The following is a 57671-nucleotide window of genomic DNA, read 5'->3' as shown; positions in this document are numbered from 1 at the left end:
TGAATATTACCCGGAGCATTTGGACCACAGATTAAAGCCGGACGAACGATTGTTATTGCCATATTACTACCTGAAAATGCCTTGAGAAGGCTTTCCTCGGCTTCCAGCTTGGAAATAGCATAATCTGACGTTGGTCTGGCAGGTGTCGATTCACTGAAAGGGATTCCCGATGTGGAATTACCATTTACTCCAATTGAACTGACGAAGATGAAATGTTTTACGCCACAGTTTGCAGCGTCATTAGCTAATTTCATTGTCGCATCATGGTTGACACGACGAAATTCTGTCAGCGCATCTTCAGCATCATCTTTAAGGATATGAGCTCTTCCTGCGGTATGAATGACAGTATCACAACCTTGTAAAAGCGTAGTCCAATTCGTTTGAGCCGAAATATCGCCAAGATTATACATTCCCTGTTCAATATTTTCTTCTCGACGCGTAGTGAAAATTACCTGGTGACCTGCTGATCTTAACGTTTTGACTAAAGCAGTACCGAGAAATCCAGTTCCCCCAGTCACTAAAATTTTCATTGTCGTCCCCTATCAGCTAATTAACCATATAAATATCGAGGCGGACAGCCCTTAACGATTTTGATAATTTTGTACAATCCAGGTCTTATAATTCCCGCTTTTAACGTTTTCTACCCATGTCGTGTTTGCCAAATACCATTCAACTGTTTTACGAATCCCACTTTCAAATGTTTCCGCAGGCTTCCAGCCAAGCTCAAGTCCAATTTTCTCAGCATCAATCGCATAGCGGCGGTCATGGCCCGGACGGTCAGCAACATAGGTAATCTGATCGCGATACGACCCCTCTTTAGGCACAATCTCATCCAGCAGATCGCAAATCGTATGCACCACATCCAGGTTTTGCTTTTCGTTATGTCCACCAATGTTGTACGTCTCCCCCGGTTTCCCTTGGGTGACCACGGTATAGAGTGCACGCGCATGGTCTTCAACATAGAGCCAGTCGCGGATTTGATCGCCCTTGCCGTAAATAGGCAGCGCTTTGCCGTCCAATGCATTCAGGATAACCAGCGGAATCAGTTTTTCCGGGAAATGGTAAGGGCCATAGTTATTTGAACAGTTGGTGACGATGGTCGGGAAACCGTAGGTACGCATCCAGGCACGAACGAGATGATCGCTGGAGGCTTTTGACGCTGAATACGGACTGCTGGGCGCATACGCGGTAGTTTCAGTAAAGAGTGGCAGCTCAGTTGATGCAGGATGCTCATCAGGATGCGGCAAATCTCCATACACTTCGTCGGTAGAGATGTGATGGAAACGAAACGCTTTCTTCGCCTGCTCATCAAGCGTGGACCAGTACGCACGGGCGGCTTCCAGAAGCACATAAGTGCCGACGATATTGGTTTCGATAAACGCTGCCGGGCCCGTAATAGAACGGTCAACGTGGCTTTCAGCAGCCAGATGCATTACCGCATCAGGCTTATGTTTTGCAAAGATCCGAACCATGGCGTCTTTGTCGCAAATATCGGCATGCTCAAAGGCATATCGGTTGCTATCACTAACTTCTGTTAGCGACTCCAGATTTCCGGCATAGGTGAGCTTATCTACATTGACGACATCGTCCTGTGTATTTTTAATAATATGTCGCACAACCGCTGAGCCGATAAAACCAGCCCCGCCCGTCACAAGAATTTTCACGTTATCTGTTCCGTCTAGTGTATATGTCTGGATACTGGGGTTCTGAAACCTGAGTGTTTAATAACGGTTTCAGAAATTGAGCACGCTACCGCCCCTGGCTTAACAGCTACCAGTGCACTGAGCGATGTTTGATTAATGATTTTGCTTGTCTGGTTACAGACAAAAACTGGCGTTAATTGTCGTCCTAAACGACCAGAGAAACAAGCACAAATCGCTACAAAGCTGCTGAGATTTGAATCAGATAACCCTATGTAATCATTAAAATTAATAACAAAAAACGGCAGTTATCATTTTGGTTATGTCTCAACACCAAAAATGATAACTGCCGTTTGTTATGGACGCGGAATGAATATCAGTCGTTAGCCAACAGCTTCTCAATCCGGCTTCTGAACTTCGCCCCTTCCTTCAGGTTGCGCAGCCCATAGTTCACAAACGCCTGCATGTATCCCAGCTTCTTACCGCAGTCGTAGCTGTCACCTGTCATCAGCATTGCGTCAACGGACTGTTTTTTCGCCAGTGCTGCAATTGCATCGGTCAACTGGATACGATCCCAGGCGCCTGGCTCAGTTTTTTCCAGCTCCGCCCAGATATCGGCATTCAGGACATAACGGCCAACCGCCATCAGATCCGAATCCAGCGTCTGCGGCTGATCGGGTTTTTCGATGAACTCAACGATGCGGCTCACCTGCCCTTCCGTCTCCAGCGCTTCTTTTGTCTGGATAACGGAGTACTCGGAAAGATCGCCCTTCATGCGTTTCGCCAGCACCTGGCTACGGCCGGTTTCATTGAAACGAGCCACCATTGCCGCCAGGTTGTAACGCAGCGGATCGGCTGAAGCGGTATCGATGATGATGTCCGGAAGAACAACGATGAATGGGTTATCACCCACTACCGGACGGGCACACAAAATCGAGTGACCCAGACCCAGCGGCTGTGCCTGACGCACGTTCATAATGGTTACGCCTGGCGGACAGATAGACTGCACTTCTGCCAGCAGCTGGCGTTTGACGCGCTGCTCAAGCAGCGCTTCGAGTTCGTAAGAGGTGTCGAAGTGGTTCTCAACCGCATTCTTGGACGAATGGGTAACCAGGACGATTTCTTTGATCCCTGCAGCAACAATCTCGTCGACGATATATTGAATCATCGGTTTGTCGACGATCGGCAGCATCTCTTTAGGGATGGCTTTAGTGGCGGGCAGCATATGCATGCCCAGGCCTGCTACCGGAATGACTGCTTTCAAATTAATCATTATTTCTTCCACCTTAAAATGGTTGACGAATTATAGCTCTTAAACCTGTTTTCGCCAGCATGATTTGCCGTAATCCTCTGACAATGTTACGCCTTAGCCCCACAAATTTCTGTAGTTGTAATCTGAATAGATCACACTTCTGCGCCAGGAATAGTCTCAAAAAAGAAAGTTGTCGATTATCTGTGCGGAAGCGCAAAATTCAGCCTTTCCACATTCACTACCTGCTGATCCACCCGGTCAATATCCACTGAACTCTGCCCCTTCTCATTCACCGCTTTGATGTTCGCCAGCGACAGCAAGGTTTCGTCTTTGGCCATAAATTTACCCCGCACATCTTTCCGCAGGTCGAAGTTGATCTTCAGCGCGGGGCCAATAGCTTCCTCCTGCATCACGTTGATATTACGTAAGAAAAGATGCTGCGGCTTATTGTGCAGCTCAAGAGTCGCCCGCTTCATCTCCACGTTGGTGATCGCAACAAAGGAGGTCGCATTACCGGATGAAATTTGTATTCCGCGCAGCTTATACGCAAGCTGGCGATTATCCAGGTGGATATTGTTGAGCTTGAAGTTCTGCGGGATGGACAAATAATCGCCTTTAATTACGCCATAGCCGATTAACATTCCGGCACTGTTGACCATGTCGACATTATCAATAATGAAATTATCACAGCCATAAATGGCGACCGTTGCGTTGTCTATACCCGCCTTTTTACTGAAATCGGGGGTAATATTTTTGGCCTTTATATTGCGGATAACAAAGTGTTTCCCGTTCTCAACGTGCACCAGCTGGCGACAGTTGCTGCCGGTGATATTTGCCACCACGAAGTTCTTCACGGTTTGCTTTTCCGGGTAGTCGTTATCGTAGGTGCTGCCGGCGAGGCCGATGCCGATGCCCCAGTTGATCTTGCCGTTGGTGCAGTTGATGTTATCGATCACATGATCGGAGATCAGAATATTGCGGTCATTGATGGCAACGTTCCACTCGATCGCATCGCCCTGCAGATGACTGAATTTGCTGTTGGTGATCCGGGCGCCATCAACCTGATTGTGAAAGCCCTGGCGCAGGATGGCGTAGTTAGCCTGGCTCACGCTGATGTTATCAATCACCAGATTGCGCATCACGCGAGGTTTCTTGCCGCCAATGTAAATCTGCGTCACCGGCCCAAATCCGCTCATTGCCAGCCCTTTGATCGCGCAGTCCGAGCCGCGAATGTCGAGCGTGATGTTCTCCGTGCGCCCGCTGCCTTCACCGATCACTTTGCAGCCTTCCTGCAGCACAAAACGCCCACGTCCGTTGCCGGTCAACGCTCCGCGGATCAGCAGCGTTTTACCGTCGGGAATGAAAATGCCCGTATTGATGTTTTCACAGGTAAGTCCGGCCGGGACAACGACGGTGTCACCGTCCTTAAACGCCTGCTTAAAAGCGGCGATCCAGTCGTTGCTATTGTACTGATTAATGGAGACCGTCTTTCCGCTTGCCGCCCGCGCCATGCGGGACGACAGCAGCGGCGAGGCCGCCAGAACAGACAGAGAAGAGACAAAGGTGCGTCGGGTAATCTTTTTCAGCATACAACCTCGGCGTTACAGCGTTTGCAGCAGGCTCGCTAACTGGCGATTGATTACCTGCTGGTTAAAATCGGTTTCAACTTTTTGTCGGGCATTCTGGAGCACAGGCTCCAGCGCCTGCTGGTCGATGTCGCTAAAGGCAGCCAATCGATCTGCAAGAGCCATCGCGTTATTCTCCGGCACCAGCCAGCCGGAATGATCAGATTTGATCAGCTCCGGGATCCCGCTGTGCAGCGTCGATACCACCGGGATCCCAACGGCCATCGCCTCCATCAGCGCCACCGGAATGCCTTCCATATCGCCATCGGTGCCCGTTACCGAAGGCAGCAGGAACACGTCCGCCTCATCGAGCATGGCTTTAACCTCATGGCTCGGCTTGAAGCCCGGCATCTCCACGACATCGTCCAGCTGATACTGTTCGATAAGCGTGCGCAGACGACGTTCCCACGGGCCAATGCCGAGAATGCGATAGTGGAACGCCACCCCACGCGCCTTCAGCTGTCGGCAGGCTTCGATGGCCACGTGCAGACCTTTCTTCTCGGTCAGACGGGCTACGGAGATGATCTGCAGCGGTTTTCCCGGCACCTTAACCGGGCGGCGAGTGAAGCGCGTTAAATCCACGCCCATACGCGACACGGCAATTTTCTCCCCCGGACAGCCCATGCTTTTCAGTCGTCCGGCCCACAGGTCGCTGATGGGCAGCATCATGTCGCCGCGGCGGAAAAGCTCCTGATACTCCGGCGTGTAGTGGTTCAGCACCTCGCGGCTGGAAATGTCGATACCGTGGAAGATGGTCGCAATTTTTCCGTCAATTACGCCAAGCTCACGCAGTTTCGCGGCGGTGACCCCCGCCGGGCCAAAGTGGGCGATAAACACGTCGGCACGATACGGCTGCGCCGTTTGCCCGCAGATGGCCGACAGAATTAAATTGCGAGATTCCGATCCATAGCGGGAAACGTTCAGCGCGCGCCACGTCGACGCGCGGTGGATCCCGCGTAACGTCTGGCTGGCCCGGTAGCGTAGCTTGCTCAGCTTCCCGGCCGGTTCGTCCTGCAGCCAGCGGGTCTTCGCCTCCAGCCCATACTGGGCATACGCCGCATGGGTATTTTTGGTGTCGCCCTTTTGCAGGGCGACGATCTCCACGTCATATCCCATATCGATAAACGCGGTAATTTGGTTCAGTACAAAGGTCTCAGACGACAGCGGAAATTTCAGTAAGAAGAAACCAACCTTCATTTCCCCTCCCGCACGCGTTCAAGCACCGATTTCACCATGTCAATGCCCTTCTCGCGCTCGGCTTTCACCGCCACCGCCAGGCGTTCATTGATCGCGGGCAGTTGACCCAGCGTGTCCCCCACCATTGCACCGAGCGATCCGTCCAGCAGATGACGAATATCCACGGCCATCTCCGGCATGCCAAGCTGCTGCATAATCCCGGCGGACTTGTGCTCATAGTTAATGGCGATGGCCGGCGTGCCAAAGTTCATGGAGATAATCGCCGAGTGCAGACGGGTGCCCACGGTCAGGTCGCAGGCTGCGAGCAGTTTACCCATCTCCAGGTCGTTCAGCTCGTCCATCACCACGTGGTAGCGGGACGGGTCGTTCACCAGGTTGCGCAGGTTCAGCGCCACCATACGGTCGTCTTTGTTGTAGCTGTCGATGCCGGTGCAGGTTGAGAGCGCCAGCACCTGGTACCCGCTGTCCAGCACGCGGTTCACCACGTCGGCGAAGGCTTTCTCATACGCCGCCTGGGTCGTACCTAAACGCTTATCAAAGGGCGCCAGCTCGCGCAGGGTAATCGCGACGGTCTTCTGTTTCGCCGTCACGTCGAGCCAGTGCTGCACCGCGTAACTCGGCTGGAAGTTATCGTCCTGGTGATCCACCAGCCAGGCGGTATCCACGCCGTGTTCTACTTTAGAGGTGTCAATTTCGCTACGCTTCATCATGTCGAGGCTGACCGATTCGCGCAGGATCAGCGCGTCGCAGTGGCCAAACACATAATTTGCGAGCTGGTTGAACTGCGGATCCTGGAACGGCCCGACGCTGTGGCCGATCATAAACAGCGGCTTTTTCGCCATGAACGTGCACAGCGCATGCTCAAACTGCGGCACGCCGTAGAGATCGACGAAGAACGAGCCGCCGACCTGAATAATGGCGTCATAGCCGGAAAGCAGACGCACGAAATCGGTAAAGCCCTGCGCGATCGCGATGTTGCGCAGCCTGCCGGTGTCGGTGACGCGGGAAAGCAGCACCTGATGCTGGTAGCGACGGCGCAGCACTTTCTTCACGCGCCCCATCACGCCCGCGGCGTTATTGTGCTGTTTCATCTGGCTGTAAAGCGGGTCGCCCATTACCGGGCGGTTCAGTAACCAGGATGAGCTGACCGGATAACGGCTCATCACGTCCACTTCAGTCTCAGGCTTAAGGGTGTTAATTGCATCCAGTAAACCGCGCAGGATGGCGCTGTCGCCACGGTTGCCGCAGGTATGGTTGCCAAGAATTAATAATTTCATAATGGCCTCTTAAAGAACTAGCCTGCGCGAAGCAGCGTTTTCATTTTTTCGTTACGGCAAAACTGGCGCTTCATCTCTACCACCAGCGCGTTGCGCGACAGCACAATCATCACGCCAAACGCCAGCGCGCCCGCGGCAACCTGCACCGCCAGCAGCGCGGCCAGCGGCAGATGCCCGCTGAGGATAATGCCCAGACCGTAGCTCACCGCCAGGGTCGGCAATGAGAGATAGAACGGCAGCCACAGGCTCAGGATGTACTGACGGTAGCTGGAGCCCAGCACCGGTTTGATCATGATGAAGTAGCTCAGAACGGTATTGACGATCTGCACCAGCAGGAAGCCCAGCGTGACGCCGATGGCGCCCGCCATATGCCCGCCGACGATAATCGCCGGAATAAACAGGAAAGTTTTGAACACGTTGAATTTAAAGCTGATATCCACGCGCGCCTTCGCCATCAGCAGAGAACCAATCGGATTGCCCACGGAGCGCAGCAGCCCCACCACGCACAACAGCTGCAGGATCGGGATAATGCCGTTCCACTTCTCGCCAAACACCAGCGGCACGAAGTTGCTGGAAACCACCATCAGCCCCAGCAGCACCGGGAAGTTGATAATCCCCACCACGGAAAGCAGCTTGTAAAAGTTGACGCGCAGCTTCTCGGTGTCGTCCTGAATCTTGGCGAACGCCGGGAACAGCACGCGAGTGATAATGGGGTTCAGCTTCATAGGAGGAACAACCGCAACGTTATAGGCCAGGTTGTAGCCCCCCGCCACGCTCGCGCCCAGGATGCGCGCCAGCACCAGCGTCGAGAGGTTGGTATTCACATAGTTAATAATGCTGTCCGCCGTCAGCCACGCGCCAAAGCGCAGGTTGGACGAGACGGACGCGAGAGAGAAATGCAGCCCCGGACGGTAAATCTTGCGGCCAAAGTAGCCGAACAGCAGCGTACGCACGGCAGAGTTAACCAGATAACCGAGGATGGCGGTCATCGCCAGCGGCCAGAAATGGGCGCTCACCACGGTAAAGGTAAAGCCCGCCAGCACGGCGCTGGTCTCGATCATGCCGATCTTGTTGAACTCCAGCTCTTTTTGCATCAGAGCGCGGAACTGCTGCCCGTGCGGGATCACCACAAAGGCAAACGACAGCGTGCGCATCAGCGGGGCGAGATCCGGGTTGTGCAGCACGCTGGCTATGGTGTCGCTCAGCAGGAACACCAGCACAAACACTAAAATCCCCAGCCCCACGTTCAGCCAGTAGAGCGTGGTCAGCTCAAGATGGCTGATCTCTTTGCGCTGGATAATCGAGTTGGCGATACCGAAGTCAGACAGCGTGTCGGCCAGCGCGATAATCACCAGCGAGACGGTCAGCAGGCCGAACTGGTGATTATCGATAATGCGCGCCAGCACCGTCATCTGCACCAGGCCGAGGCCAATGATGACGATGGTCGCCATCGCTGACCACTTGGCGCCGCTGATGGTTTTTTCACGTAAGCTCATCTTAGTACGCCGCTTTGTTCACGAAACCTTTGAAGATGGTCAGAAAAACAATCTTGATATCGAACCAGAGGCTCCACTCGCGGATGTACTCCAGATCGAACTCGATGCGTTTTTCCATTTTTTCCAGCGTGTCGGTCTCGCCGCGCCAGCCGTTGATCTGCGCCCAGCCGGTGATGCCCGGCTTCACCTTATGGCGCAGCATGTAGCCTTCAATCAGCGAACGGTACTGCTCGTTATGCGCCACCGCGTGCGGACGCGGGCCAACAATCGACATGCCGCCGGTAAAGACGTTGATGAACTGCGGCAGCTCGTCAAGCGAAGTGCGGCGCAGGAAGTTCCCCACGCGGGTGACGCGCGGATCATTCTGCGTCGCCTGGGTCACCACCTTGTCGTTCTCCATCACCTTCATGGAGCGGAATTTCCACACCATGATTGGCTTACCGTCCATGCCGTAGCGGGTCTGACGGAAGATAACCGGGCCGGGAGAGCTCAACTTCACCGCCAGAGCGATGCAGCACAGCACCGGGGAAATGAGCAGTAAAATCAGGGAAGAGAGTACGATATCTTCCACGCGCTTGAGCACGCGGTTAATACCCGACAGCGGCGTGTCATACAGCGGTACCACCGGTACGCCGTTCACCTCTTCAATGCGGGAGTGCAGAATGTTGAAGGTAAACACGTCCGGGATCAGGATCACCGAACAGGTGGTGTCAGCCAGCTCGCGCATCAGCTGCTTGATGCGGGTTTCGTCTTTCATCTGCATGGCGATATAGACGTTATGAATTTTTCCGGCCTTCGCGTCTTCAATAAGCTGTGCGTAATTGCCCGCCCAGTCCGCAGGTACGCCGCCCGGCTTCGCGTCGTGGTAAATCCCCACCACTTCAAACCCTAACCACGGCTCTTTGCGGAAGCTGTCGAGCAGCACCCTGCCGACGGGCAGATCGCCTGCCACCGCCACGAAACGACGGTTATAGCCGCGGTTACGCAGCCAGCCCGCGCCAAAACGGATCAGGGAACGGCACACGACCATGCCGACGCTGGTTAACAGGTACCAGCAGAGATAGGTCACGAAGCGGTTGTCAAAATCATGGCTGAACGCCACCAGACCGGCGCTGAAGATCAGGCTCAGGGTCCAGTTCTGCAGCAGCAGCATCAGTTCGGTGGTCATTTTCACGCCGCGCCACGAGCGGTAGAAATCGGTCATCCCGCCGATCATCTGAAACACAACCAGCGCAATCAGGGCCATCAGAAGATGCATATATAAGAACGGCAGCCCGCTGATCCGACACACCGCCCACAATCCACCGACCATGATGGTGATATCAGAAAAACGCTGCACCATAGAGATTAACGATGCATTCGTTCTCGCTCGTTCGCGTTTTTTTAGATTCGTCATCGTTGTTCCTGTATTCGGTTCCCCCTCCCGCCGGGAGGGGCAATTGTTACTGATTTAACAGCGCCAGAATGTCCTTCGTTCGGGCTTCCATCAGCGCCGTATCAGCGCGGGATTCCACGTTCAGGCGCACCACCGGCTCGGTGTTGGACGAACGCAGGTTAAAGCGCCACTGCGGGAACGCCATGCTGATGCCGTCCGTACGGTCAATCTCCAGCGCGTGAATGGCAAAGTGCTGTTCAACGCGGGCAATCGCCTCGGCCGGCTGCGCCAGCTTGCTGTTGATCTCCCCGCTCGCCGGGAAGGCCGCCATGCGGTCACGCACCAGCTCGCCCAGGCTCTGCCCCTTCAGGCACAGGAGTTCGGTCACCAGCAGCCACGGGATCATCCCGCTGTCGCAGTAGGCAAAATCACGGAAATAGTGGTGGGCGCTCATCTCGCCGCCGTAGATGGCGTCTTCTTCGCGCATGCGCTCTTTAATAAACGCGTGACCGGTTTTAGACATCACCGGCTCGCCGCCCGCGGCCTTCACCACGTCGACGGTGTTCCAGGAAAGACGCGGATCGTGAATGATCTTCGCGCCCGGATTTTTTTCGAGGAACGCTTCCGCCAGCAGGCCAACGATGTAGTAGCCTTCGATAAACTGCCCTTTCTCGTCAAACAGGAAGCAGCGGTCGAAGTCGCCGTCGAAGGCGATGCCCATATCGGCACCGTGCTCAATCACCGCGTTACGGGTGTCGTCGCGGCACTCCGGCAGCAGCGGGTTAGGAATACCGTTCGGGAAGTTACCGTCCGGCGTGTTGTGTACCTTGACGAAGGTCACCGGCACGTTCAGCGCCTTAAAGCGGGCTTCCAGCGCATCGACAACCGGGCCTGCCGCGCCGTTACCGGAGTTGATGACCAGCTTCAGCGGCTTGAGGTTCGCCACGTTGATGTAGCCCAGCAGGTGGTCGATGTACTCTTTCTGCAGGTTGATTTTTTTGTAGCTGCCGCGCTTCGCCTCGTTCACCGGCGGGAAGTCGTTGGCTTCCGCGAGGCGCTGCACGTCGCGCAGGCCGGTGTCGCCGCTAATCGGGCGCGCGCCCTTGCGCACCAGCTTCATGCCGTTGTAGTCCATCGGGTTGTGGCTGGCCGTCACTTCGATACCGCCGTCCACGCCAAGGTGGAAGGTGGCAAAATAGATCTCTTCGGTACCTGACAGGCCGATGTCCAGCACGTCCACGCCCGCGTCCTGCAGCCCTTTTGCCAGCGCCAGCTTCAGGGATTCACTGGTCAGACGCACGTCGCCGCCCAGCACGATGGTCTTAGGTTTTAAATATTCGCCGTACGCGCGACCGATGCGCCACGCGATGTCTTCATTCAGCTCTTCGCCCAGCTTGCCGCGAATATCGTAGGCTTTAAAACAGGTTAATTTTTCCATGATGACCCCTTTTTCAGGCAACAGTTGGCCCTGACCACTTAATGGCCAAATTTATTTTTGTCATTCGTAGGCCCGGCAGGCGCAGCGCCGCCGGGCATGATGCTGCGTGCTACACGCGGCCGTAGCGATCCTGGAAGCGCACAATATCGTCCTCTTCCAGATACGAGCCGGAGCGCACCTCAATTAAGTCGAGAGGAATTTTCCCCGGGTTTTCCAGACAGTGCGTGGCGCCCAGCGGAATATAAATGGACTCGTTTTCACCCAGCAGCTTCACTTCGCCGTCGATGGTCACTTTGGCCGTACCCGCCACCACCACCCAGTGTTCAGCGCGGTGATGGTGCATCTGCACCGACAGCCCCTCGCCCGGCTTCACGGTGATGCGCTTCACCTGATAGCGGTCGCCCGCGTCGATGGAGTCATATTTGCCCCACGGACGGTACACTTCACGGTGAATGTGGTGTTCGTGACGGCCATCGGCCTTGATCTTCTCAACCACTTTTTTAACGTCCTGCACGGCGTTACGGTCGGCAATCAGCACCGCGTCTTTGGTCTGGACAACCACCAGATCCTTCACCCCGACGGTGGTGACGAGGCCAGACTCGGCGTAAACGTAGCTGTTTTCGGTTTTGTGGCTAATCACATCGCCGTGATGGACGTTACCCTCCGGGGTATGGGCGCTGATCTCCCACAGGGAGGACCAGGAGCCAACGTCGCTCCAGCCTGCATCCATCGGTACCACCACCGCGTCAGCCGTGCGTTCCATCACGGCGTAGTCGATAGACTCTTCCGGGCAGGCGAGGAACGCCTCTTCATCCACGCGGATAAAGTCGAGATCCGGGTCCACCACCGCCATCGCTTTTTCGCAGGCGTTCAGAATATCCGGGCGGTATTTGCGCAGCTCTTCGAGATAGCGTCCGGCGCGGAACAGGAACATCCCGCTGTTCCAGTAATATTCACCGCTGGCGACATAGGCCTGCGCGGTTTCGAGATTCGGTTTTTCGACAAACTGCGCCACGTCAAACGCCACGCTATCGCCCTCACCCGGCGTTACGCTGCCGCGACGGATGTAACCGTAGCCGGTTTCCGGCAGATCCGGCACGATGCCGAAGGTCACCAGCTTGCCGCTCTCGGCGTAAGGGATCGCGGCACGCACCGCGTCGCGGAATGCGTCTTCCTGCTGGATAACGTGATCTGCCGCCAGGACCAGCATCAGCGGGTCACAGTCAGGGCTGCTGCGTTTTGCCGCCAGCGCCGCCAGGGCGATCGCGGGCGCGGTATTACGTCCGGCAGGCTCCAGGATGATGTTTTCCGTGAGCTTGTTCAGCTGGCGCAGCTGCTCGGCAACGATAAAGCGGTGCTGTTCGTTACAAATCACCACCGGGCTTTCACACTCCACGCCGTGCAGACGGTTTACCGTCGTCTGCAGCATGGTGAGATCCCCTTTCAGGCAGAGGAACTGTTTTGGATAGAGCACGCGGGACAGCGGCCACAACCGGCTACCAGAGCCACCAGCCATCACAACCGGATACAAAGTGGTTTGACTCATGATTTATCCCCGTATATCTGCAATAAATTGGCTCAGCACGTTCTCTTTCTCGAGCGTGCGTTCGGCATATTCACGTGCCACCGTGTTCACTTTTGGCATGGCGAGTGCCTGTTCAATGCCGGTGACCAGCGCCGGGACCGATTCCGGCTCCACGCACACGGCAATCCCCGGATAGCTGCCACACAGCTGGCCTAATTCTGTTTCGGCTTCCGCCGTAATCACCGCGTTACCGCCCACTGCCAGAATGTTGGTCAGCTTGGACGGCAGCACCGCATCCGCCGCGCCGCGTTTTTGCACTACCAGATGGCAATCCGCCATTTTCAGCAGCGCGGGCAGCGCATCGTACGATTGCAGCGGGAAAAACTTCACGTTGGTCAGGCCGCGTTCACTGGCCATCTTCTCCAGCCGCGCTTTTCCCCCGCCCTGTCCGACAATCACAAACGTCCACGGCTGTTCGATCAGCAGCTGGGCCGCTTCAATAACACTCTCCAGCCCCTGCTTTTCGCCGATGTTGCCTGAGTAAAGAATGATTTTTTGGTCTTCAGGCAAACCGAGCCGGGCGCGCAGCGCCTGAGCCTCTTGCTCCGTCACGTCGCGAAAACGCGCCACTTCGGACCAGTTCGGGAAGAAGATCACCTTCTCCGCAGGGACGCCTTTCTCCTGCGCTTTGTTCATCATCGAGCGCGAGATCGTAGAGACGTAATCCACGTTATGCAGGCCACTGCGCTCAAAGGCGCTGGCGAGCTTCGCCACCTTGCCGCCCTTGCCTTTCCCGGCCATACCCAGACCGAGCATGGCGTCCACTTCATAATCCTGAATGTGCAGCAGGGTGCGCGCGCCGGAGAGTTTTCCCAGCAGGCGCATGCCCGGCGTGCAGAACAGCGTCGGCACCACGCCGATAATGCGATCCGGCTTCCAGCGACGCTGCGCCATCAGCGGGAAGAAACTGCTGAGGGCAAAGCTGCCCAGATGAATTAAACGTTTCAGCGTCGAGGGCTGTTTCGGCACGTAGAGCGGGCAGCGCCAGACGGTCGCGGCACCCTCTTCGCGGCGATAGCGCCAGCTGGAATAGCGTTCGCCTACCTTCCACTCCGGGTAGTACGGCGGGGCAGTAATCACCCGCACGTCATGTCCCTGGCTCGCCATCCACTCCACCATCTCGCCGGTGTATTTCCCGATACCGGTTAATTCCGGCGAGTAGTTAATTCCGTAGACGAGGATTTTCATAGTCCTGGCACCTCGGCCTGACGTTCCGCGAGGAAGTACGCCCGACTGTTGTCATGGACGTTGTCGCTTGCCAGCAGCGCCTCTGGCGTTAGCCAGCGGTAATCGTCATGCTGAGAATCAGGCAGACGCAGGTCTGCCTCACTCACCTTCAGGCGGAACCCCAGCACGATGTAGTGCGTGGAGAACCCGGTGCCTGAAAAGTTATCGTCATAGAAGTGCTGCCAGACCCCGTAAAACTGGCCCGCTGCCATCGGCAGCTGCAGGCCCAGTTCCGCCAGAGTGAGACGCTCAAACGCATCAACCAGCGTCTCATCCTTCTGCACGCGCCCGCCAGGCACGAACCAGAAGCCCTGTGCAGGACGATTGGTTCGTTTCCCCAGCAAGAACTCGCCGCGTTCGTTCTCCACGATCAAATCAATCGAGATGAGCGGAGTAGAACGCACTACCGTGGCAAAATCTTCCTGACTTAAAAACATCATTACCCCCGGAAGCGGTGCTGGTTTTCCAGGAACCACTGGTAGGTGCTGGCCAGCCCCTGCTCCAGTGAGACCTCGTGATACCAGCCCAGCTGATGCAGACGGGTCACGTCCAGCAGCTTGCGCGGCGTGCCGTCCGGTTTGGTCGCGTCAAACACCACGCGGCCCTTGTAGCCCACCACCTGCGCGATGGTCTGCGCCAGCTCGCGAATGGTGCAGTCCACGCCGGTACCCACGTTAATGTGCGACAGCATCGGCTCGGTGTTTTCCTGCCACACCTCGCGATCCAGCTCCATCACGTGAATGCTGGCAGCCGCCATGTCGTCCACGTGCAGGAACTCGCGCATTGGCGTTCCGCTGCCCCACACCACCACGTCCGGGGCGTTTTCGGCAGTCGCCTCGTGGAAGCGACGCAGCAGCGCCGGGATCACGTGCGAGTTGCTCGGGTGGAAGTTGTCGTGCGGTCCGTACAGGTTGGTCGGCATCACCGAGCGATAGTCGCGGTTGTACTGACGGTTGTAGGACTCGCACAGCTTGATCCCGGCAATTTTGGCAATCGCGTAGGGCTCGTTAGTCGCTTCCAACGTGCCCTGCAGCAGCTCGCTCTCGGCAATCGGCTGCTTCGCCATCTTCGGGTAGATACAGGATGAACCGAGGAACAGCAGCTTGTTCACGTTGTGCAGATGCGCCGCGTGAATGATGTTGCTCTCAATCATCATGTTCTCGTAGATGAAATCCGCCGGATAGGTGTTGTTAGCGACAATGCCGCCCACCTTCGCCGCCGCCAGATACACCTGGTCAATGCGTTCGTTGGCAAAGAAGTCCTGTACCGCACGGCTGTCGAGCAGGTTCAGCTCGTCACGGGTGCGGACAATCACCTCTACGTCACCGCGCTGTTCCAGCTGGCGGACAATCGCGGAACCCACCATTCCGCGATGACCGGCGACAAAAATACGTTGTTTTGTCATTCTCAGGACTCCAGCGCGATGGCAACCTCGTAGCCATGAGACTTGAGCAGGGAGTGTTTTTTCGCTGCTTCAAGATCTTTGGCCACCATCTCGGAAACCATCTCCTGCAGAGTGGTTTCTGGTTTCCAGCCCAGCTTCTCGTGCGCTTTGGTTGGGTCGCCCAGCAGGGTTTCTACTTCAGCAGGACGGAAGTAACGCGGGTCAACCTGCACAATTACATCGCCTGGCTTCACGCCCGGCGCGTCGTGGCCGGTCACGGATACAACGATACCCTTCTCTTCCACGCCGGTGCCTTCGAAGCGCAGTTTGATGCCCAGTTGCGCCGCAGCCATCTCAACGAACTGACGCACGGAGTACTGCACGCCGGTCGCGATAACGAAGTCTTCTGGCTGTTCCTGCTGCAGCATCATCCACTGCATTTTCACGTAGTCTTTGGCATGGCCCCAGTCACGCAGGGAGTCCATGTTGCCGAGGTGCAGGCAAGATTCCAGACCCTGAGCAATGTTGGCGATCGCGCGGGTGATTTTACGGGTCACGAAGGTTTCGCCGCGGCGCGGGGATTCGTGGTTGAACAGAATGCCGTTACAGGCGTACATGCCGTAGGATTCACGGTAGTTCACGGTGATCCAGTAGGCGTACAGTTTTGCTACCGCATACGGAGAGCGCGGGTAGAACGGCGTGGTCTCTTTCTGTGGAATTTCCTGCACCAGGCCGTACAGCTCGGAGGTAGATGCCTGGTAGAAGCGAGTTTTCTTCTCAAGACCGAGGAAGCGAATCGCCTCCAGCAGACGCAGGGTACCCATGGCGTCAACGTCAGCGGTGTATTCCGGGGACTCGAAGGAGACCGCTACGTGGCTCATCGCCCCCAGGTTGTACACTTCATCCGGCTGTACTTCCTGCAGGATACGGGTCAAGTTGGAGGTATCGGTCAGGTCGCCGTAGTGCAGGTGGAATTTCGGGTTTGCCGCGTGAGGATCCTGATAGATGTGATCCACACGTTCGGTGTTGAATGAAGAGGCTCGACGCTTAATACCGTGCACTTCATACCCTTTCTCCAGCAGCAGTTCTGCCAGGTAAGAACCATCCTGCCCGGTAACGCCGGTGATGAGAGCGACTTTAGACATGTTTATATTCCTCTACTTATGAATTTAATCAGTTTCAACGCGTTCGCGTATCACCACTGCGGGGTTGCCACGGCAAACTTTATTTGCCGGTAGCGATTTAAAAACGCTGCTGCGGGCACCGACTACCGTGCCATCGCCAACAGAAATACCTGGTGCAACAAAAACATCCGTTGCCAGCCAGCACTTTTCACCGATCACAATAGGCGAAGCGGTAATATCAAAATGCGGGCTCATAAAGTCGTGGCTGCCGGTGCATAAATAACACTTCTGTGAAACCACCGAATTTGCGCCAATCGTAATCTCGCCCAGGGTATATAACACCGCGTCATCCCCTACCCAGGCGTAATCCCCGAGGGTTAATTTCCAGGGGTAGGTAATCTTCACCGAAGGTCGAATAACTACGTTTTTTCCGATTTTTGCGCCAAACAGGCGCAATAAAAAGGCTCGCCAGCGGTACAGTATTTGCGGCGACCAGGCAAATAAGGTTGCCTGAACCGCCCACCATAGCTGTACCTTAATACCGATCCCGCCCCGAAAACCTTTCGGTACGGAGAAACCTTTTAAATCCTGCATTGCGTTTCCTTATATTCAGGCTTTGTTATATAAGGTTTTCGTTTTACCTGTCGTACGCAGGCGTAATAAATAAGACAATTCCGCCCAGAATCCCGGCACGCGTAATATTTGACGCTGCACCTTTTTTGCATCCTGGCATAATTCCAGATTATTAGACGTTGACACGCCGCCCATCGAAAATTCAGACACCAGCCCTTTAATTCGACGGAACGGGTAACCTGATTTATACAGGCTGGCGGCCAGCGCATAATCGGATGACACCTTGTACTGCAAATCGTAAGGCTGTTTTTTCAGACCGTTTACCGGGAAGAAAATGGCCTGATGGCTGGCCGGCAGGCTGTGGTAGATATACCAGCCTGGCTTGGCGCTGCGGCAGACTTTATGCCCGTCGCCAAAATCGAGCAGCGCATCGCCAATATACATGGCATCCTCTTTCTGGCGCGCCAGCTGACGGGCAAACAGCGCCACGTCGTCGTGGAAAATATCGCCCGAGTTGAGGAAGATGGCATAACGGCCCTGGGCCATAGTAATGCCCTTGTTCATCGCATCGTAGATGCCTTTATCTTTCTCGCTGATGTAGCGTAAGTTGAATTCACCGTTGAGTTTTTCCAGAAACTCCGCCGTGCCATCGTTCGAGCCGCCGTCGACCACGATCCACTCAAAGGTGAGGCTTGGATCGCGCGCCAGGTTGCGCAGCGAGCGCCAGGTTTTTACCACCCCTTCGTAATTACGAAAAGCGACAGTAATGACGCTAAGAAACATAAATCACCTCATTTCGTCATACGTTCGTAATATTAAGCGCCTTACGCAAAATAAACGGACAGACAATCAAGAAAGCATATTCCGGGCTAAATATTGACCCGGTAAAAAACAGCGACACCGGCGTAAAAAGATAAAGCTGCACGCGAAAGTTCTGGTTATCACCAAACGCGTTGATCATCATTTTGAAAACTTTAAACAGATACCACAGCGTCAACAGTACGGCGAACCACGAAAAATAAATAATTAACAGATACAGACCATTGTCTATGGTTTTACCGACATCCGCACCGTTAAAGATTCCGAATGATGCAACATATTCGTAAAGTGAGCCGAATCTTACTACACCATCGATATGGGTTAAGGAATAACCCACCATCACCAGCGGACCAATGATGCGATAATAGGACGATGACCCTTCCGTTCCCAAATCACCCAGACGTTCTGAAATGTACGGAAACGCGAATATGACGCCCACTAAAAATACCGTCAGAGAGATTATCGCCAGCGGCAGTTTTTTCTTAATCGCATCTTTGTTCAGGTACTGGAACGCCCACTCCAGCAGGTAAAACAGGATAAATGTCATTACCCCTGAGAACGACCCAGACAGAACGATTCCTGCAAGAATCATAGCATCGGTCTTAGGCGTTTTGATACCAAACTGTTTGATGCTGAGCCAAATTGAGATTAACGCCAGAGCGAAAAACGCCGGTTCAAAATAGAGCGCCGTTGTACGCTTCCCACCAAACTTAATGAAGTTCAGTACATAGCTGTTACTGTAAATGAGATATTTCGAAATTATCTCCATCAGGCTGCTGCCACCGGTCAAAATAATCTGTGCCATTTCCAGTGCGGCAAGCATAACAATTAACGCAACGGCAATATAAAAGAACCTGAGGATTTTCCGATAATTGTGCGGTGAAATAGTTTTGAAGCGAATACTCCAGACCATGCCAATAATAATAACGATATAAACAAACAGCATGGTTGAAGTGACGTATTTACTGGCATCCAGCGACTGGCCAAAGATGTAGTTAAACAGCGTCAGGCCCGTGCCCAGCCCCAGGGCAATCATCAGCTTCTTCAGGTTGATTTTATCGACATACAGAAGAAGCAGAACGGGCAAAAAAGTTACGATGGTTATCGGGAAGCTTTCGCCGAGCTGGGCAATTTTAACGTTAACCAGCAGGTAGATCAGCGGCAGCAGCAGATAACTACAGATTCTGATAGAACGAGACATACTCCTCCAGCATCTGTTGTCCACTGTAGGCCTTGCGGCTGCGGTTGCGGAACGATTCCAGGTCAGTGCCAAAAACGGCCTCGGCGATCTGCGCCTTCGGCAGCTGCACCAGAGGCAGGACCTCGTGCCCGGCGAAGGTTTTTCCGCCGGATTTTTCCAGCACTTCGCGCGCTGCATCGCTGTGGGTGGCAATCACCGGCACGCCAATGGAGAGCGCCTCGCAGAGGATCAGCGGGTAATTATCCACGCGGGAGCTGAACACCAGCGCGTCCATACCATTCAGGGCGCTCATCAGCTTGCGCTTGTCGGTTTCAAACCCGTGATTCACCACGTTAGCGCCTTCGAACGGCGAGAATTTGCCAAAGGTATGCAGTTCAATTTTGTCGCCGAGCGCCATCATGTCGCGCACCAGCTGCTGGTTGGTTTTGCCGTCGTAGCGCAGATCGTGCGCAACGATGGCAATTTTCGGTTTGCCCGCGGTTTCCGCCACCGGCGTCAGCTCGGCCAGGATGGCTTCCGTCGCCACGTCGATACCGTTGTTGATAATCTGACAGCGCCCTGCCCCATACAGGCTGTTGAAGGCGTCGGCCACGTGCTGGCTCGGGGAGATAAACGTGCAGCCGAGCGAAAGCATGTCGCGGAACAACTGACGCTTTCCGTCTACCAACTGATGCGCGCGATCCACCTTCACCGGCGGATAGTTGCTCAACGTCGGGCATTTCTGGCAGCTATCTTTCCAGCCTTCGCAGCCGTCGGTAAACGCGCAGCGTCCGGTTACGCTCCAGTGATCGTGCAGCGTCCAGACGAAGCGGGTGTCGGGCTTGTGGGCCTGCACCTTCTGACAAAACGCCACCACCTCTTCCAGATTCAGCCAGTAGCTGTGCAGCACGTGAAAATGCAGCACAACCGGGCCGCTGGTGCGGGTCACGGTGCGATAAAGACTGTTCAGGTTGCCAAACAGATCGCGGTTAAACAGGCGGAACAGCGCAATGTTGGCAACAGAGGTCAGACGCGGCGTGTGCTTGTGCACCTGCGGGAAGTTATCATGGCTGACGCTTTTCTTGCCGCCTTTGCCGTAGCCGTAAATAAACCGGGACTGAAGTCCTTTTTGCAGGGCACGCTGGTGCAGATCCAGCGCCACGCCTGCCGCTCCGCCTTCTGCGAGGCGTACGTTAAATTGCAGAATGTTCATTTAATCACCTTCACGCGGGCTTTTTCTCCCACCACCAGCGCGTTATCCGGAATGCTGTCCAGCACCACGCTGCCCGCCCCGATCGTCACGTTATTGCCAATCGTAATGTCACCAATCATCACCACGTTCGCCCCCAGCTCGACGTTATTGCCGATCACCGGGCAGGCCAGGCTGTCCGGCCCGCGGTTGCCGATCGTCACCCCGTGGCGAATGGTGAAATCATCGCCCGCAACCACGAACTTGTTGATCACCACCGCATAGCCGTGGTGGATGGTAAAGCGGCGGCCAATGGTGGCAGCGGCCTGGATTTCATAGCCAAAAAAGCATTCGGTGATGATGCGGTACAGCACCAGAATCGGTGCCGCCCAGATATTGTTCAGAACGTTTTTCTTGCGCCACACCGAGCAAAAGTGCGCGATGCGGTACGCCAGAACCATGCAGCACGGGCGCAGGCTCCAGCTGTTTGCGCGGCAATCTTCCAGAAACATTATTTCCCCCGAAGCCCGTCAGCCAGGCGCTTGCCGTTACGCACCGACAGCAGCGTCAGCAGCGTGCGCCAGTTCATGCGCTTATTGCGGATCTGATACAGGGTAAAGAGCTGATACTTGCGGCTGGCACGGTCAAACTTGTCCTTGTGCTTGCGGTAAAAATGGAAATAGCCTGAAAACTTCTTCGGTGAGGAGGTGATCTGCATCTCCCCGTGGTTGATGTGCAGGATCTGCGTGGCCTCTTCCACTTTCCACGGCTCGCCGTACTCCACCACCATCCGCAAGAAGATGTCGTAATCCTGCGCGGCCTTCAGTTCGGTATCGAACAGGCACTCTTTAAAGCGCCACGCCCAGGTAAAGACCTGATTACCGATAATGTTGCGCTTGTAGAACAGGCGACGGGAGTACGGTGATTTCGGGTACAGCGGCAGGCTCGCGGGCTGCGAGTAAACCTCGCCCTGGCAGACATAGTCGTTGGCATACAGAAAAGCGTGCGTGACCAGCTGCTCTTTATGCGAAAGGAAGACGGACAGGCGGTTCGGCGTCCATTCGTCATCGTCGTCGATGCCGGTCAGATACTGCCCTTTGGCCTGCATAATCGCCTGATTACGCACCGCGCACGCCCCGGAGTTAATCGGGTTATGGGTATACATAACGCGCGGATCGTTGAGTTCGGTGACAAATTTTTGCAGCTGTTCATACGAGGAAGAACAGTCATCCACGATGATCAGTTCCCAGTTATCGTAATCCTGACGTAAGACCGACTTAATAGCGCGGATCGCCAGCTGCTGACGGTTCCATGTCGGCATATAGATAGAAACTAAAGGGCGTTGTGTGGTCATCTTTTCCTCCTACCCCTCACCCCGGCCCTCTCCCCTGAGGGGAGAGGGTGAAAGGCGGCACCGGACAGTTCCCTCTCCCCTCTGGGGTGAGGGTTAGGGTGAGGGGGGGTGTTTTGTTATTTGCTGTCAGACTTGTATTCGTACTCGTAATAACCGTAATCCTGGTACCCGGTCGCACGACGGAAGATGGAGTTCAGGATGACCCCTTTCACCTCAATGCCGTTCTGCTCGAAGCGGCTTAGGCTGGTTTCCACTTCCTTCAGGGTGTTCACCGCATAGCGTGCCACCATCAGCGTGGTACCCGCATGACGGCCAACCACGGCGGCATCGGTCACGGCCAGAATTGGCGGCGTATCGATCAGCACCAGGTCATAGTTTTTGCTTGCCCACTCAATCAGCTGGGTGAAGCGTTCGCTCATCAGCAGTTCAGACGGGTTCGGCGGCACCTGACCACGCGGGATCAGGTCGAATCTCGGAATCGAGGTCGGCTTGGCGCTCTGGCTAATCTCTCCCTGACCCAGCAGGATTTCCGACAGACCGTTCACGTTGTTGGTGCCCAGCAGTTCGTGGGTATAACCCTTACGCATATCGCAGTCGATCAGCAGCACGCGCTTGTTGGTCTGGCTCACCACGGCCGCCAGGTTGGCACAGACAAAGGTCTTACCAATTGACGGGCTGACGCCGGTTAACATCAGAACGTTGTTTTTAGCCTGCATCATGGCGAAGTGCAGGCTGGTACGCAGGCTGCGGATCGCTTCAATCGCCAGGTCGGTTGGGTTACCCACGGCCAGCAGCTGGCTCTGTTTGTAACGCTTAACGCCCTTGATGGTCTTGACGCTGTCACGGGATTTTTGCCACTCAGACAGCGGAATGCTGGCATAGACGTTGATACCACTCTCTTCCAGCACCTGCGGGCTTTCGATGCCGCGGTTGAACAGCGAGCGCAGCAGGACGCCAACGATAGAGAGCATCAGGCCAAGAATGATGCTGCCGAGAATAATCAGCGCTTTCTTCGGCTTCAGTACGCCAGGCTGGGTAATGGCCGGGTCGACGATACGCACGTCACCCACGGTGCTGGCCTCGGTGATTTTCAGCTCCTGCTGTTTGTTCAGCAGCTGCATGTAAACCTGCTGTCCGGACTCCACGTCGCGGGTCAGGCGGACGATCTCCTGCTGCGTTTTCGGCATCGCGGTCACGCGGTCGTTCAGCTTCGCCTTCTCCTCTTCGAGAGTGCGGCGCTTCTCCAGCAGCGTGCGGTAGGCCGGGTGGCGTTTGGTGTAAAGCTTGGAAATCTCTGCCTCTTTGAAGGTCAGCTCGTTGAGCTGCGCATCAATATTCACCATCGAGTCGAGAACCGATTTCGCCTCCAGCGGCAGGTCGACGGAGTCTTTATCCTGACGGTAGGCGTTCAGCTTGTTCTCGGCATCGTCCAGACGGGCACGCACTTCCGGGAGCTGTTTAGCGAGGAACGCCAGGCTTTTCGCCGCTTCCGCCGACTTGCGCTCGACGTTCTGCTCAAGGTAGTTGCGGGTAATGCTGTTCAGGATGTCGCGAATTTGATCCTTATCTTCACCGGTAAAGGTCATGCTCAGCACGCCGGTGTCCTTACCGTTTTCGGTGACGGTCAGGTTGTTCTGCAGATTGTTGATCATCCCCAGCGTGGAGAATTTGGTGACGGTGAATTCACCGCCCTCCTGGGCGTGGATCGCGCTAACCATCATGCTAACGCCGTCTTTGTTCAGCATCTGCCCCACTTCGCCGCGTGCGCTAAAGCCCGCATCGCTGGTCAGCTGATACTGTTTCGGGCCCAGCACCGTCAGGGTAAAGGTTTGATCCCCCGCCCCTTTCGGCAGCACAAAGTCAGTGACCTTTACGGTGTCATTGCTGCGCCCCATCAGACGGTCCCAGCCGGCACCGAAGATCGGGAACGTATTTTTGGTGACGGAGATGTCGAGTCCGAGGTCGTGAACCGTTTTACCCAGCACCAGACGCGACTGGATCAGCTGAATTTCAGCGTCGGATGCTGGCGGTTTGTTCGCCAGCGCGGAGCCGATATCCTGCACCAGCGAGTTGCCGGTATTCTGCTCGATCTGCACCAGCGCGTCGGCGCTGTAGATAGGTGTGGCGAACAGCGTATACACGACGGCCGCTGCGGCAAACACGGCAGTAATGCCAAGCACCCACCACTTTGCCTCGATAACCGTGCCGACCAGGCGACCAATATCAATTTCATCACTGCCCGAAGTCGGGGCGGCAGAAGGTCTTGTTTTTTCTGTCATTGTTATCCCTGCTGAGCTTTCAGTGCCTGCGCCCACTGTTGGGCAGACTGGTCAAGTAAGGTGTAAACCGCCTCGAAGGCTTCATGGCTCTTGCGATACGGATCGGGGATTTCGCGTTCGTTGTCCCAGTGACCAAACAGCATCACCTTGCCGCGCATCTCCGGAGCGATATCGCACAGCGCATGAATATGGCGTTTTTCCATTGCCAGAATCAGGTCATACTCCCGGCACATGCGGCCGGTGACCTGGCGGGCGATATGCCCGTCAAGAGAGAGGTTGTGATCGCGGGCCACGCTCGCGGCGCGCTCGTCGGCACCTTTGCCCGCCAGCGCGCCCAGCCCTGCGGACTCGACCGTTAACTCGGGCTGGTACTGTTTCAACAGCCGTTCAGCCGTGGGGGAACGGCAAATGTTCCCCACGCATACCACCAGAATTTTGTTAAACATCGCGGATTACCAGGTATGAATGTCGCGCGCCGTATCCGTCATGTAGCGAACGCCACTGATGGTTGGCAGCAACTGGTTGATCAGACGGTTCCAGCGGGCAACCGGCGCGGTGGTGACGTAAACCACATCGTATGGCTGGAGACGGAACTCCGTCGCCATCACCAGAGACGTCGCATCGGACATATCCAGCTGGTAGATGTTGGCAATCTTGCCCTTCGCACTGCCTTCACCCTTCAGCGGACGGATGACGAAGATACCGGTCGCGTTAGAGGTGGTCAGATCGATACCTTCAGCATTGCCCAGCGCTTCGGTCAGGGTCATGCCGCTGAAGTCCATTTTGAGGGTGCTCTGTTTCTTCACTTCACCCATCACGAAGACTTTCAGATCGTCGTTGCGCGGTACGTAGAGAATATCGCCCGGATAGAGCAGGCGGTTTTGGGTCAGGTCGCCGTTTTGCATCAGCGCCTGCAGCGAAATGCGCTGCTCTTTGCCGTTGTGGGTCAGCACCACGTTGCGCCAGTCGGCGCCGTCGGTTAAGCCGCCCGCGGCGTTAATGGCGTCCAGAACGGTGAGCGGAACGTTGGTGATGGCCTGCTGGCCGGATTTGTTCACCTGACCGGAGATATAGGCTTTTTGCGAACGGAATGCGGCGATATTAACGTCCACCTGCGGGTCGGCGATGTACTGCGCTAAGCGGCCGGTAATATCACTACGGATCTCGGCAAGCGTTTTACCGGCGACATGTACTTTCCCAATGTACGGATAGAACATGGTGCCATCTGACTGTACCCAGTTCCCGGTGTCGCTTGAGCTACGGTACTGGCCCGCTGGCGTGGTCAGTTCAGGGTGGTCCCAGACGGTCACGTTGATCACGTCGCCCGGCCCCACGCGATACTGATAGGAGGCAATTTCCTGGTCCAGAGACATATTCGGCTGGGCAACATTCGGACGTGGACGTAATTGTTCGACCAGACGTGGCGTTAGTGGATAAACATTCACCATTTTGTCGAGATCAAAATCGGCATCCTGTTGCTTGATCACATCCTTACCCATTGTTGACATATTGCTGCCGGGAAAGACCGTGCAACCACTCATCAAGGTCACAGACACCAATAATGGCATCAATTTCATTTTGGATTTCATCATTGATTATTTATCACTTTGGCAGAGTAATTATCCTGTGCAATTTAAATAAGCCTGAGACGTATTGGGTTTCAGCATGCAGTTAATCAAATAGAAATATAACTGGCATCAGTCCTAAAAAAAGCTTATTCATCCATTGGCTATTGACAGAATAATCGAGGCTGATTCACACGCTTTCAGGCACGCTACCGCCCTTGGCTTTCAGTTACCAATCCACTGACTAAACAATGTGTTATGGATAGACACCCTCTTGAGTAAGGTCTTCTGGAAATATATCAGCCGCTTGAAATACACAACGGATAATGAATGACCATTCCGAAGACCAAAACAATAATAGCAACAACAAGGTTTAACATTTGATGCTGGGAGAATTGTTGCAGCTAACCTAATAGCAGGCAAGGAGACAACTGTCCTAATATCTGTTTTTAAGATTAATATTAAGAGCAAAGTTTTGACCTTTTAGGATTTTCTTTATATTGACAAAAAGAGAGTAAAAACCATTATCTGCGATATATCCTAAAAAGCACTCAAAATAATAAAATATACGTATTTTGCTTATTTACACTCATCTGAGACTGCTCTCTTTTTTACGCATCGTATTAAGAGAAATCTCAGCCCGACATTGCATTTTCCCCCAGCTTTATCCATGATCGAAGTGTGACATTCGTCATATAACAGAAGGTATTGCTATTACTATGGAATGGATTGCCGATCCATCAATCTGGGCCGGGCTGGTGACGCTGGTCGTCATCGAATTAGTGCTCGGTATTGATAATCTGGTGTTTATCGCCATCCTCGCTGAAAAACTGCCCCCTTCCCAGCGCGACCGCGCGCGCGTGACGGGTCTGCTGCTGGCGATGGTGATGCGTTTACTGCTGCTGGCCTCTATCTCCTGGATGGTCACGCTCACTCAGCCTCTGTTCTCCGTTCGCGGCCTGAGCTTTAGCGCGCGCGACCTGATCATGCTCTTCGGCGGGCTGTTCCTGCTGTTCAAAGCCACGGTGGAGCTTAACGAGCGGCTCGAAGGCAAGGACAGCGAGAACCCGACCCAGCGACGCGGGGCGAGATTCTGGCCGGTGGTGGCGCAAATTGTGGTGCTCGATGCAGTCTTCTCCCTGGATTCGGTGATTACCGCCGTCGGGATGGTGGACCATCTCGCCGTCATGATGGCCGCGGTAATTATCGCCATCACGCTGATGGTGATGGCGAGCAAAGCACTGACCCGCTTTGTGAACAGCCACCCGACAATCGTGATCCTCTGCCTCAGCTTCCTGCTGATGATTGGCTTTAGCCTGGTCGCCGACGGTTTCGGCTTCCACATTCCGAAAGGCTACCTGTACGCCGCCATTGGCTTCTCAGTCATGATCGAAGCGCTCAACCAGCTGGCGATATTTAACCGCCGCCGGTTTCTCTCCGCGAATCAGACCCTGCGCCAGCGCACGGCCGACACCGTGATGCGCCTGTTGAGCGGCAGGAAAGAGGATGCCGAGCTGGACGCCGAATCCTCTGCCCTGCTGGCCGATCACAGCGACGGGCAAATCTTTAACCCGCAGGAGCGGCTGATGATCGAGCGGGTGCTCAACCTGAATCAGCGCACGGTCAGCAGCATCATGACCTCCCGGCATGACATTGAGCATATTGACCTCACGGCACCGGAAGAGCAGATCCGCGCCCTGCTGGATAAAAACCAGCACACCCGGGTGGTGGTCACCGGCGGTGAAGAGGAAGAGGAGCTGTTGGGGGTGGTTCACGTGATTGACCTGCTCCAGCAGCAGCTACACGGCGAGCCGCTCAACCTGCGCGCGCTGGTACGCCAGCCGCTGGTCTTCCCGGAAGCGCTTCCGCTGCTCTCCGCGCTGGAGCAGTTCCGCAACGCGCGCACCCACTTCGCGTTTGTGGTGGATGAATTTGGTTCGGTGGAAGGGCTGGTCACGCTCAGTGACGTAATGGAAACCATCGCCGGTAATCTGCCAAACGAGGTGGATGAGATTGATGCCCGCCACGACATTCAGAAAAACGCTGACGGCTCGTGGACGGCCAACGGCCACATGCCGCTGGAAGACCTTGTGCAGTTCGTGCCGCTACCGCTGGATGAAAAACGGGAATACCACACCATTGCCGGTCTGCTGATGGAGTATTTGCAGCGCATCCCGCAGCCGGGAGAAGAGGTTAAGGTGGGCGACTATCTGCTTAAAACCCTGCAGATTGAAAACCATCGCGTGCAGAAAGTGCAGCTTATTCCACTGCGGGATGAGGAAGAGCTGGATTTTGAGGTCTAGGTAAACCAAAACGGCAACCCCGTTGCCGTTTTAGTGTTTGCTCCCTCTCCCGTGGGAGAGGGTCTGGGTGAGGGCATCAGGCCGCACCGCCGTCAAAGCTTATCCAGAAGCTTCTTCACATCCTTGCCGTTCTGGGAATCTTTATTACGATCCGCCCAGCTGTTGAGCCGGCGCTTCGCTTCATCCTGCAGATGCTTACGCAGGATCTGGTCTACCTGAAGGCTGTAGTTCAGCGCCTGCCATTTGCCGTATACGCTAAGCGGAACCGGCGTCTCTTTGAGGAAGTCAATCAGCTTGCTTTCGCCCTGCCAGCCGGAAAGCACCCGGACGTTAAAGCGCGTGTCCGCCGTCTCTTTGACGAGATCCAGCGAGCCTTCTCCGGTTAACGACAGCATAGATGAAGTTCCCTGCATCCCGGCCAGCGTCAGCACCCCGTTATCCAGCGTCAGGTCAGTGGTGAAGCTGTCGAGGCGAGTTGCGCTGTCGTAGTTTTCCTGGGCTTTAACATCGCTGCTGCGCTCCACCGCCTGCTGAACCAGCTGCTGGAAGTTGAGCCCTTCCATTCGCGAATCTTTCAGGTCAACATGCGCCTCGCCCTGCCACTCACGGCGGAAGGCGTTGGCATCAATTTTGGTGCCTGAGAAATCGCCCGCCAGCGTCAGCTGACCCGTCAGGGATATCGGATAGTTAAAGGCTTTGAGGATGCTGCCAATCTCAACGTTGTCGAGACGCGGCTGGAATTCAGCGCTGGCAACGTCCTTACGCACGTCCAGCGTACCCGGAAGTGACAGGTGACCCGCCCCCATTTTGCCGCTCAGTTCTGAAATTACCAGCAACCCGTTGTGGTTAAACATCTGGCCGCTCACGTCGGTAAAATCAATACCGCGCCAGCGCACGCTGTTAGCTTTCAGCAGAATATCCGCCGTGAAGCCGCGCAGCACGTTATAGTCAGGCTGTTCAAGGTTGGATGAGATAACCGGACGCGACACCGGTGACTGGCTTTGCCCCGTCTGCACGGCATCGCTGTCCGTTGCGCTTGCCGGCACCGGTGGCAGGATGTTCTCCAGGTTAAGCTTGTCAAACTGCAGGTTCAGCACCCACTTCGGCTTATCGTCGAGCGTGACGCTCGCCTGCCCTTTCAGGCTGCTGTCGTTGGCCTGCAGATTAAGGTTATCCAGCGCCAGCTGTTTTTGCTCTTCGCGCCATACGGCCTGCAGCGTCCCCTGCCCGGCGATCCCCTGGGTCGGGAGATCCGCCCCCGTCAGCTGCCAGCTAAGCTGCTGGATGTCGGCCGTCAGCTGATGCGGGTAGTCCGACGCATTCACGTTTGCATTCAACGAGAGGGACAGATCGCGCTGGTCGCGGTTTATCCGTCCGCTAAATTCCAGCGACGCAAGATGGTGTTCATCCTGTTCCATCTGCAGGCTGATGTTACGAACGGTGACCTGCTCCTGATCCTCATGCTGGAACACCAGCACGCTATCGGCCACTTTCAGTTTGCCTATATCAAAGGACCAGCCCGTATCGGACGGTTCATCCGGTAAGGTATTCTCGCGCGGCGCAACCGGCGCATTCGCGTCGCGCACGGCTTCGGTCTGCGGGGTAAGCTGAATGACCGCGCCCTTCAGCATCACCTGATTAACCTGCAGCTGATGGGAGATGAGCGGGATCAGCGCCACATCGAGACGCATATTGTCCGCAGAGACCAGCGGCTGTGCCGCGCCCGGCGCGGTTAACGACATGCGGCCAGAGAGAATGCTGAGCTGCGGCCAGACGTGCCAGCGCAGCGGCCCGTCAAGCTTCAGTTGGTAACCACTGCGTGCCTCGACCTGCCGCACCATGTAAGCGCGGAAATCATTCGGGTTAACCAGCAGAACCAACGCCGAAAGGCCAGCAACCAGCACTACCAGCAAAATCATCAGCGTTGTCAGAACTCTTCTCATGGCATCCTCAATGGACTAACGATCAGTCTTTATCAATACGGCTGGCAACTGCACCCTGCTGGTCGCGGTATTTTGCGTCCTGGCGGCGGTTATAAGGCCTGTCTGCCGGGCCTGTGAGCGGTTCAAAGCTTAATGCACCGATCATCATTCCGGGGCGCAGCGCCAGCGGCAGTTTACCGGCGTTGAAGAACTCCAGCACGATACGGCCGGACCAGCCTGGGTCGATACGGTGCGCGGTTACGTGAACCATCAGCCCCAGGCGGGCCAGAGAAGAACGGCCATCAAGCCAGCCGACGAGATCCGCAGGCAGGGTCACGGATTCATACGTCACCGCCAGCGCCAGTTCACCCGGGTGCAGATAAAAAGCTTCACCTTCGTCAATGATGATTTCATCACTCATGACGCGATCGAGCGCGGCGCTGACTTCATCCTTCGGCCCGCTGAGGTCGATGAACGGCGCAGTATGGCCGCTAAAGGTGCGGAATTTATTCCCCAACCGTACATCAACGGTCACCCCATTGATACGCTCCACGGGGGGACGTGGGGTAATAGACAAGCGGCCTTCATCCAGCCAGGCTTCAATATCACGATCGCAAAGACGCATGGTACTTTCTCCTTTCATGCATCGTACCCTGAGCCGTTGAACGCTCAGGGTAAAACCAGGTTATCTCTGAACGGTACACAATTCGCGCGGCTTATTCAAAAAACTGGCTGATTTTCGCTTTTAAGATATCAATAGCAATGCGGTTTTTGCCCCCGCGAGGCACGATGATATCGGCGTATTGTTTGGATGGTTCAATAAACTGCAGGAACATCGGACGGACCGTTTTCTGGTATTGCGCCATGACGGAGTCCATCGAACGGCCGCGCTCATTAACGTCACGCTTGATGCGGCGCATCAGGCAGATATCCAGCGGGGTATCGACGAAGATGGAGAAGTTCATGGATTCACGCAGGCGGGCATCGGTCAGGAGCAGGATGCCTTCAAGGATAATGACCTTCTTCGGCTCGATGCGGATCGTTTCCTGGGTACGGGTGTGTTCTACGTAACTGTAAACGGGCAGTTCGATCGCCTGGCCGCTCTTAAGCGCTTCTAAATGCTGGAACAGTAAACTGTGATCCATCGCATTCGGGTGGTCGTAGTTGGTTTTTACACGTTCTTCCATCGACAGATGGGATTGATCTTTGTAGTAGCTGTCTTCGGGAATGACGCCGATATGCTCATCACCTACCTGTTCACGCAGTTCGCGATAAAGCGTACTGGCAATTAGACTTTTACCTGAAGCCGATGCGCCGGCGATGCCTATAATGACGCACTGATGAGACTTATCAGTCATAAATTTAGCGACCTGAATAACCTGGATGTTAAGGAAGGACGACGCCGGAGCGTCAAACGCGGCAATTATAGGGATTTCGCGGGCGTGATACCAGTCGAATGCGCAGGTTCTGCGAGACAGGCTGAAAAGTGGCGCATTGATCCCTGAGAGAAATTTTAATGACCGTTTTTTCAGCGTTTAACAGGAATTTTTTAGCGAGTAACTATTTAATAAGTCTATGATGTCAAATTATGAGCAGTCGCCATATGAATTGTAAATTGTTTGTACTAGCATAAACCAAATTATCAAATTCACTCGTGCGCACTTCTCTCCTGACGGCATGGCGTCTCTGGATAAAGCGGTAATGAATAAACAATACCAGCGGGTTTTGGTTACCACCCCACATCCTTTATTACGACTTGTCTGTCTGGGCCTGGTCACCTTTATCTTTACCTTATTTTCGCTGGAGCTTACCCGCTTCGGTACCCTGCTGGCGCCACTCTGGTTTCCTACCGCCATTATGATGGTGGCGTTTTACCGCCATGCAGGAAAAATGTGGCCCGGGATAGCCCTGGCCTGTTCATTTGGCAATATTCTGGCCTCGTGGATGATGTTCTCCTGGGCGTCGATAAACCCCACCTACACCGCAATAAACGTGATTGAGGCCATCATCGGTGCCGTGTTACTGCGTAAGCTGCTTCCGTGGTACAACCCGCTGCAAAATTTAAACGACTGGATCCGCCTGGCAATAGGCAGCGCGCTGGTGCCGCCGCTGGTGGGCGGTATTCTGATGACGCTTCTGATCCCCGGCCCTGAGCCGCTGCGTAATTTCATCGTCTGGGTGCTATCTGAATCCATTGGCGCGCTGGCACTGGTGCCGCTGGGGCTGCTGTTTAAATCCCATTACCTGCTCCGCCACCGTGATCCGAGATTGCTGCTGGAAACCCTGGTTACCATGGCCGTAACGCTGGCCCTCAGCTGGGCATCCATCACCTGGCTGCCGTGGCCCTTTACCTGCGTGATTGTCCTGCTGATGTGGAGCGCCGTGCGCTTGCCGCGGATGGAAGCGTTCATGGTGTTTCTGGTTACCGTGATGGTCGTTTCACTGATGATTGCCCATAACCCTTCGGCGCTGACCACCCAACATGCCGGGCCGATGATGAACGCGCCGTGGCTGCCGTTCCTGATGCTCCTCCTCCCCGCTAACGTGATGACCATGGTGATGTATGCCTTCCGTGCCGAACGCAAACACATCACCGAGAGCGAAGAGCGCTTTCGTAATGCAATGGAGTATTCCGCCATCGGTATGGCGTTAGTCAGCATGGAGGGCCAGTGGCTTCAGGCCAACAAGGCGCTGTGCAATTTCCTCGGTTACAGCCAGACCGAGCTACAGTCGCTCACCTTCCAGCAGCTCACCTGGCCGGAAGATTTGCATACCGACCTGGAACAGCTGGAGCAGCTGGTCAACGGCGAGATCAACACCTACACCCTTGAAAAGCGCTATTACACGCGCAACGGAGAGGTCGTCTGGGCACTTTTGGCCGTCTCCGTCGTGCGCCATGCCGATGGCTCGCCGCTCTATTTCATCGCCCAGATTGAAGACATTAACGACCTGAAGCAGACCGAGTGGGTCAATAAACGGCTGATGGAGCGCATTACGCTGGCCAACGAAGCGGGCGGCATCGGCATCTGGGAGTGGGATCTGGAGCCAGACATCATCAGCTGGGATAAGCGGATGTTTGAGCTGTATGAAATTCCGCCGCACATCAAGCCCACCTGGCAGCTCTGGCACGAAAGAATATTGCCGGAGGATCGCGCCCATGCGGAGCAGGTGCTGCGGGATTCACTGGTTTCTCGTCTGCCGTTTAAGCTTGAATTCCGTATCCGCGTGAAGGAAGGCGTGCGCCATATACGCTCCCTGGCAAACCGGGTGCTGAATAAAGAGGGTGAAGTCGAACGTTTGCTCGGCATCAATATGGACATGACCGAGGTGAAGGAGCTTAACGAAGCGCTGTTTCAGGAAAAAGAGCGTCTGCACATCACGCTCGACTCCATCGGCGAAGCGGTGCTCTGTACCGATATCGACATGAACGTCACCTTTATGAACCCGGTCGCCGAGAAGATGAGCGGCTGGCTGCAGACCGAGGCCATCGGCCAGCCGATCCTGAAGGTGTTACACATCACCTTTGGGGAACGGGGCCAGCTGATGGAGAATATTCACAGCGGCGATATGTCACGCTCCGATATCGACCAGGATGTAGTGCTGAACTGCCGCACCGGCGGATCGTTTGATATCCATTACAGCATTACGCCACTCAGTACCCTTGATGGGCACAGTATTGGCTCGGTGATCGTTATTCAGGACGTCACCGAGTCGCGCAAAATGCTGCGTCAGCTAAGCTACAGCGCGTCGCACGATGCCCTCACCCACCTGGCAAATCGGGTCAGCTTCGAAAACCATCTCAAACGGCTTCTGCAAACCGTTCGCGAGACGCGTCAGCGTCATGCGCTGGTCTTTATCGATCTGGACCGCTTCAAAGCCGTCAATGATAGCGCAGGCCATGCGGCGGGAGATGCCCTGCTGCGGGAACTCTCTTCCATGATGTTAACCATGCTTCGCTCCAGCGACGTGCTGGCGCGCCTGGGCGGCGACGAGTTTGGGCTGCTGCTGCCGGACTGCAATATTGAGAGCGCGCGCTATATCACCGGGCGTTTGATCCATACCATCAATGACTATCACTTTATGTGGGAAGGTCGCCTGCACCGGATTGGCGCCAGCGCAGGGATCACGCTGATTGATGAGCATAATAACCAGGCGTCAGAAGTGATGTCGCAGGCGGATATTGCCTGTTATGCCTCGAAAAACAGCGGCCGCGGCATCGTGACGGTGTACGAACCGCAGCAGGAGCGGGATCGGAGCGCGCGCAGCATGATGTCGCTGGACGAACAGTGGCATATGATCAAAGACAATCATCTGATGATGATAGCCCGCAGCGTCGCCTCCCCGCGCATACCGGAAAGCTGTAACTTCTGGCTGATTTCGCTACGCCTGTGGACCAGCCAGGGTGAAGTCCAGGAGGAGCACGCCTTCCGTTCTGGTCTGGCGGAGCCCGAACTGCTGCACGCCCTCGACAGACGTATCTTTGGTGAGTTTTTCCGCACCTCTGCCGCACAGGTCGCCCGTAAAGGGATGGGGGTAGCACTGCCGCTTTCTGCCGCCGGTTTAGCCAGCGTAACGCTGGTCGATGAACTCCTCGACCTGCTCGATAACAGCCCCATGCCGGGCCGTCTGCTGCATCTGGTTATCGCGAGCGACGTGGTGTGTAACCCGGATGAGAACCTGCAGCGAGGGCTGCAAAAGCTTCGCCAGGCGGGCTGCCGGGTGATCTTCAGCCAGATAGGGCGCGACATGAACGTCTTCAGCCACCTGAGCCCGAACATGGCCGATTATCTGATGCTCGACGCCGAGGTGGTGAGCAACGTGTATGGCAATCTGATGGATGAGATGATGGTGACCATCGTTCAGGGCCACGCCCAGCGTCTGGGGATGAAAACCATCGCGGGCCCCTGCAACCAGCCCATCATGATGGATACGCTTTCCGGCATCGGCATTGATTTTATCTATGGCGACACCATCGCCGAGCCGCAGCCGCTGGATCTACTGCTCAACACCAGTTATTTCGCCATCAACTGACGGCGTCCAGCCGTCGGTATACCAGATGTGCAGCAGCGCGTAGGAGCGCCACGGCTGCCAGCGCTCGGCGTAACGACGGATCTGCGCAGGGGTCATCCCGGCGAAGCGTTGCTTAATCAGATAATCATCCGGCAGGAACACATCTTTCGCCTGCCAGCCTCTCAGGGCCAGGTAATTTGCCGTCCAGCGCCCGATGCCCGGCCGCTGCTGTAGCGCCTTCATGCCCGCCTCAACGTCCTCGGGCGGCGTCAGCGGAAACGTCCCGTCAACAACCGACTGCGCCAGATGAATCAGCGCCTCCGCGCGTTTTACCGGCATCCCGAGCGCCTTGAGCGCCAGCGGATCGGCAGCGGCCAGCGCTTGCGGGGAGGGAAAGCAGATATAACCCGGTGCATCCTTCACCGGCTCACCGCACAGGGCGACAACGCGGGAAGCCAGTTTCGCCGCCATCGCCACGCTGACCAACTGCCCGAGAATGGCCCGGACGCCCTGCTCGTACGCATCCATCGCCCCCGGCAGACGCAAGCCGGGGCGGGCAGCGCCGAGATCCCCCAGCGTATCCGCGATGTGCTGCGGGTTACAGGCGAGATCGAACAGGCGCCCGATGCGTTCAAGACACGTCTGCGCAACCGGAACCAACCCCGGGCTGAGCGTCACAATCAGCGTATGGGTAGCGATATCCGGCGTCACGCGAAATATCCCCTGATGGCCGTCGCAGGCAAAGCTGCGCTCGTAATAGTCGCTCGTGACGGTTTCAATGCCCGTCACCGCACGCGCGCCGAGAAAGCCAAACATCCACTGCCAGTCGTAAGGGGGTTGCCACGTCAGGGTATACATCGCTGCTCCTTTTTTATTTTTATCAGCATAAACGGAAAGACCTTGTTTCGCCTTGCTTTCATATTCCTGTTGTCGCGATGCAGACATTTCGTTAAAGTCTCGCCCCTTCTCACCGGCATGGGGATTAATCGTGTTTATTGGATTTGACTACGGTACGGCAAACTGCTCGGTTGCGATCATGCAAAACGGCCAACCGCAGCTTCTGAAAATGGAAAAAGAGAGCACGCTGCTGCCGTCAATGCTCTGCGCGCCAACGCGCGAAGCGGTGAGCGAGTGGCTGTTCCGCCACCATCAGGTTCCGGCTACCGCGGCGGAAACCCAGGCGCTGCTGCGTCGGGCGGTCAGCTTTAACCGCGAGGAAGACATCGACGTTACCCCTTCCAGCGTGCAGTTTGGCCTTTCCTCGCTCGGGCATTACATTGAAGACCCGGAAGAGGTCTACTTCGTTAAATCGCCAAAGTCCTTCCTCGGCGCGAGCGGCCTGAAGCCGCAGCAGGTGGCGATGTTTGAAGATCTGGTGTGCGCCATGATGCTGCATATCCGCAATCAGGCGCAGTCGCAGGTGCCGGATACTATCACCCAGGCGGTGATTGGCCGCCCGATCAACTTCCAGGGGCTGGGCGGTGACGAAGCCAACCAGCAGGCGCAGGGGATACTTGAGCGTGCGGCGCACCGGGCGGGATTCCACGACGTGGTGTTTCAGTACGAGCCGGTTGCGGCGGGGCTGGATTTTGAAGCCACGCTGACGGAAGAGAAGCGCGTGCTGGTCGTCGACATCGGGGGCGGTACAACGGACTGCTCGCTTCTGCTAATGGGACCGCAGTGGCATCACCGTCGTGACCGCGAAAACAGCCTGCTCGGGCACAGCGGCTGCCGCGTAGGCGGCAACGATCTGGATATCGCCCTGGCCTTTAAGAGCCTGATGCCGCTGCTGGGCATGGGCGGTCAAACCGAGAAAGGCATCGCCCTGCCGATCCTGCCGTGGTGGAACGCGATTGCCATCAACGACGTTCCGGCGCAGAGTGATTTTTACAGCACCGCGAACGGGCGCTTCCTCAACGATCTGGTGCGCGACGCGCAGGATGCCGAGAAGGTCGCCCTGCTGTATAAAGTGTGGCGTCAGCGCCTGAGCTACCGCGTAGTGCGAACTGCGGAGGAGTGCAAAATCGCCCTTTCAGACCGTCCTGAACATGCGGTCTCCTTGCCGTTTATCCGCGACGATCTGGCCACGGCGATTTCACAGGAGGGGCTGGAGACGGCGCTTGCTCAGCCGCTGCAGCGAATTCTGGAGCAGGTCCAACTGGCGCTGGAGAACGGCAAAGAGAAGCCGGATGTGATCTACCTGACCGGCGGTAGCGCCCGTTCACCGCTGATCAAGAAAGCGCTGGCGGAACAGCTGCCGGGCATTCCGATTGCCGGTGGGGATGACTTTGGCTCCGTTACCGCAGGGCTGGCGCGCTGGGCGCAGGTGATGTTTAGCTAATGCGGTTGTGCCGGGTGGCGGCTTCGCCTTACCCGGCTAAAACGATCGCCACACTCAGACCATTCCTGACAGTCTTCCATATTTCCTCCATTTTTCCGCTGTGTTAGCTGACTAAACTAGTATCATTCCCCGAAGTATTCAGGATGAGAACGTATAACGATGAAAAGCAGTAACAAATCCCGCTGGGCAATCGCCGCTGGCATCATTGTGGTGGTCCTTGCCGCCGCCTGGTACTGGCACAGTCAATCTGCAAACTCCGCCGCTCCCGCTGGCGCCAGCAGCCAGGCCCAGCGCCCGGCTGGCGGCGGCCGTCACGGCATGCGCGGCGGCGCGCTGGCACCGGTTCAGGCGGCAACGGCGGTGAGCAAAGCCGTTCCGCGTTATCTGACAGGACTCGGAACCATCACCGCCGCCAACACCGCCACGGTGCGCAGCCGCGTTGACGGTCAGCTCATCGCAATCCACTTCCAGGAAGGTCAGCAGGTCAAAGCGGGCGATCTGCTGGCGGAAATCGACCCGAGCCAGTTTAAAGTCGCCCTCGCTCAGGCGCAGGGGCAGCTCGCGAAAGACAAAGCCACCCTAGCCAACGCCCGTCGCGATCTGGCGCGCTACCAGCAGCTGGTGAAAACCAACCTCGTTTCTCGTCAGGAGCTGGACACCCAGCAGTCGCTGGTCAGCGAAACGCAGGGCACCATCAAAGCCGACGAGGCCGCCGTCGCCAGCGCGCAGCTGCAGCTGGACTGGAGCCGCATCACCGCGCCGATTGACGGACGCGTGGGCCTGAAGCAGGTCGATATCGGTAACCAGATCTCCAGCGGCGACACCACGGGCATCGTGGTGATCACCCAGACCCACCCGATTGATTTAGTCTTTACCCTGCCGGAAAGCGATATCGCAACCGTCATGCAGGCGCAAAAAGCCGGTAAAGGCCTGGTGGTGGAAGCCTGGGACCGCACCAACAAGCAGAAGCTGAGCGAGGGTTCCCTGCTCAGTCTGGACAACCAGATCGATACCACCACCGGCACCATCAAGCTCAAGGCGCGCTTTAACAACCAGGACGATGCCCTCTTCCCGAACCAGTTCGTGAACGCGCGAATGCTGGTCGCTACTGAAGAGAACGCGGTAGTGATACCTACCGCAGCGCTGCAGATGGGTAACGAAGGAAGCTTTGTCTGGGTGCTGAACAGCGACAATAAAGTGAGCAAGCATCTGGTGAAAACCGGGATTCAGGACAGCCAGACGGTGGTCATCAGCGCCGGGCTCTCCGCCGGCGACCGCGTGGTTACCGACGGCATCGACCGTCTCACCGAAGGCGCGAAAGTTGAGGTGGTTGAACCTGCAAAACAGGGAGCGACCTCCTGATGCAGGTTATGCCCCCGAGCTCTACAGGTGGGCCGTCACGCCTGTTTATCCTCCGCCCTGTCGCCACCACGCTGTTGATGGTGGCGATCCTGCTGGCCGGGATCATTGGCTACCGCTTTCTGCCCGTGTCGGCGCTGCCGGAGGTGGATTACCCAACGATTCAGGTTGTCACTCTCTATCCTGGCGCCAGCCCGGACGTGGTGACGTCCGCCATTACCGCCCCGCTGGAGCGCCAGTTTGGCCAGATGTCCGGGTTAAAACAGATGTCCTCCCAGAGTTCCGGCGGGGCATCCGTCGTGACGCTGCAGTTCCAGCTAACGCTGTCGCTGGACGTCGCCGAGCAGGAAGTGCAGGCCGCCATCAACGCCGCCACCAACCTGCTGCCGTCGGACCTGCCTAACCCGCCGGTCTACAGCAAGGTGAACCCGGCGGATCCGCCGATCATGACGCTGGCCGTCACCTCCTCCGCCATGCCGATGACCCAGGTCGAAGACATGGTCGAAACCCGCGTGGCGCAGAAGATTTCTCAGGTCTCCGGCGTCGGCCTCGTCACGCTGGCGGGCGGCCAGCGCCCGGCCGTGCGCGTGAAGCTTAACGCACAGGCGATTGCCGCGCTGGGGCTGACCAGCGAAACCATCCGCACCGCCATCAGCAGTGCCAACGTCAACTCGGCGAAAGGCTCGCTGGACGGCCCGACCCGTGCGGTCACCCTCTCGGCAAACGACCAGATGCAGTCCGCCGACGAATACCGTCAGCTGATTGTGGCCTACCAGAACGGCGCGCCGATCCGCCTGGGCGACGTCGCCACCGTGGAACAAGGCGCGGAAAACAGCTGGCTCGGCGCGTGGGCGAACAAGCAGCAGGCGATCGTGATGAACGTGCAGCGCCAGCCGGGCGCCAACATCATCGAAACCGCCGACAGCATCCGCACCATGCTGCCGCAGCTGATTGAAAGCCTGCCGAAATCGGTCAGCGTAAAAGTCCTTTCCGACCGCACCACCAACATTCGTGCGTCGGTCACCGATACCCAGTTCGAGCTGATGCTGGCGATTGCGCTGGTGGTAATGATCATTTACCTGTTCCTGCGCAACGTTCCGGCAACCATTATCCCCGCCGTCGCCGTGCCGCTCTCTCTGGTCGGGACCTTTGCGGTGATGGTGTTCCTCGACTTTTCGATTAACAACCTGACGCTGATGGCGCTCACCATCGCCACCGGGTTCGTGGTGGATGACGCCATCGTCGTTATCGAGAACATCTCGCGCTATATCGAGAAAGGTGAAAAGCCGCTGGCCGCCGCGCTGAAGGGCGCAGGGGAAATCGGCTTTACCATTATCTCGCTGACCTTCTCGCTGATTGCGGTGCTGATCCCGCTACTGTTTATGGGCGACATCGTCGGGCGGCTGTTCCGCGAGTTTGCCGTGACGCTGGCGGTCGCCATTCTGATCTCTGCCGTGGTGTCGCTGACCCTGACGCCGATGATGTGCGCCCGCATGCTGAGCCACGAGTCCCTGCGCAAGCAAAACCGCTTCTCCCGCGCCTCCGAGCGGATGTTCGAGCAAATTATTGCCGCCTACGGTCGCGTGCTGGCGAAAGTGCTGAACCATCCGTGGGCAACACTTGGCGTGGCGCTGGGCACGCTGGCGCTCAGCGTAATGCTGTGGATTTTTATTCCGAAAGGTTTCTTCCCCATCCAGGATAACGGCATTATTCAGGGCACGCTTCAGGCTCCGCAGTCGGTCTCCTTCGCGAACATGGCGCAGCGCCAGCAGCAGGTGTCTGAGATCATCATGAAAGACCCGGCGGTGGAGAGCCTGACGTCCTACGTGGGGGTGGATGGCACCAATCCGTCGCTCAACAGCGCGCGTCTGCAGATCAACCTCAAGCCGCTGGATGAGCGCGACGACCGCGTGAACGCCGTCATCGAGCGCCTGCAAAGCGCCGTGGCCCGCGTGCCGGGCGTTGAGCTTTACCTGCAGCCGATTCAGGATCTGACCATTGATACCCAGGTCAGCCGCACGCAGTATCAGTTCACGCTCCAGGCTACGTCGCTTGATGCCCTCAGCACCTGGGTGCCGCAGCTGGTTGAAAAACTTAACACCCTGCCACAGCTCGCCGACGTCAGCAGCGACTGGCAGGACAAGGGGCTGGCGGCCTACGTCAACGTTAACCGCGACACCGCCAGCCGTCTGGGCATCACCATGTCGGACGTGGACAACGCCCTGTATAATGCCTTCGGTCAGCGCCTGATCTCCACCATCTACACCCAGGCGAACCAGTACCGCGTGGTGCTGGAACACAACACCGAGCACACCCCCGGCCTGGCCGCGCTGGACTCGGTGCGCCTGACCAGCAAAGACGGCGGCATTGTGCCGCTGAGCGCCATCGCCACGGTGGAGGAGCGCTATACCCCGCTGTCGATTAACCACCTGGATCAGTTCCCGTCCACCACCATTTCCTTCAACGTGCCGGACGGTTACTCGCTGGGCGAGGCGGTGGAAGCCATCCAGGCTGCTGAAAAAGCGCTCAGCTTCCCGTCCGACATTCAGACCCAGTTCCAGGGCAGCACGCTGGCGTTCCAGGCCGCGCTGGGCAACACCGTCTGGCTGATCGTCGCGGCGGTCGTGGCGATGTACATCGTGCTTGGCGTGCTGTACGAAAGCTTTATCCACCCGATCACCATCCTCTCTACCCTGCCAACGGCGGGCGTGGGGGCGCTGCTGGCATTGATGCTGGCGGGCAGCGAGCTGGACGTTATTGCCATCATCGGCATCATCCTGCTTATCGGGATCGTGAAGAAAAACGCCATCATGATGATCGACTTTGCGCTGGCCGCCGAGCGCGAGCAGGGCATGTCGCCGCGCGATGCCATCTTCCAGGCCTGCCTGCTGCGTTTCCGCCCGATCCTGATGACCACGCTGGCCGCCCTGCTGGGGGCGCTGCCGCTGATGCTCAGCACCGGCGTCGGTGCGGAGCTGCGCCGCCCGCTGGGTATCGGTATGGTCGGGGGCCTGCTGGTGAGTCAGGTGCTGACGCTCTTCACCACGCCGGTGATCTATCTGCTGTTTGACCGCCTGGCGCTGTGGACCAAAAGTCGTTTCCCGAAACGTGAAGAGGAGGCGTAAGTGAAGTTTTTCGCCCTCTTCATTTACCGTCCGGTGGCGACGATTTTACTCTCCGTCGCCATTACCCTGTGCGGCGTGCTGGGCTTCCGGCTGCTGCCAGTTGCCCCCCTGCCGCAGGTGGATTTCCCGGTGATCATGGTCAGCGCCTCGCTGCCGGGTGCGTCACCGGAGACCATGGCCTCGTCCGTTGCCACGCCGCTGGAGCGTTCTCTTGGGCGGATTGCGGGGGTCAACGAGATGACCTCCAGCAGCTCGCTGGGCAGCACGCGCATCATTCTGGAATTCAGCTTCGACCGGGATATTAACGGTGCCGCCCGTGACGTGCAGGCGGCCATCAACGCCGCGCAAAGCCTTCTGCCGAGCGGGATGCCGAGCCGTCCGACCTACCGCAAGGCCAATCCGTCCGACGCGCCAATCATGATCCTGACGCTGACCTCTGACACCTATTCTCAGGGGCAGCTCTACGACTTTGCGTCGACCCAGCTGGCGCAGACGATCTCACAAATCAACGGCGTGGGTGACGTGAGCGTTGGCGGCAGTTCCCTGCCCGCCGTGCGCGTGGGCCTCAACCCGCAGGCGCTGTTCAACCAGGGCGTGTCGCTGGACGACGTGCGCTCCGCCATTAGCAGCGCCAACGTGCGTAAACCGCAGGGGGCGATTGAGGACGGCAGCCACCGCTGGCAGATCCACACCAACGACGAGCTAAAAACCGCTGCGGAATACCAGCCGCTGATTATTCACTACAACAACGGCGCGGCGGTACGCCTGAGCGACGTCGCCAGCGTCACCGACTCGGTGCAGGACGTGCGCAACGCCGGGATGACCAACGCTAAACCGGCGATCCTGCTGATGATCCGCAAGCTGCCGGAGGCGAACATTATTGAGACGGTGAACAGCATTCGCGCCCGCCTCCCGGAGCTACAGGAGACCATCCCGGCAGCAATCGATCTGCAGATTGCCCAGGATCGCTCCCCGACCATCCGCGCCTCGCTTGAAGAGGTGGAGCAAACGCTGATTATCTCCGTCGCGCTGGTGATCCTGGTGGTGTTCCTGTTCCTGCGCTCCGGCCGCGCGACGCTGATCCCGGCGGTGGCCGTGCCGGTGTCGCTGATTGGGACCTTTGCCGCCATGTACCTGTGTGGCTTTAGCCTTAACAACCTGTCGCTGATGGCCCTGACGATTGCGACGGGCTTCGTAGTGGATGACGCCATCGTGGTGCTGGAGAACATTTCCCGCCACCTTGAAGCGGGCGTGAAACCGCTGCAGGCCGCGCTGCAGGGCACGCGCGAGGTGGGCTTTACGGTACTTTCCATGAGCCTGTCGCTGGTGGCGGTATTCCTGCCGCTGCTGCTGATGGGCGGGCTGCCGGGCAGGCTGCTGCGGGAGTTTGCCGTCACCCTCTCGGTCGCCATCGGGATTTCGCTGGTGATTTCCCTGACGCTGACGCCGATGATGTGCGGCTGGATGCTCAAGCGCAGCAAGCCTCACTCGCAGCCGCGCCGCAAAGGCTTTGGTCGTTTTCTGATGGCGATGCAGGAAGGCTACGGCAAATCGCTGAAGTGGGTGCTGAACCATACGCGGCTGGTCGGCCTGGTGCTGATCGCCACCATTGGGCTCAACGTCTGGATGTACATCACCATCCCTAAAACCTTCTTCCCGGAGCAGGACACCGGCGTGCTGATGGGCGGCATCCAGGCGGACCAGAGCATTTCATTCCAGGCGATGCGCGGCAAGCTGCAGGACTTTATGAAGATCATTCGTGAGGATCCGGCTGTAGACAACGTCACTGGCTTTACCGGCGGCTCGCGCGTTAACAGCGGGATGATGTTCATTACCCTTAAGCCGCGCGGCGAGCGCAACGAAACGGCGCAGCAGGTGATTGACCGCCTGCGGGTGAAGCTCGCCAAAGAGCCGGGCGCAAACCTGTTTTTGATGGCCGTTCAGGATATCCGCGTCGGCGGGCGGCAGGCGAACGCCAGCTACCAGTACACGTTGCTCTCGGATGATTTAGCCGCCCTGCGCGAGTGGGAGCCGAAGATCCGTAAGGCGCTGGCCGCCCTGCCGGAGCTGGCGGACGTGAACTCCGATCAGCAGGACAACGGCGCGGAGATGGCGCTCACCTACGACCGCGAAACCATGTCGCGTCTGGGCATCAACGTTGAAGCCGCCAACAGCCTGCTAAATAACGCCTTCGGCCAGCGCGAGATCTCCACCATCTACCAGCCGATGAACCAGTATAAGGTGGTGATGGAAGTTGACCCGCGCTACACCCAGGACATCAGCGCGCTGGATAAAATGTTTGTGATTAACAGCGACGGCAAGGCGATTCCGCTCTCGTACTTTGCCAGCTGGCGGCCAGCCAACGCGCCGCTGTCGGTGAACCATCAGGGGCTGTCGGCGGCGTCGACCATCTCCTTTAACCTGCCCGCCGGTTCATCGCTTTCCGAGGCCAGCGACGCGATCAACCGCGCGATGACGCAGCTCGGCGTGCCGTCCACCGTGCGCGGCAGCTTTGCCGGGACCGCGCAGGTGTTCCAGGAGACGATGAACTCGCAGGTGATTTTGATTCTGGCGGCCATTGCCACGGTCTATATTGTGCTGGGCGTGCTGTATGAAAGCTACGTGCACCCGCTGACCATTCTCTCAACGCTGCCGTCGGCGGGCGTGGGGGCGTTGCTGGCGCTGGAGCTGTTTGGCGCGCCATTCAGCCTGATCGCGCTTATCGGAATTATGCTGTTAATCGGCATCGTAAAGAAAAACGCCATCATGATGGTGGACTTCGCGCTGGACGCCCAGCGCAACGGCAACCTCTCGCCGGAGGAGGCGATTTTCCAGGCCTGCCTGCTGCGTTTTCGTCCGATCATGATGACCACCCTGGCGGCGCTGTTTGGCGCACTGCCGCTGGTTATCTCGGGCGGAGACGGCTCAGAGCTGCGCCAGCCGCTGGGGATCACCATCGTCGGCGGCCTGGTGATGAGCCAGCTGCTGACGCTGTACACCACGCCGGTGGTCTATCTGTTCTTCGACCGCCTGCGGCTGCGCTTTTCGCGTAAAAACAGAGAAACGGTAAACGGGTAAATGACTGAGCTTCCCAGCAACGTTCGCTGGCAATTGTGGATAGTCGCCTTCGGCTTCTTTATGCAGTCGCTGGATACGACCATCGTCAACACCGCCCTCCCCTCGATGGCGAAAAGCCTGGGGGAGAGCCCGCTGCATATGCATATGGTAATTGTCGCCTACGTGCTGACGGTTGCGGTGATGCTGCCTGCCAGCGGCTGGCTGGCGGACAAAGTGGGCGTGCGGAATATCTTTTTTACCGCCATCGTGCTGTTTACCGCTGGCTCGCTGTTTTGCGCCCAGGCCAGCACCCTCGACCAGCTGGTGACGGCGCGCGTGCTGCAGGGCGTCGGCGGGGCGATGATGGTGCCCGTCGGGCGGTTAACGGTGATGAAGATTGTGCCACGCGAGCAGTACATGGCGGCGATGACCTTCGTCACCCTGCCCGGCCAGGTGGGGCCGCTGCTGGGCCCGGCTCTCGGCGGGATGCTGGTGGAGTACGCCTCCTGGCACTGGATTTTCTTAATCAATCTTCCTGTTGGCCTCATTGGCGCTATCGCCACCCTGACGCTGATGCCGAACTACAAAATGCAGACGCGGCGCTTTGATTTCTTAGGCTTTATTCTGCTGGCGGCGGGCATGGCTACGCTCACCCTGGCGCTCGACGGGCAAAAGGGACTGGGGATCTCCGCCCTGACGCTCGGGGTGCTGGTGGTTATCGGCATCACCGCCATTCTGTGGTATCTGTGGCATGCTCGCGGGAATGACCAGGCGCTGTTCAGCCTGAACTTATTTAAAAATCCCACCTACCGCCTTGGCCTGTTCGGCAGCTTCGCCGGACGTATCGGCAGCGGCATGCTGCCGTTTATGACGCCCGTGTTTCTGCAAATTGGCATGGGGTTTTCGCCGTTTCACGCGGGCCTGATGATGATCCCGATGGTGCTCGGCAGCATGGGGATGAAGCGCATCGTGGTGCAGGTGGTGAACCGCTTTGGCTACCGTCACGTGCTGGTGGCCGCCACACTGGGGCTGTCGCTGGTGAGCCTGCTGTTTATGACCGTGGCGCTGATGGGCTGGTACTACGTCCTGCCACTGGTGCTGTTCTGCCAAGGGATGATCAACTCCATGCGCTTCTCGTCGATGAATACCCTGACGCTGAAAGACCTGCCGGACGATCTGGCGAGCAGCGGCAACAGCCTGCTGTCGATGATCATGCAGCTCTCCATGAGCGTGGGCGTGACCATCGCGGGTTTACTGCTCGGCATGTACGGCCAGCATCACCTCAGCGTCGACACGCCGGTGGCGCATCAGGTCTTTTTGTATACCTATCTCAGCATGGCGGTCATCATCGCCCTGCCCGCTTTCATCTTTGCCAGAGTGCCGGATGATACCAGCAAGAACGTCGTGATTAGGCGCGGCAAAAGGAGTGGCTCATGAAATTCTGGCGTCCGGGTATTACCGGCAAGCTCTTCGTGGCGATTTTTGCCACCTGTATCGTCCTGCTGATCACTATGCACTGGGCGGTGCGGATCAGCTTTGAGCGCGGTTTTATTGATTACATCAAGCATGGCAATGAACAGCGTTTACAGGGCTTAAGCGATGCGCTGAGTGAACAGTACGCCCAGCACGGCAACTGGCGTTTTCTGCGCAACAATGACCGCTTTATTTTCCAGATCCTGCGCTCGCTGGAGCACGATGCCGGCGACGATCGGCCTGGCCCGGGCATGCCGCCGCACGGCTGGCGCACCCAGTTCTGGGTAATCGATCAGGATATGCGCACGCTGGTGGGCCCGCGCGCGCCGATACCGCCGGACGGCACCCGCCGGGCGATTAAGGTGAATAACGCGACCGTCGGCTGGGTTATCGCCTCACCGGTGGAGCGCCTGACGCGCAACACCGATATCAACTTTGACCGCCAGCAGCGCCGGACCAGCTGGCTGATCGTCGCTCTCTCCACCCTGCTCGCTGCGCTCGCCACCTTCCCGCTGGCGCGCGGTCTGCTCGCGCCGGTGAAACGCCTGGTGGAAGGCACGCACAAGCTGGCCGCCGGGGATTTCACCACCCGCGTCGACACCCGCAGCCAGGACGAACTGGGCAAGCTGGCGCAGGACTTTAACCAGCTCGCCAGCACGCTGGAGAAAAACCAGCAGATGCGCCGCGACTTTATGGCCGATATTTCCCACGAGCTACGCACCCCACTGGCGGTGCTGCGCGGCGAGCTGGAAGCCATTCAGGACGGCGTGCGCCAGTTTACGCCCGAATCGGTGGCCTCCCTGCAGGCGGAGGTGGGCACGCTCACCAAGCTGGTGGACGATCTCCACCAGCTATCCATGTCCGACGAAGGGGCGCTGGCCTACCAGAAGGCGCCCGTTGATGTGATTAACGTGCTCGAAGTTGCCAGCGGCGCCTTCCGCGAGCGCTTTGCCAGTCGCAACCTGAAAATCGACCTCTCCCTGCCGGACAGCGCGGTGGTATTTGGCGACAAAGACCGGCTGATGCAGCTGTTCAACAACCTGCTGGAGAACAGCCTGCGCTACACCGACAGCGGTGGCGGGCTGCATATCTCCGGCAGGCAGGACAACGGGCGCTTCGCCCTCACCTTCGCGGATTCCGCCCCCGGCGTGCAGGACGCGCAGCTGGAAAAATTGTTCGAGCGCTTTTACCGCACCGAAGGCTCCCGCAACCGCGCCAGCGGCGGTTCCGGCCTGGGGCTGGCGATTTGCGTTAACATCGTCGAGGCGCATAATGGCACCATTCGCGCCGCCCATTCGCCTTTTGGCGGGGTTAGCATTACAGTAGAGTTACCTCTGGAACGGGATTTATCGAGAGAAGTATGACCGAGTTACCGATTGACGAAAACACGCCGCGCATTTTGATCGTCGAAGACGAACCCAAGCTGGGACAGCTGCTGATCGACTATTTACGCGCGGCCAGCTATGCCCCGTCACTGATCAGCCACGGCGACCAGGTGCTGCCGTACGTGCGCCAGACCCCGCCGGATCTTATCCTGCTGGATTTAATGCTGCCTGGCGTTGATGGCCTGACCCTGTGCCGGGAGATTCGTCGCTTCTCCGACGTGCCTATTGTCATGGTTACCGCTAAAATCGAAGAGATTGACCGTCTGCTGGGGCTCGAAATCGGCGCGGACGACTACATCTGCAAGCCCTATAGCCCGCGTGAGGTGGTGGCCCGCGTGAAAACCATTCTGCGCCGCTGCAGGCCGAAGCGCGAGCTTCAGATGCTGGACGCCGAAAGCCCGCTGATTGTGGATGAGAGCCGCTTCCAGGCGAGCTGGCGCAGCAAGCTGCTGGACCTCACCCCTGCGGAGTTCCGCCTGCTGAAAACCCTCTCCCACGAGCCGGGAAAAGTCTTCTCACGCGAACAGCTGCTGAACCACCTGTACGACGATTACCGCGTGGTGACCGATCGCACCATCGACAGCCACATCAAAAACCTGCGCCGCAAGCTGGAGGCGCTGGACGCCGAGCAGTCGTTTATTCGTGCGGTGTATGGCGTGGGGTATCGCTGGGAAGCGGATGCGTGCAGGATTGCCTAGTTAGCCGCTGGTCAATCCAGGCCGGGTAAGGCGAAGCCGCCACCCGGCACAATAACTTTACCTCCCTGCCCCGCAGCGCTACAATGCCCGCCCTTAAAGTGGGGGATCTCCCCTTACCGCTGCACCTGGTGCATGCGGATCTGACCTGTCATCAGAACGAGAACAAACATGTTTAAACCGGAACTCCTTTCCCCGGCGGGAACGCTGCAAAATATGCGTTACGCTTTCGCCTATGGCGCTGACGCCGTGTATGCGGGCCAGCCGCGCTACTCGCTGCGCGTGCGTAACAACGAATTCAACCACGAGAACCTGCAGCTCGGCATCAACGAGGCGCATGCTCTGGGTAAAAAATTCTACGTGGTGGTCAACATCGCGCCGCACAACGCCAAGCTGAAAACGTTCATCCGTGACCTGAAGCCAGTAGTGGATATGGGGCCGGACGCGCTGATCATGTCGGACCCGGGTTTAATCATGCTGGTTCGGGAGAACTTCCCGGAAATGGATATTCACCTCTCCGTACAGGCTAACGCCGTCAACTGGGCGACGGTAAAATTCTGGAAGCAGATGGGGCTGACCCGCGTCATTCTGTCCCGCGAGCTTTCGCTGGAAGAGATTGAAGAGATCCGCACTCAGGTGCCGGACATGGAAATTGAAATCTTCGTTCACGGCGCGCTGTGCATGGCCTACTCCGGCCGCTGCCTGCTCTCTGGCTATATCAACAAGCGCGACCCGAACCAGGGCACCTGCACCAACGCCTGCCGCTGGGAATATAACGTCCAGGAAGGCAAAGAGGACGATATCGGCAACATCGTCCACAAGCATGAGCCGATCCCGGTGACGAACGTTGAGCCAACGCTGGGCATCGGCGCGCCAACCGACAGCGTGTTTATGATTGAAGAAGCCAAGCGTCCGGGCGAGTACATGACCGCCTTTGAAGACGAGCACGGCACCTACATCATGAACTCGAAAGATCTGCGCGCCATCGCCCACGTTGAGCGCCTGACGCAGATGGGCGTGCACTCCCTGAAGATCGAAGGCCGCACCAAATCCTATTACTATTGCGCGCGTACCGCACAGGTGTACCGCAAAGCCATCGACGATGCGGCTGCCGGTAAACCGTTCGATACCAGCCTGCTGGAAACGCTGGAAGGCCTGGCGCACCGCGGCTATACCGAAGGCTTCCTGCGCCGTCATACCCACGACGACTACCAGAACTACGAGCACGGCTACTCCGTTTCCGAACGCCAGCAGTTTGTCGGCGACTTCACCGGCGAGCGCAAAGGCGCGCTGGCGGCGGTGGCGGTGAAAAATAAGTTCACCAAAGGCGACAGCCTGGAGCTGATGACCCCGCAGGGCAACATGAACTTCACGCTGGAGCATCTGGAAAACGGCAAAGGCGAAGCGATTGAGGTTGCGCCGGGCGACGGGCATACCGTCTGGCTGCCGGTTCCGGAAGAGGTGGAGCTGAAGTTCGCGCTGCTGATGCGTAACTTCAACGGTGAAAGCACCCGAAACCCACACGGCAAATAGTCAATCAGGGAAATTTTTTCGCGCTGGGATAATTCTTAGAATCGGATCACATACCGCTTCGTTCAATACGGGTATTATCCCACGCGCTGAAAAACATAACCCATAAATGCTAGCTGTACCAGGAACCACCTCCTTAGCCTGCGTAATCTCCCTTACGCGGGCTTATTTTTTTGTTTTAACCAAATGAAATAAAAGGATTTATTTCAGGTCACGTCCACACATTGACCACATCGAAAAAAAGCCCTGCCTTGAGCGGGGCTTTACTTTTTGTTTCATACGGTGCCAGAATAAGACTCAAGCATATGTTTAATAAGGAAATTACATTGAAATTCTTTAAAGCAGTAGCTTTTTTAACTCTTGTCCTAACGTCCTACACCGCACAGGCAAATGATATCTCTGTACTGAAAAAATCTCTCAAGCCGTGGCAGCCGATTGAAGTTTCGAAAAGTGGCGACACACTTACGGTGGTACTAAACGAAAATCAAGTAACACCAACAATTTATGATACGGTCATTAGCACCGGTGTTTGCATGGATATCTGGACAAAGGATGTACCCGCCAATTACCTCGAAAAAGTAAAGGAACTCCATATTCTTAATAAGCACAAATTCAAAGGCTACGTGCTGGAACAACCTTTAGCCACCTGTAACGAAATGGGTAAAGAACAACCCGAAAGAGCAAAAGTGATTATGCTTTCGCATACTCATCTTTTCTGATCCACTGAATACAAAAAGCCCCGCATTTGCGGGGCTTTCTTTTGGTTACATCCAGGTGATTTGTTGCTGGCCTGATTGGGTCGGGTGCGGTGGTGCTGGCACTACTTCACCCGGCGAAACGATAAAGCGCTCGACCGTTTCAGTGGTCACAAACGTTGCGCTGCAGTTGATGTTAGTGCACTGGTGATAACGCTCTTTGGTCGTGTCAGTAAAATACCGACTTGTACGAGCGTGGGCGGCGTAATGACATTTTGGACAGTGAAACATGGCGAGCACCTCAAAGCGTTATTGATGCATTAATTTTAACCATTAAAGCCTTATATATCAAACACATAAGGCAATTTTATTGCATCATCTCTTCGCTTTCATACTCCACATCCGAAACCTTAACCTCAAGCTCTAAGCCCGTCGTGTAGCCGTTCCCGTTAAGGTTATGCACCACCCGGCTGATTATCCATGCCTGCTCGTCTATAACGCGCTTAAAGCCTTTGACTGCTATCGGCGTTTCAGGAAATAAATCTGCCCGACCAATAGCCAGCGAGATTGAAAACTCCGCGACGCCGCGCTGCAGCTTGTCCCACTTTGCCTGAGCGGCGCGCATGGCCTGCGCCTTTGTCGCGTAGATGGTCGTCAGCTCCAGCACGTTGTCAGACTCACCGACCATGTACTCGCCCTCGCGCGCTTCCTGCTCTTTTTTGGCTTTAGCCTTTGCCGGTGCTTTGGTAGCTTTCGGATGCTGCAGCGCGCGGAGGTGCTTCTCTTTGGGTTTACGCTTAAGCTTGACCTTTTGCTTTTGCGGCTTCGGGTCTCGGGTGTGCAGCCATTTCGCCGTAACGCCGGTGTAGGCTTCGCGGTCAGCGATGGCAAACTGATGCCGGTCGCCGTCGCCGCGTTCAAGTGTCATCTGCGGAATGGGCTTCCCGCTGGCCGTCTTACCGCTTCCGGCTTTCAGAAATAACAGATTCCCCGCTTTTACAGAGACCGCCGCACCGTTCCGGTCAGCCAGGCGGGAAAGAAACGCCGCGTCGGATTCCTGCGACTGGTCAATGTGAGAGACCGGGATCGCTTTCAGCGTGTCGGCCACGCTGGCTGTCAGCTTATTGCGCGCTGCAATGGTCTCAACAATGACCCCGAGCGTGGTGTCGTGCCATGACTGCTCCCGGCGGGAATTGAGCGACCCGCGAAAATCAGCGCTGCGCCCCCGGATAGTCAGCGTATCAGGCGCGCCCCGGTGCTCGATTTCATCGACCGTAAAAGTGCCTTTTTTTATCAGGGCGCTATCCTGCCAGCCCAGCCACAGCGTTAACGTTGCGCCGCGCGGGGGCAATGCGATTTGCCCGTCGACATCATCGAGCTCGATATCGAGCTGGTCGGCCTCGAATCCGCGATTATCGGTCATGGTCAGGCTGATAAGGCGGTCACTGAAATCCTGCGTAATATCCTCGTTATCCAGCTTGAGCATAAACGCCGGGGCAATCTTTGCACCGGCCTGAATATTCATACCCGTAATCATCCTGCCAGCCCTCCCAGCCAGTCACCGGCAGACGTAACCAGATTGTCGGCCTGCGTTTTCAGGTCGCCGTAAATCGCCGCGAGCGACTCATCGACGCGTTTCAGCGACAGGCTAAACTCGATTTTTCTGGCCGCGCCGTCGCTGAATAATTCGGTGTGCGTATGGCTCACCTTATCGATGACATACATGCCGTGGATCATGCCCGTTCCGTCAATCAGCGGCCACGCTCTGCCCTCGTCTGCCATCAGCTCGATGGCGGTCAGTGACAGACGGCCGCCGGTGATTTCCGGGTACAGCACGCCCGAAAGCGTGCGCGAGGTTTCCCCTTCCCCAAGAAACTGGTAGGCCGGGGGTTTGCCGATGCGGTCATTTGACGCCCAGCGGTACTCTTTCGAATACTGCATTGACTGATACGGCAGCGTGCGGCGCTCAAACACAAATAAACCTAAAACCATTAACATGCTTTAGCCCTCATCCATCGTGACGCATACTTGAGCGCTGACGCGCACGGTTTTGCTGGTCGAGTCTTTCGACGGCTTCGCGGAGCTGCCGGTCAAGATCTGTACCCGGTGCGATGCCACCATGTAGGGTGATGTTATATTCTGGCTTGCTCTGGTCTACGTAGGTCTTCCCGGCAGGAACCGGCACCGGGTGATACCACTGAGAATCGCCAAATAACGGCGTTGGTCTGATAGTGGACTCTTTACCCGATCCCGTTGCGGCATTGGCTTTTGCGGCTTTCTGGTCAAGGTCGCTCGACTCTTTATTGATTACCCCGAGCTTCTCCAGTAACCAGTTAACGCCTCCGCGTAATTTGTCGAAACTTTTTAGCGGTAACATCAGCGCGTCGGCCAGCAGTTTACCGAACATCACCCCCGCATTTTTGCATCTGTCGAGCGTCTCCTGCGTGGCCTTAACCGGCGCTATCAGGTCTTTAAACCACTGCCAGACGCCGCGCAATTTATCCATGAAAGAATCAAACACCGGCGCAAGCGGGGCAAATATTTCCGCCACCGGCGCAAACGCCGATTTTAATCCCTCTACCACCCCCGAGAAGAATGCGCTGATGGGCTCCCAGTATTTACGTATCAGGAGCGCCCCGGCCACAAATGCCGCAACCACGGCTACAACCGGCCACGTAATAGCACCGAGCACAGAGACAATGGCAGTACCCATTGCGGCGAGCGTTGTACCAAGAAAACTTGCGGCCGTAATAATCGCATTTATCCCGGTGATAACAGGCCATGCAATCAGGCCAATCCCGCCGAGCACACCAATCAGCGCCAGCCCACCGGCGACAAGGCTAAACAGGGTTTGTGTCAGTTGAGGGTTAGCTTTCGCCCAGGCTGAAACCTTACCAAGCCACTCAGTCGCGGAAACCGTCAGGCGGCGCAGTGCTGAGTTTTCTTTGTCGAATACCTCAATCTGCAGGTCTTCCCATGCTGACTGCAGGTTTTTCAGATCGCCGTCGAGGTTGTCCGTCTGAATTTTCGCAATGAGCTCGGTCGTGCCTTTCGAATCACGGATTGTCTGGCGTTTCTTGTCGAGTGAGCCATCACCGGCGGCGGCGACCAGCTTGATCGCACCCTTCATGGCTTCCTCGCCGAAAATCACTTTCAGATATTCGCCCTGCTCTGCGGTGCCGAGCTTATTTTTCTCAAAGGATTTGTGGATCGCTTTGAGGATTTTCTCGACCGGCAGCATGTTCCCTTTTGAGTCTCGGGTTTTCACGCCTAATTCTGAAATAGCCTCAACAGCCTTACCCATAGGCGCCTGCAGGCGGTTGAAAATGGCGCTTGCACCGGTCCCGGCCATCGAGCCCTTAATCCCGTTATCAGCCAGAATGCCGAGCATGGCGGTTGTATCTTCAATACTCGCCCCTGCAGCCTCCGCGATAGGCGCGACATACTTCATCGCCTCACCCAGCTCGACGAGGCCGGTGTTTGATGACGTAAAGCCTTTCGTCATCACATCCGCGACGCGTTCAATTTCAGTGGTCGGCAGGTTAAATGCCGACTGCATGTTGGTAATAATGTCGGCGGCTTCTGCGATATCCACGTCGGCCGCGAGGCTCAGGTTTACGGTCGACCCGGTCGCAGCCAGCACGTCATCAGCGTTATAGCCCGAGCGTGCGAGCGTGGTCTGCGTGCGCGCAACATCACCCGGCGAAAAGGCCGTAGTCGCACCGATATCACGCGCCTGTTGACGAATGGCCGCGAGCTTATCGTCGCCCTTATCGAGTCCGAGGATCGCTTGCGTGCCTGACATCTGCTTATCAAAACCGATACCCGGCGCAATAAAGCGCGACGCACCATAAAGCCCGGCGGTCGCTACCCCGACGCCTACCATCCCGGCATTACGTGCACCGGCGGCGAGCTTTTGCCCGGATTCATAGCGACTTTTTACTGCACTGAGTCTTGTCTGTTGCTGACTGACGCGCGCCAGTGCATCACGTTGCCGGTTTAGCTGTGCGGTCGTCTCACTGATGCTGGTTTTCAAGCGGCGCTCATCCGCCGATAGCGTGCGGGTATTAATACCGGCCTGCGCGAGCTCGGTGCGCTGTCGCTGTACCGACTGCCTGAGGCTGCTGTATTTGAGCTGCAGGTCAGCGGCGGATTTCTTTGCCGCCTCCATCGCGCGCGCCTGCGCAGTTGTAGGGTTCTGCGTGTTTTTAAACTGGACGGCCAGCGCTGCGGCTTCCTGTTTAGCCTTGTTTAGCGACTGGCCGGTCACGGCAAGCTGTGCGCTCGCTTTCCTGAATCCGTCAATTCGGGACGCCTGCGCATTCAGATCGCGCAGGCTGTTTTGAGAAGTGCGGATATCGCCAGCAAGGGATTTACTGGCAGTCTGGATAGCTTTGAGCGGTCGGCTTGCCCGGTCAACTGCGTTAAGCAGCACCTCAAGTCTGACGTTATTGCTCATAGTGGTTTCCGCTTCGCTGCAGCGCCTTGTCGCGCCATGTGATGAGCTCGGTCACGCTCAGTGAATAAAGTTCTGATGGCGGCCAGTGAAAAATCACCGCGATATCCGCCATCAGGTCATCGACCGAAAGGTTATCCGGGAATGTCAGCGAGCCGAAGATGGTGACAAAAAACCAACCACCTTACCGGCGAACAAAATCAGGTCTGACGCTTCCAGACGCATGACCTCATGCTCGGTGAGCGCCGGGTACGTCATACGCGGCAGCACTTTAATCAGTGCGTCAACGTCAGAGTTTGCCAGCGAGGCCAGACTCACACCGCGCAGGGTTCCCGCGTTGGGTTTTGTAACGGTCACCTGTTCGATTTTCTGCTCACCGCGCATGACGGGGTTATCGAGGATCACAATGTTTGAGTTTTCGGTTTCGTTGATTTCGTTGATGTTTTCCATGATGTTGCTCTCGTCAAAGTTAAGTGACCGGCCAGCCTGACTGACCGGTTAAGGGGTTACAGGCCAATCGCCTTACGGTGTTCCGCCAGACGGTCAACACCGTCGACTTTCATCACCATGTTGATGACGTCAATCTCGATGACCTCTTTGCCGTCAATTGTGAGCTGGTAATACGAGCACTCGGTCGCGATTTTGGTCGTACCGCTCTCGCCCTGCTTGTTTTCGCCGCCGTCGTATTCTTTGTGACGGCCACGCATGACCACCTCAACGGCAGAGATTGCGCCGGTGTCATCGCGCTGGAATGAGCCGGTGAAGCGCAGCGGCACACTATCCGCACCCGGTGACGCGTACTGCGCCCACAGCTCGACGTCAGGCAGACCGCCGAGCGTCCACTCAAGCGACAGCGCGTCGTCATCGAGACCGAGGTCAATCGACACCGAGCCCGGCATCCCGCCACCACGGTATTTCTCAAGCTTACGGGTCAGCTTTGGCAGGGTGACGGATTCAACGACGCCCATGTAGCTGAGGCCGTCGTTAAACATATTCAGGTATTTCAGTTTGCGTGGTAACGCCATGCTCTGAGCTCCTTAGCTGTTGACCGAGTCTGACAGGTTCGCCAGATAGGTATCGGTGATGCGCTGGCGCAGGGTCAGGTTTTCCAGCGGCGGAACGGGGGTGTAGTCGTAATCGATATACAGTTTCCCGGCTTTCAGGCTTTCCACGCTGTTTGACTCCGGGTCGTACCAGCATGAGCCGTCGACGATATAGCCGTTGTTTTTCAGCTCGCGGAATTTCGCATTGATACCGGCGACAATATCGCGGATGAGCGTTGCCGAAACGGGTTTATCAATCGCCCAGGCGTGCGCCTCCGCCATCGTGTCGGCCAGTACCTGCGCCGTGCGGGTGTAGTTTTCAAACAGAAATAACGGGTCATCTGAGCAGGTACGGTTACAGAAGTAACGGTATGCATCCAGTTTCGAGAAATCAGCGGTCTGACGCTCGACACCATTCGCGGTGTCAGCATTGCTGGCAATCGTGCCGGTGACATCGATCCCGACTTTCTCCTCGGTCAGTTCGCCCACCGTCACCATGTTGATGAGCTTCAGGAATGAAGACGACTGCTGGATTTTATCAAACAGGGTTTGAGTGACTGACGGCTCTACGTTGAATTTCTTGTTGAGGTCAGCCACCTCAACGCCGTTCAGCTCGGCGATACGGCTCATGTACTGATTGAACTTAAAGCGGGTTTCTTTACGCATTGTTTTTCTTTTCCTTCAGGGGGCGGAGTTTTCAGCAGTCAGTCAGCGTGGTCGTCACGACATCGCCGCCGGTGCTCAGCTTGCGGCGCGGCTGAGTGATGCTTTCAGTTTTATCCAGCGTGGTTTTGATGGTGCTGAGTTGCTTCGTGGTGGTGGTGGCCTGCTCAGCCAGCGCTTTTTTGACGTCAGCGAGCTCGGATTCAATCTGGCTGAATCGGGTCTCAGCATTTTCGTCGCTGGTCTGCACTCGCTCGGCAATGGTCGTCACAGCTTCACGCACGTCACTGAATCGGGCGTCGTCGCTTGACTGTTTACGGCTGAAAATGCTTTTTACGGTGTCCGTGACTTTGGTCAGCAGCGTTTCCGGCTGGTCTTCAAATTCCAGCTCGGCGAGAGTCGCCACGCTAAACAGGTCATCCGGCTGTTCTTTTTTACCGGCGGCGCAGAATTGCAGGTATTCAGTCCCGAGGCTTGCCGGGTCATCCGTCACAGCCAGACCGATAAGATGGCACTTGCCGGTATTGGCAAAATTCGGGCGAATTTCCATGGAGGTATACACTTTCTGGCCTTTTGCCAGCATGGCGAGCAGGTTGTCGAGCGGTGCGATTTTGCCGTACAGCGCCAGCTTGCCGTTGAGTGCTGAATCATCGTCAATCACTTCGGCTTTCAGCTCAATGACATCGCCATAGCGACAAAACGGCGTATCGGGCACAACGCTGCGGATATGCTCCAGATTGATACGGCAACCGTAAACGCGCGGGTCAAAGCCGTCTGCCATTTCCTGAATATCCTGCGCGCTGATATCGCGACCGTCGCAGGTGTCACCCTCTACGCCGATGCGAAACCATTTAGAGATTTTCTTTGCCATTTTTCAGGTGTCCTGATGTTGGGTTTTTGGGTCGGGGTTAGTTTCCCGACTCTGTGCCGTATCAGCCACCGCTTACGATCCGATTAGATCTGACACAACAGGCACTTAGCGCTAACCCGCACCCATTTCCTTAGCCTTGCCCCGTGACATCAAAACGAGGTAAG

At 56.7% G+C, this 57671-nt stretch carries 47 protein-coding genes (1 of these 47 running past the window's edge); 11 read left to right on the top strand and 36 right to left on the bottom strand.

Annotated elements, in window-relative coordinates; genetic code table 11:
* The 23 genes from IM294_RS18485 to IM294_RS18375 form a co-directional block, all read right to left on the bottom strand.
* Nucleotides 1-530: the 5' portion of an NAD-dependent epimerase/dehydratase family protein gene (locus IM294_RS18485; protein ID WP_047367926.1), read on the bottom strand. 415 nt of this gene lie to the left of the window's left edge; 530 of the gene's 945 nt are visible here — the first part of the coding sequence; its start codon is at nucleotides 528-530; its stop codon lies beyond the left edge, outside the window.
* Nucleotides 531-581: 51 nt separating this feature from the next.
* Entirely contained in the window at nucleotides 582-1664 is a 1083-nt protein-coding gene (gene rfbB, locus IM294_RS18480; protein WP_126818244.1) for a dTDP-glucose 4,6-dehydratase, read from the bottom strand.
* A 352-nt stretch (nucleotides 1665-2016) separates the two neighbouring features.
* A complete protein-coding gene (galF, locus tag IM294_RS18475) occupies nucleotides 2017-2913 on the bottom strand; it encodes a GalU regulator GalF (protein WP_041909139.1) in 897 nt (298 codons plus the stop codon).
* Nucleotides 2914-3089: 176 nt separating this feature from the next.
* Nucleotides 3090-4481, bottom strand: coding sequence for a colanic acid biosynthesis protein WcaM (gene wcaM / locus IM294_RS18470; protein ID WP_126818243.1), 1392 nt, complete (start codon nucleotides 4479-4481; stop codon nucleotides 3090-3092).
* Between the two features lie 12 nt (nucleotides 4482-4493).
* On the bottom strand, nucleotides 4494-5714 hold the full coding sequence (gene wcaL, locus IM294_RS18465; protein WP_126818242.1) for a colanic acid biosynthesis glycosyltransferase WcaL: 1221 nt from the start codon (nucleotides 5712-5714) through the stop codon (nucleotides 4494-4496).
* Nucleotides 5711-6991, bottom strand: a complete 1281-nt coding sequence (gene wcaK, locus IM294_RS18460; RefSeq protein WP_126818241.1) for a colanic acid biosynthesis pyruvyl transferase WcaK — start codon at nucleotides 6989-6991, stop codon at nucleotides 5711-5713. The genes wcaL and wcaK overlap by 4 nt, the downstream gene beginning before the upstream one ends.
* 17 nt (nucleotides 6992-7008) lie before the next feature.
* Entirely contained in the window at nucleotides 7009-8487 is a 1479-nt protein-coding gene (gene wzxC, locus IM294_RS18455) for a colanic acid undecaprenyl disphosphate flippase WzxC (RefSeq protein ID WP_126818240.1), read from the bottom strand.
* Between the two features lies 1 nt (nucleotide 8488).
* Nucleotides 8489-9883: an undecaprenyl-phosphate glucose phosphotransferase gene (wcaJ, locus tag IM294_RS18450; RefSeq protein WP_041909129.1), complete on the bottom strand. Its 1395-nt coding sequence runs from the start codon at nucleotides 9881-9883 to the stop codon at nucleotides 8489-8491.
* A gap of 46 nt (nucleotides 9884-9929) precedes the next feature.
* Nucleotides 9930-11300 carry a colanic acid biosynthesis phosphomannomutase CpsG gene (gene cpsG / locus IM294_RS18445; RefSeq protein ID WP_063942177.1) on the bottom strand — a complete coding sequence of 457 codons (1371 nt, stop codon included), beginning with the start codon at nucleotides 11298-11300 and terminating at the stop codon, nucleotides 9930-9932.
* Between the two features lie 109 nt (nucleotides 11301-11409).
* On the bottom strand, nucleotides 11410-12846 hold the full coding sequence (cpsB, locus tag IM294_RS18440) for a mannose-1-phosphate guanyltransferase (RefSeq protein WP_028013792.1): 1437 nt from the start codon (nucleotides 12844-12846) through the stop codon (nucleotides 11410-11412).
* 3 nt (nucleotides 12847-12849) lie between these two features.
* Entirely contained in the window at nucleotides 12850-14073 is a 1224-nt protein-coding gene (gene wcaI / locus IM294_RS18435) for a colanic acid biosynthesis fucosyltransferase WcaI (RefSeq protein WP_045260413.1), read from the bottom strand.
* Nucleotides 14070-14549, bottom strand: a complete 480-nt coding sequence (locus tag IM294_RS18430) for a GDP-mannose mannosyl hydrolase (protein WP_074135958.1) — start codon at nucleotides 14547-14549, stop codon at nucleotides 14070-14072. The genes wcaI and IM294_RS18430 overlap by 4 nt, the downstream gene beginning before the upstream one ends.
* Before the next feature lie 2 nt (nucleotides 14550-14551).
* A complete protein-coding gene (locus tag IM294_RS18425) occupies nucleotides 14552-15517 on the bottom strand; it encodes a GDP-L-fucose synthase (protein WP_024908102.1) in 966 nt (321 codons plus the stop codon).
* 2 nt (nucleotides 15518-15519) lie between these two features.
* Entirely contained in the window at nucleotides 15520-16641 is a 1122-nt protein-coding gene (gmd, locus tag IM294_RS18420; protein ID WP_003863514.1) for a GDP-mannose 4,6-dehydratase, read from the bottom strand.
* A gap of 24 nt (nucleotides 16642-16665) precedes the next feature.
* The gene (gene wcaF, locus IM294_RS18415) at nucleotides 16666-17214 is read right to left on the bottom strand and encodes a colanic acid biosynthesis acetyltransferase WcaF (protein ID WP_126818239.1); all 549 of its coding nucleotides are present in this window, start codon (nucleotides 17212-17214) and stop codon (nucleotides 16666-16668) included.
* Between the two features lie 15 nt (nucleotides 17215-17229).
* Entirely contained in the window at nucleotides 17230-17976 is a 747-nt protein-coding gene (gene wcaE, locus IM294_RS18410) for a colanic acid biosynthesis glycosyltransferase WcaE (protein ID WP_028013796.1), read from the bottom strand.
* A gap of 16 nt (nucleotides 17977-17992) precedes the next feature.
* Entirely contained in the window at nucleotides 17993-19213 is a 1221-nt protein-coding gene (wcaD, locus tag IM294_RS18405; RefSeq protein WP_014884505.1) for a colanic acid polymerase WcaD, read from the bottom strand.
* The gene (gene wcaC / locus IM294_RS18400; RefSeq protein WP_126345314.1) at nucleotides 19188-20405 is read right to left on the bottom strand and encodes a colanic acid biosynthesis glycosyltransferase WcaC; all 1218 of its coding nucleotides are present in this window, start codon (nucleotides 20403-20405) and stop codon (nucleotides 19188-19190) included. Before wcaC ends, wcaD begins: the two co-directional genes overlap by 26 nt.
* Entirely contained in the window at nucleotides 20402-20893 is a 492-nt protein-coding gene (wcaB, locus tag IM294_RS18395; RefSeq protein ID WP_045260418.1) for a colanic acid biosynthesis acetyltransferase WcaB, read from the bottom strand. Before wcaB ends, wcaC begins: the two co-directional genes overlap by 4 nt.
* Nucleotides 20893-21735: a colanic acid biosynthesis glycosyltransferase WcaA gene (gene wcaA / locus IM294_RS18390; RefSeq protein WP_028013800.1), complete on the bottom strand. Its 843-nt coding sequence runs from the start codon at nucleotides 21733-21735 to the stop codon at nucleotides 20893-20895. The genes wcaB and wcaA overlap by 1 nt, the downstream gene beginning before the upstream one ends.
* Before the next feature lie 116 nt (nucleotides 21736-21851).
* Nucleotides 21852-24014 (bottom strand): tyrosine-protein kinase Wzc, encoded by a 2163-nt coding sequence (gene wzc, locus IM294_RS18385; RefSeq protein WP_041909110.1) that lies wholly within the window; start codon nucleotides 24012-24014, stop codon nucleotides 21852-21854.
* Nucleotides 24015-24016: 2 nt separating this feature from the next.
* On the bottom strand, nucleotides 24017-24460 hold the full coding sequence (wzb, locus tag IM294_RS18380) for a low molecular weight protein-tyrosine-phosphatase Wzb (protein ID WP_126818238.1): 444 nt from the start codon (nucleotides 24458-24460) through the stop codon (nucleotides 24017-24019).
* A gap of 6 nt (nucleotides 24461-24466) precedes the next feature.
* Nucleotides 24467-25606, bottom strand: a complete 1140-nt coding sequence (locus IM294_RS18375; RefSeq protein WP_014170829.1) for a polysaccharide export protein — start codon at nucleotides 25604-25606, stop codon at nucleotides 24467-24469.
* A 692-nt stretch (nucleotides 25607-26298) separates the two neighbouring features.
* Between IM294_RS18375 and IM294_RS18370 the strand changes: the two genes are divergently transcribed.
* On the top strand, nucleotides 26299-27882 hold the full coding sequence (locus IM294_RS18370) for a TerC family protein (protein ID WP_126818237.1): 1584 nt from the start codon (nucleotides 26299-26301) through the stop codon (nucleotides 27880-27882).
* Nucleotides 27883-27974: 92 nt separating this feature from the next.
* Here the strand turns inward: IM294_RS18370 and asmA are convergent, their stop codons facing one another.
* From asmA to udk, 3 genes are all read right to left on the bottom strand, one after another.
* Nucleotides 27975-29825 carry an outer membrane assembly protein AsmA gene (gene asmA, locus IM294_RS18365; RefSeq protein ID WP_048959508.1) on the bottom strand — a complete coding sequence of 617 codons (1851 nt, stop codon included), beginning with the start codon at nucleotides 29823-29825 and terminating at the stop codon, nucleotides 27975-27977.
* Between the two features lie 22 nt (nucleotides 29826-29847).
* Nucleotides 29848-30429 (bottom strand): dCTP deaminase, encoded by a 582-nt coding sequence (dcd, locus tag IM294_RS18360; RefSeq protein ID WP_028013805.1) that lies wholly within the window; start codon nucleotides 30427-30429, stop codon nucleotides 29848-29850.
* A 91-nt stretch (nucleotides 30430-30520) separates the two neighbouring features.
* Nucleotides 30521-31162 (bottom strand): uridine kinase, encoded by a 642-nt coding sequence (udk, locus tag IM294_RS18355; RefSeq protein ID WP_008500855.1) that lies wholly within the window; start codon nucleotides 31160-31162, stop codon nucleotides 30521-30523.
* A 343-nt stretch (nucleotides 31163-31505) separates the two neighbouring features.
* Here udk and IM294_RS18350 point away from each other — a divergent pair, with 343 nt between their 5' ends.
* Complete coding sequence (locus IM294_RS18350) at nucleotides 31506-34835, top strand: diguanylate cyclase (protein ID WP_126818236.1); 3330 nt, start codon at nucleotides 31506-31508, stop codon at nucleotides 34833-34835.
* On the opposite strand, the gene alkA is transcribed toward IM294_RS18350, so the two are convergent.
* Nucleotides 34800-35672, bottom strand: coding sequence for a DNA-3-methyladenine glycosylase 2 (gene alkA, locus IM294_RS18345; RefSeq protein ID WP_126818235.1), 873 nt, complete (start codon nucleotides 35670-35672; stop codon nucleotides 34800-34802). The two genes, IM294_RS18350 and alkA, sit on opposite strands and share 36 nt — an antisense overlap.
* A 130-nt stretch (nucleotides 35673-35802) precedes the next feature.
* Between alkA and yegD the strand changes: the two genes are divergently transcribed.
* The 9 genes from yegD to IM294_RS18300 all read left to right on the top strand — a co-directional run bounded on the left by yegD (nucleotide 35803) and on the right by IM294_RS18300 (nucleotide 50498).
* On the top strand, nucleotides 35803-37155 hold the full coding sequence (yegD, locus tag IM294_RS18340) for a molecular chaperone (RefSeq protein WP_126818234.1): 1353 nt from the start codon (nucleotides 35803-35805) through the stop codon (nucleotides 37153-37155).
* Nucleotides 37156-37314: 159 nt separating this feature from the next.
* Nucleotides 37315-38517 (top strand): MdtA/MuxA family multidrug efflux RND transporter periplasmic adaptor subunit, encoded by a 1203-nt coding sequence (locus IM294_RS18335; RefSeq protein WP_126818233.1) that lies wholly within the window; start codon nucleotides 37315-37317, stop codon nucleotides 38515-38517.
* Nucleotides 38517-41639, top strand: coding sequence for an MdtB/MuxB family multidrug efflux RND transporter permease subunit (locus IM294_RS18330; RefSeq protein WP_049000319.1), 3123 nt, complete (start codon nucleotides 38517-38519; stop codon nucleotides 41637-41639). Before IM294_RS18335 ends, IM294_RS18330 begins: the two co-directional genes overlap by 1 nt.
* Entirely contained in the window at nucleotides 41640-44717 is a 3078-nt protein-coding gene (gene mdtC / locus IM294_RS18325; RefSeq protein ID WP_049000321.1) for a multidrug efflux RND transporter permease subunit MdtC, read from the top strand.
* Complete coding sequence (locus IM294_RS18320) at nucleotides 44718-46133, top strand: MFS transporter (protein ID WP_126818231.1); 1416 nt, start codon at nucleotides 44718-44720, stop codon at nucleotides 46131-46133.
* Nucleotides 46130-47533 carry a two-component system sensor histidine kinase BaeS gene (gene baeS / locus IM294_RS18315; RefSeq protein WP_028013813.1) on the top strand — a complete coding sequence of 468 codons (1404 nt, stop codon included), beginning with the start codon at nucleotides 46130-46132 and terminating at the stop codon, nucleotides 47531-47533. The genes IM294_RS18320 and baeS overlap by 4 nt, the downstream gene beginning before the upstream one ends.
* Nucleotides 47530-48252 (top strand): two-component system response regulator BaeR, encoded by a 723-nt coding sequence (gene baeR, locus IM294_RS18310; protein ID WP_047367938.1) that lies wholly within the window; start codon nucleotides 47530-47532, stop codon nucleotides 48250-48252. Before baeS ends, baeR begins: the two co-directional genes overlap by 4 nt.
* 168 nt (nucleotides 48253-48420) lie before the next feature.
* Complete coding sequence (gene yegQ / locus IM294_RS18305) at nucleotides 48421-49782, top strand: tRNA 5-hydroxyuridine modification protein YegQ (protein ID WP_008500866.1); 1362 nt, start codon at nucleotides 48421-48423, stop codon at nucleotides 49780-49782.
* Between the two features lie 221 nt (nucleotides 49783-50003).
* A complete protein-coding gene (locus IM294_RS18300) occupies nucleotides 50004-50498 on the top strand; it encodes a hypothetical protein (protein WP_227015686.1) in 495 nt (164 codons plus the stop codon).
* Nucleotides 50499-50543: 45 nt separating this feature from the next.
* Here the strand turns inward: IM294_RS18300 and IM294_RS18295 are convergent, their stop codons facing one another.
* The 9 genes from IM294_RS18295 to IM294_RS18255 form a co-directional block, all read right to left on the bottom strand.
* Entirely contained in the window at nucleotides 50544-50765 is a 222-nt protein-coding gene (locus tag IM294_RS18295) for a DNA-binding transcriptional regulator (protein ID WP_072126440.1), read from the bottom strand.
* Nucleotides 50766-50841: 76 nt separating this feature from the next.
* Complete coding sequence (locus IM294_RS18290) at nucleotides 50842-52011, bottom strand: phage late control D family protein (RefSeq protein WP_182410581.1); 1170 nt, start codon at nucleotides 52009-52011, stop codon at nucleotides 50842-50844.
* A complete protein-coding gene (locus tag IM294_RS18285; RefSeq protein ID WP_193360376.1) occupies nucleotides 52008-52472 on the bottom strand; it encodes a phage tail protein in 465 nt (154 codons plus the stop codon). Before IM294_RS18285 ends, IM294_RS18290 begins: the two co-directional genes overlap by 4 nt.
* Before the next feature lie 10 nt (nucleotides 52473-52482).
* Complete coding sequence (locus tag IM294_RS18280) at nucleotides 52483-54933, bottom strand: phage tail tape measure protein (RefSeq protein ID WP_182410583.1); 2451 nt, start codon at nucleotides 54931-54933, stop codon at nucleotides 52483-52485.
* On the bottom strand, nucleotides 54923-55045 hold the full coding sequence (locus tag IM294_RS18275) for a GpE family phage tail protein (RefSeq protein ID WP_072126441.1): 123 nt from the start codon (nucleotides 55043-55045) through the stop codon (nucleotides 54923-54925). Before IM294_RS18275 ends, IM294_RS18280 begins: the two co-directional genes overlap by 11 nt.
* 32 nt (nucleotides 55046-55077) lie before the next feature.
* Entirely contained in the window at nucleotides 55078-55380 is a 303-nt protein-coding gene (locus tag IM294_RS18270) for a phage tail assembly protein (RefSeq protein ID WP_032609371.1), read from the bottom strand.
* A gap of 56 nt (nucleotides 55381-55436) precedes the next feature.
* The gene (locus IM294_RS18265; RefSeq protein WP_050737056.1) at nucleotides 55437-55955 is read right to left on the bottom strand and encodes a phage major tail tube protein; all 519 of its coding nucleotides are present in this window, start codon (nucleotides 55953-55955) and stop codon (nucleotides 55437-55439) included.
* Between the two features lie 12 nt (nucleotides 55956-55967).
* Complete coding sequence (locus IM294_RS18260; RefSeq protein WP_193360375.1) at nucleotides 55968-56639, bottom strand: P2 family phage major capsid protein; 672 nt, start codon at nucleotides 56637-56639, stop codon at nucleotides 55968-55970.
* Between the two features lie 31 nt (nucleotides 56640-56670).
* Nucleotides 56671-57507: a GPO family capsid scaffolding protein gene (locus IM294_RS18255; protein ID WP_050737073.1), complete on the bottom strand. Its 837-nt coding sequence runs from the start codon at nucleotides 57505-57507 to the stop codon at nucleotides 56671-56673.
* Nucleotides 57508-57671: the final 164 nt, after the last annotated feature.

The sequence above is a fragment of the Enterobacter cloacae complex sp. P43RS genome, from assembly GCF_014930585.1.
Taxonomy (GTDB): Bacteria; Pseudomonadota; Gammaproteobacteria; order Enterobacterales; family Enterobacteriaceae; genus Enterobacter; species Enterobacter bugandensis.
Note: the sequence above shows the minus strand (reverse complement) of the source record. Positions and strands in the feature narration are given on the sequence as shown.

Excerpts from the sequence above, each read along its gene's own strand:
- IM294_RS18335 (WP_126818233.1), top strand. The coding sequence starts at position 37,315 with ATGAAAAGCAGTAACAAATCCCGCTGGGCAATCGCCGCTGGCATCATT.
- IM294_RS18275 (WP_072126441.1), bottom strand. The coding sequence starts at position 55,045 with ATGGCGGATATCGCGGTGATTTTTCACTGGCCGCCATCAGAACTTTAT.
- cpsG (WP_063942177.1), bottom strand. The coding sequence starts at position 11,300 with ATGGAAAAATTAACCTGTTTTAAAGCCTACGATATTCGCGGCAAGCTG.
- wzxC (WP_126818240.1), bottom strand. The coding sequence starts at position 8,487 with ATGAGCTTACGTGAAAAAACCATCAGCGGCGCCAAGTGGTCAGCGATG.
- IM294_RS18330 (WP_049000319.1), top strand. The coding sequence starts at position 38,517 with ATGCAGGTTATGCCCCCGAGCTCTACAGGTGGGCCGTCACGCCTGTTT.
- alkA (WP_126818235.1), bottom strand. The coding sequence starts at position 35,672 with ATGTATACCCTGACGTGGCAACCCCCTTACGACTGGCAGTGGATGTTT.
- wcaD (WP_014884505.1), bottom strand. The coding sequence starts at position 19,213 with ATGTCTCGTTCTATCAGAATCTGTAGTTATCTGCTGCTGCCGCTGATC.
- wcaM (WP_126818243.1), bottom strand. The coding sequence starts at position 4,481 with ATGCTGAAAAAGATTACCCGACGCACCTTTGTCTCTTCTCTGTCTGTT.
- dcd (WP_028013805.1), bottom strand. The coding sequence starts at position 30,429 with ATGCGTCTTTGCGATCGTGATATTGAAGCCTGGCTGGATGAAGGCCGC.
- wcaJ (WP_041909129.1), bottom strand. The coding sequence starts at position 9,883 with ATGACGAATCTAAAAAAACGCGAACGAGCGAGAACGAATGCATCGTTA.
- wcaE (WP_028013796.1), bottom strand. The coding sequence starts at position 17,976 with ATGTTTCTTAGCGTCATTACTGTCGCTTTTCGTAATTACGAAGGGGTG.
- wcaK (WP_126818241.1), bottom strand. The coding sequence starts at position 6,991 with ATGAAATTATTAATTCTTGGCAACCATACCTGCGGCAACCGTGGCGAC.
- wzb (WP_126818238.1), bottom strand. The coding sequence starts at position 24,460 with ATGTTTAACAAAATTCTGGTGGTATGCGTGGGGAACATTTGCCGTTCC.
- yegQ (WP_008500866.1), top strand. The coding sequence starts at position 48,421 with ATGTTTAAACCGGAACTCCTTTCCCCGGCGGGAACGCTGCAAAATATG.
- wcaC (WP_126345314.1), bottom strand. The coding sequence starts at position 20,405 with ATGAACATTCTGCAATTTAACGTACGCCTCGCAGAAGGCGGAGCGGCA.
- wzc (WP_041909110.1), bottom strand. The coding sequence starts at position 24,014 with ATGACAGAAAAAACAAGACCTTCTGCCGCCCCGACTTCGGGCAGTGAT.
- IM294_RS18270 (WP_032609371.1), bottom strand. The coding sequence starts at position 55,380 with ATGGAAAACATCAACGAAATCAACGAAACCGAAAACTCAAACATTGTG.
- IM294_RS18425 (WP_024908102.1), bottom strand. The coding sequence starts at position 15,517 with ATGACAAAACAACGTATTTTTGTCGCCGGTCATCGCGGAATGGTGGGT.
- IM294_RS18255 (WP_050737073.1), bottom strand. The coding sequence starts at position 57,507 with ATGGCAAAGAAAATCTCTAAATGGTTTCGCATCGGCGTAGAGGGTGAC.
- wcaI (WP_045260413.1), bottom strand. The coding sequence starts at position 14,073 with ATGAAAATCCTCGTCTACGGAATTAACTACTCGCCGGAATTAACCGGT.
- IM294_RS18430 (WP_074135958.1), bottom strand. The coding sequence starts at position 14,549 with ATGTTTTTAAGTCAGGAAGATTTTGCCACGGTAGTGCGTTCTACTCCG.
- cpsB (WP_028013792.1), bottom strand. The coding sequence starts at position 12,846 with ATGAGTCAAACCACTTTGTATCCGGTTGTGATGGCTGGTGGCTCTGGT.
- IM294_RS18265 (WP_050737056.1), bottom strand. The coding sequence starts at position 55,955 with ATGGCGTTACCACGCAAACTGAAATACCTGAATATGTTTAACGACGGC.
- baeR (WP_047367938.1), top strand. The coding sequence starts at position 47,530 with ATGACCGAGTTACCGATTGACGAAAACACGCCGCGCATTTTGATCGTC.
- IM294_RS18295 (WP_072126440.1), bottom strand. The coding sequence starts at position 50,765 with ATGTTTCACTGTCCAAAATGTCATTACGCCGCCCACGCTCGTACAAGT.
- baeS (WP_028013813.1), top strand. The coding sequence starts at position 46,130 with ATGAAATTCTGGCGTCCGGGTATTACCGGCAAGCTCTTCGTGGCGATT.
- wcaL (WP_126818242.1), bottom strand. The coding sequence starts at position 5,714 with ATGAAGGTTGGTTTCTTCTTACTGAAATTTCCGCTGTCGTCTGAGACC.
- IM294_RS18350 (WP_126818236.1), top strand. The coding sequence starts at position 31,506 with ATGAATAAACAATACCAGCGGGTTTTGGTTACCACCCCACATCCTTTA.
- IM294_RS18320 (WP_126818231.1), top strand. The coding sequence starts at position 44,718 with ATGACTGAGCTTCCCAGCAACGTTCGCTGGCAATTGTGGATAGTCGCC.
- IM294_RS18260 (WP_193360375.1), bottom strand. The coding sequence starts at position 56,639 with ATGCGTAAAGAAACCCGCTTTAAGTTCAATCAGTACATGAGCCGTATC.
- IM294_RS18290 (WP_182410581.1), bottom strand. The coding sequence starts at position 52,011 with ATGATTACGGGTATGAATATTCAGGCCGGTGCAAAGATTGCCCCGGCG.
- wcaB (WP_045260418.1), bottom strand. The coding sequence starts at position 20,893 with ATGTTTCTGGAAGATTGCCGCGCAAACAGCTGGAGCCTGCGCCCGTGC.
- gmd (WP_003863514.1), bottom strand. The coding sequence starts at position 16,641 with ATGTCTAAAGTCGCTCTCATCACCGGCGTTACCGGGCAGGATGGTTCT.
- IM294_RS18375 (WP_014170829.1), bottom strand. The coding sequence starts at position 25,606 with ATGATGAAATCCAAAATGAAATTGATGCCATTATTGGTGTCTGTGACC.
- asmA (WP_048959508.1), bottom strand. The coding sequence starts at position 29,825 with ATGAGAAGAGTTCTGACAACGCTGATGATTTTGCTGGTAGTGCTGGTT.
- udk (WP_008500855.1), bottom strand. The coding sequence starts at position 31,162 with ATGACTGATAAGTCTCATCAGTGCGTCATTATAGGCATCGCCGGCGCA.
- wcaA (WP_028013800.1), bottom strand. The coding sequence starts at position 21,735 with ATGACCACACAACGCCCTTTAGTTTCTATCTATATGCCGACATGGAAC.
- wcaF (WP_126818239.1), bottom strand. The coding sequence starts at position 17,214 with ATGCAGGATTTAAAAGGTTTCTCCGTACCGAAAGGTTTTCGGGGCGGG.
- IM294_RS18285 (WP_193360376.1), bottom strand. The coding sequence starts at position 52,472 with ATGTTAATGGTTTTAGGTTTATTTGTGTTTGAGCGCCGCACGCTGCCG.
- IM294_RS18280 (WP_182410583.1), bottom strand. The coding sequence starts at position 54,933 with ATGAGCAATAACGTCAGACTTGAGGTGCTGCTTAACGCAGTTGACCGG.
- galF (WP_041909139.1), bottom strand. The coding sequence starts at position 2,913 with ATGATTAATTTGAAAGCAGTCATTCCGGTAGCAGGCCTGGGCATGCAT.
- IM294_RS18370 (WP_126818237.1), top strand. The coding sequence starts at position 26,299 with ATGGAATGGATTGCCGATCCATCAATCTGGGCCGGGCTGGTGACGCTG.